Origin of the sequence: Micromonospora polyrhachis, from assembly GCF_014203835.1 — a bacterium.
GTDB classification, from domain to species: domain Bacteria; phylum Actinomycetota; class Actinomycetes; order Mycobacteriales; family Micromonosporaceae; genus Micromonospora_H; species Micromonospora_H polyrhachis.
Genome location: NZ_JACHJW010000001.1, coordinates 3601635 through 3659305 on the forward strand (window position 1 = coordinate 3601635; position 57671 = coordinate 3659305).

Sequence of the window (57671 nt, forward strand, 5' to 3'; positions counted from 1 at the left end):
TGGCATCGACTGCGGAACCACCGCCGCTTTGGGTGCATCTGTTGTTGCTCCCCGGGCTGTTGCGAAATGAAGTTGGGGGGTGTTAGCGGGTGCTGGTGGTATTCGGGGTTTGATGTTGTTGGGGCCTGTGGGGTGTGGCCGGCGGGTTGGGGTGGTTCGTGGACTGGCTGCGCTATGCCTTGCCGGGTAGGAGATGGCCGGTGGTGCGGAGGGTGTGTACCAGCCGGTTGATGTTGTAGGTGGCGCAGATGAACTTCCATTCGGCGGTAGCACGGTCCAGACCGCGGCGGGTGAGGGTGCGGATGCCTGTGTTGTGTTTGATGTGGCCGTGGGGGGTCTCGGCGATGTGTCCGCGTTGGCGGTAGGTGGCGATGCCTTCGGGGGTGCGTAACCGCTGGGCCATCTGCTGGACCGGATCGGTGTGGTGGGGCTGGTCGGGATCCGGTGGCGGGTCGGCGGGTTGGGTACGGGCCGATTTCTCCACGTCGTGGCTTTTGCCGGTGGCGATGAGCCGGTCGGGTCCGGCGGCGGTGAGATTCTCCTCGGACAGGTAGCCGGCGTCCATGACCATTGTGCCGATCCCGTTCGGGTGGCGCGGACAGGATCGGCGGGTCGCACCGGTGGCCGGCGAGGCGGTTGGTGTTGGCGGTGAGTCCTGGCTGTCTTTTGGTGGGCAGGTGCAGGTCAGTTGCGCTGCTTCGGCCTGGTCGCGATGGGCACCGGTGATGAGGTTGGCGGCGTCTTCGGCGGCGGCCATCATCGGCTTTGCCTGTTCAACATCACCGGTGTCCTGGGTCAGTTCGGTGGCGATGATCAGATGGTCGGCCGAGACCACGTTTTGCGGGTTGTAGCCCTGGATGAACCCGGACTTGGTCGGCATGAGCCGACTGTCCGGGTCGGTGACGTTACGCACCCGCGGCCGTTGATCGGCCACCTGGCGTTCCCGCTCGGCCGCCCGCGCCAGCGCCTTGTCCAACCACGTACGCGCCCGCACGACCGCGAAGTGTTCATCGACCGGGCGGGGCCGCGCACCGACCAGCCCGCTACCCGTCGCGGCGATCTTGTCGGCGTTGCGCTGCTCCCACTCGGCGATCGTGGCTTGCCGAGCGGCGATGGCCTGTTCCAGCCGTAGCCTGGCCGAGGCAACCTCCGCGTTGACCGGCACGTTACCGCGGATACGCTCACCGCGACGTTGACGCTGCAGATACTGATCCGCCTTAGCCCCAGCCTCGGCCTGTCCGGCGGTCCGCTCGGCCTCCAGCTCGGCCAATGCCCGCCGCAGCCGCGGCCCACGACAGCGCTCATCGGCCAACTCCTCGGGCAGCTGGTCACCGCCGCAGGCGCCGCCGAACAGCGCATCCTCGGCCCGCGACAACAGATGTACTCAAACTCCCGCTCGGACATGCCAGTAGCCCGGTCATGATCGCTCAACGAGCGACATGACTGGTGGAAACCGAGCCCTCCCGATGAGCGTCGGCTCGATCCGTTACGTCATCCCGTGTCGATCACCGTGCCCGACCTGCCGCGCGGGTGGGTCGGCCCGGACCAGCCTCGTACCGTGATCCACCTGTCGGTCGGCGACGACCGCTGAGAAACGATGATTGGCTTGGAAACGAATCAGGGCCCCTCCGTGGAGGGGCCCTGATTCTTACCTCTGGTCGGGGTGGCCGGATTCGAACCGACGACCTCTTCGTCCCGAACAAGGTCAACATCCGTTCCTGGCGTGGACGTTTGGCTATCGACCCTGGTCCGACCCTTGATGTCCGTTGGTCTGGCGACGTGAGCGAGGCGGTCGGGGGAAGATCATCTCCCCGATTTCTCCCAGGACTCGGCATGCGCTGTTGCCACCTGGTGCGCACCGATCTACTGCTCGTCGGTCCGCTGGGCTGGCCGGTTCTCAGCGATCCACGCCACCACCGCAGCCCGTTCCCAGATTCGCCCGGTCGCCAAGGTGTCCAACGGTGCCGGGAACCCGGGGCGCGCCACGATCTCCGACGCACGCTGCCGGCTGACGCCGCCCAACATCTGCTGGATTTCCGACATGCCCGCAAGCCGCATAAACCCGACCGTACGGGCTTGTCGTCTAGCTACCCCGTCAAGTTCACGGGGTTGGTGTTGGTTTAGCGTTGGGGTCGACCTCAGGTGCTGTATTTGCAGGTCGCACATAATCATCAGCGGGATAATCGACCCGAATGATTAATTCATCCGATCTCAGGTAGTCGCCATCATCGACGGTGGCGCCGGTGACCACGAACTGATCGTTGCCCCACGGGTCAGGATGACCAGAGCTCGGACCGAAAGCCACCTCCGCCCTCAGCACCATGTCATCCGGGAGACCGTCCAGCGCGTTCCGCAACTTCCCGACGGTCCACCTCGCGACATCGTGCCTGTACCGCTCGATTGGTCCATCCCACCATGATTCAGACAGCGGAAGCTGGCGGCTGCTTGGCATGGAGCGAGGCTACCTAACGCACCATCGCCGGACGTACAAGGTCAAGCGAACCTTGACGCCGCATGCGAATGGTTTCCTATGCTCCGTCGGCCGGCTTCACGAACGTGCCCTTCCCGGGCACCACGTAGACCAAGCCCTGCTACCACGGCCAACGCGTGGCCAGGTGGGCTGGCTCTTCACCCGGCGACACCACGAACACGTGCTCTCCGCTGTCATCGAACACCAGCAGCGGCCCGGACCGCGATGCCAGCGCCACCACTGCGGCCAGCACCGCACTGCCGGATGGCTTGCGGAACCCGATGTCGGTCACGACCTGACCCAGCTCCACCGGCTCGTCACCGTCTACACCATCGACGCCCAGACTGACCTCGCCTAGGTCCAGGCCGCCCATCGCCGCGCAGGTGGCCGGGTCCGGGCAACCCGGAAGATCGCGGGTCAGATCATGCCCGGCAACCTGGAACCACGGCACGCCGTGACAGCCGGCCTCCCAAAACGCGGACAGGACCTGCGCCACCGTCGGCAACTCACGGGCCGATAATGGCTCCTCGGGCAGCCCAAAGGACGACCCAGCCCCGGCTACCCACTCAAATCCACCGTCTGCGACTGCGGTATGCAGGGGCGTCACCAGCAAGTGCCAACTCACAGCACGCATCGTGCCATCCAACGGCCAGAAGCCCGAGGTGCGAACAGGCCCCTCCCGGACGGCCTCGCCCTACTATCGATCCAGGCACCAGACCTATTCGATCACGACCTGGCGTAAAGCATCCTGCGATGCCGTTCCGTCAACCGTTGCCATCGTCCTTAAAGGCTTCACGGGAATGAGGTGGGGTGAGTTGGTCGGGCTTGAAACGAAATTCGTTCGAACGGGCAGTATTCGCGTGGAGTGGCAGCTTTACGAGTTGGATACGGGAGAGCTTCACCGGTGCCCGACTGGCTGGCGGAACTCGTCGCGAACCACATAGCGCGAACCCAGCCAAAGCCGTGCGAGTGTCACGGGCTGAGGTACGTCTTTCAGGGCTATCGAGCGGCCAACGGTGCGGCGCGTGCACCTGGTGCGAAGCTGGTTGATGTTGCTCGCCGCGCGGGTGTTTCGACCGGCACGGTCTCGGCGGTGCTGAACCATCCGGAGTCTGTGGCTGAACTGACCAAAGCGAGGGTCGCGACCGCCATTGCCGATCTTGGCTACGTACGCGGTGGGTCGTCTGGGAAGCTGGCCGCTCATTGGCGTAGAACCGGCTTTGCAACCTGGCTCTTCGGGCCGGCGGCTACGGGCTGGTATCCGCGTAAGGCTCCCCATGCTGCGCGTCCGGTGCCGATCCTGGGCGATCCCTGGCCCGGGGTGCCAGCGCGCGGCAGGGGGGCTGCTGGCCGTGCTGACGCTTGCTGGGTGCCCATTGCCCCAGGCCTCACACCGCATGGACTGAGGCACACGCACAAGACTCTCATGGAGGAACTGGCGGTGCCTCCAAAGCGCATGGATGAGCGGATGGGGCATGAGGATGGGTCGGTGCAGGCTCGGTACTCCCACGTCACGGCGACGATGCGTCGATCGCTCCTGGAGGGCTTGACCGAGCTGTGGGAGTCGGCCCTAGATGCCCGACGTGAGATGAGCGACAGGTCGCCCGTCTCGGCGTTGGATTGCTTGCTGAGGAAGTCCGACAGCTAGGGGCAGGAGAGTTCTTCTCCCAGATTTCTCCCCGGGAGGGTCTTGGAAACGAGTCAGGGCCGGTCTCCCTAGCTGGAAGATCGGCCCTGACCTGCACTAACTCTCGGTCGGGGTGGCCGGATTCGAACCGACGACCTCTTCGTCCCGAACGAAGCGCGCTACCAAGCTGCGCCACACCCCGAGGCGTGCGGAGCAATACTAGCCCACCGTCCCGGAGGGGCAAACTCGGTACCCGGCCGCCCGCGTTACCTCAGCGAGGGATCAGGGTCAGCAGCGACGCCTCGGGTGGGCAGGCGAACCGGACCGGCGCGGTGGGGTGGGTGCCCAGGCCAGCGGAGACGTGCAGCCAGGCATCGGAGGAGGGCCACCGATGTAGCCCCCGGGCCATCGATCGAGGCAGATCACAGTTGGTCACCAGGGCCCCGACGAAGGGCACCCGTACCTGGCCGCCGTGGGTGTGTCCGGCGAGCAACAGGTCGAACCCGTCGGCGGCCATCTCGTCCAACAGTTGGGGGTCGGGCGAGTGAGTGAGGGCGATCGACAGGTCGACGTCGGGGGAGACCAGCCCGGTGACCGAGGGGTAGTCGTCCCGCCCGATGTGCGGGTCGTCGACCCCGATCAGTTCCACGGTCCGTCCGCCGGCCTTGATCGACGTACGAGCGTTGTTGAGGTCGGCCCAACCCGCACCGACCAGCACCTCACGAAGATCCTCCGTCGGCAGCTCGACGCCCTGGACGTACTCGCGGTCGGGGAAGAAGTAGCTGAAGGGGTTCTTCCAGACCGGCCCCCGGTAGTCGTTGGAGCCGAAGACGAAGGCCCCCGGATAGTTCAGAAGTGGTTGCAGCGCCCGCAGCACGCCCGGGACCGCCTCGGGATCGGCGAGGTTGTCCCCGGTCACCACGACCAGATCCGGGTCGGTGGCGGCCAGTGAGGCCACCCATTCCTGTTTGCGTCGTTGGCCGGGGGTCATGTGCAGGTCGGAGAGGTGGAGGACCCGTAGCGGCTCCGCGTCGGCCGCCAGCACCGGCACGTCGTACCGCCGCAGGGTGAACATGTTCCGCTCGATGAGCGACGCGTACGCCAGGGTGGCGCCCCCGATCGCGGCAGTCCCGGCGGCCAGTCGTAATACGGTGCGCTTTCGCATGGCGCTCAGGGTAGTTTGACCGTCCATGGGCACGCTGAAGGACCTCCTGACTACGGACATGCGCGCGGCGCTGAAGGCACGCGACGAACTGACCACGTCCACCCTGCGAATGGCGCTGGCTGCCATCGGTAACGCCGAGGTAGCCGGCAAGGCCAAGCGGGAGCTCTCCGACGACGAGGTGCTGGCCGTGCTGACCAAGGAGGCGAAGAAGCGCCGGGAGGCGGCGACCGCGTTCGCCGACGCCGGCCGGGCCGAGCAGGCGGCGAAGGAGACCGCCGAGGGTGAGGTGCTCGACCGCTACCTGCCCAAGCAGCTCGACGACGCGGAACTGGCCGAGCTGGTTTCGGGGGCGCTGGCCGAGGGTGAGTTCACCGGAAAGGGCCAGATGGGCCCAGCCATGAAGGCGGCTCAGGCCGCGGTGGCCGGCCGGGCTGAGGGGGGCCGGGTGGCGGCCGAGGTACGTCGCCAGCTTGGCGTCTGACCGGCCGAGCGCACGGACCCAAGTCGACGGTACGAACAACAGCCGGTGGCCCGGAGCCGCAAGATCGGCAAAAAGCGAGCGGGGCAGGCACCTCTTCAGGTGTCTGCCCCGCTCGGTCAGCTGATCCGGTTACCGGCGTGGTCGACCTCCGCCGCCGTTGTTGTTGTCGTCATTGTCGTTTTGCTTGCCGTTGCTGACCTCGATGGTCACGGTGCCGCCCTTGACGGTACGACCGTCGGGGCTGGTGCCGGCGACCGTACCGGCCGGGCAACTCGAATCGACCTGCCGGTTGTCCACCTCGACGTCGAACCCGGCGTCCTTGATCCGGGCCCGTGCGGCGTCGACCGACTGACACTTGACGTTCGGGATGGAGACCTGGTCCCCGTTGGCGGTCTTGCTGCCGGGCGGGGTGAACTCAATACTGGGCTTGCCCTTCATCGCGTCCCGCAGCGTCTCGTAGACGGCCGGGTTGACGATGTTGTGCGACATCACGTCCGTGGTCTGTGCCCAGTCCGGGTCGGCGAGGATGCCGGCCACCGAGAGCTGCTTGGTGGTGACCACCATCGCCGCGGTCTTCTCCGCGTCGGTGGTACCGGTCTTGCCGGCCACCGGCTTGCCGACGGCACCACGCACGCCGCCGGCGGTCGCGCCCCGACACCTTGAGGTGGCCGACCGGTCACCGACCGGGCAGCGGGCCGCGTCGATGGCGGCCCGGGCCACCTCGGGCTTCACCGCCTGGTCACAGCGGGGGTTCGCGATGTCGAGCTTCTTGCCGTCGTGGTCGCGGATCTCCTGCACCGGGATCGGCTCGCAGTGCTTGCCATCAGCGGCCAGGGAGGCGTACGCGTTGGCCAGGTCCAGCGGGGTCACTGCCGAGACGCCGAGGGTGAAGGCACCCCACATGTCTGCGGCGTCCTTGTTGTCGGCGAACTTCGCGTCTTCCGCGGAGAGGAACTTGATGCCGAGTTTCTTCGCCGCCTCGACCACGTTCGCCGCGCCGACCTTCTGCTGTAGCGGGACGAAGTAGGTGTTGACCGAGGAGCCCATGGCGCTCCACATGTTGTGGTTGCCGGCCATGCTGTCGCTGGCGTTCTTCGGGCAGTAGTAGTTGGTGCCCGGGCAGGCCGCCTTGCTGCCGTACTCGACCGGGTACTTCGACTTGAACTGCACCGGTGAGTTGATCGAGTAGTCGAGTGGGTAGCCCTTTTCGAGGGCCGCCACCAACGTGAATATCTTGAACGTCGAACCGGCCTGGTAGCCGTGGATGTCGCCGCCCCCGGTGATCAGCGGGTTGGTGGTGTTCGGGTAGGTGCCTCGAATCTTCCGCTTGGCCTTGGCCGGGTTGCTGGACATCTTGTTCTGCGGCTTGTTCGGGTCGTCCAGCTTGTAGTTGCGGTTGGTGGCCAGTGCGCGTACCCGACCGGTGCCCGGTTCGACCGCCGCGACCATCAGCGCGTTCTTGCTGCCGGTCTTCAGTTTCCGCTCGACGGCCTTCTTTGCCGCCTCCTGCGTCTTCACGTCGAGGGTGGTGACGATGCTGTAGCCGCCGCTCTTGAGCCGGCGTTCCCGGTCGTACCGGGTCTCACCGAACGGCTCCTGGTCCAGCCACCAGCGATAGAAGTAGTCGCAGAAGAAGCCCCAGTGGTTCTTGTTGGCCGCGACGCAGCCGTTCGGGACCTTCTTGTCCTTGACGACGAGCTTGACCGCCTTGGCGGCCTCGCCCTCGGGCTGGGTGACCATGCCGAGCTTCACCATGTTGTCGATCACGTAGTCCCGGCGTTCCACCGCGGCCGGGTAGCCGGACTTGGTGGCCGGGTTGTTCTGCGACGGTGCCTTGACCAGCCCGGCGAGCATGGCCGCCTCGTCGATCGTCAGGTCCCGGGGATGTTTGCCGAAGTAGACCTGGCTGGCTGCGAAGATGCCGTACGCGCCGTTGCCGAAGGCGGCGAGGTTGAGGTAACCCTCCAGGATCTGTTCCTTCGACATGTCCTGGCTGATCTGGATCGCGTAACGCATCTCCTTCGCCTTGCGGGCGGCGGTGTCCTCGGTCGCGTCCACCACGTCCTGGGGATGCGTCGCCGAGTAGGCGATGGAGAGGCGGACGTACTGCATGGCGAGCGTGGACGCTCCCTGGGTGTCACCGCCGCTGTTGTTGGACAGGAAGGCGCGGCCCACCCCCTTCAGGTCGACGCCATTGTGCTTGTAGAAGTTGTGGTCCTCGGCCGCGATGATTGCTTTCTGCATGTTCGGCGAGATGTCCTTGATCGGGACGTCCCGCCGGTTCTCGTCGAACATGCTGGCGAGCGGGGTCTTACCGTCCGCTGCGTAGAGGTAGCTGGCCTGTGGCGACCGCTTGACGGTCAGCTCACTGGGCAGCTTGTCGAAGGTCTCCGCACCTGCCTTGGCGGCCAGACCGGACATCGCCACTGCTGGGAAGGCGGCTGCGGCGACCACCACACCGGCCAGCAGTCCGCAGATCAGTAGCGATGCGGCGTTGGTAAGCACATTGTGGTCACGTTTGCGCATCCAAGTCACTCCGTCAGGGTACGTCAATCGGCAACGAGGTCCTCTCCCGCGTACTTTCCCCATTTCCTGCGGGCGTTGGCCTCGTTGTGCTAGACGCACGACTCCTGACATGCGGTTGCGTGTCCCCACTGTCGAGTGTTCCCCATATCGCGGGTCCTCGGCGGTGTTTTCGCAGATCGCCGTCGGGTAGACAGGGCTGCACTGTCGGGCGATCAGTCTGGAGTGTCCGGATTATTAGATTTGGCCGACAACGTTGCGTAATCAGATGACTACAGAGCATGATGGTGCTGCGAGGGGATCGCATGCCGTCCGGCGCGCCCGGGGAAGGCGCGGTGGACGGCCGGGGGGTTATCGCCGGCTGGCCGGCAGAGGTCGGTAGCGGGACTGCAAGGGGGGACGTAATCAGATGGGCATGATTCCAGACTGGCCCACGTTGGCGGCGTGTCAGAACGGTGATCCTGATGCGCTGTTCGTGCAAGGCGCGGAGCAGAACGTGGCGAAGAGGATCTGCCGTAGCTGCCCGGTGCGCTACGAGTGCCTGGCTGACGCGCTCGACAACCGTATCGAGTTCGGTGTGTGGGGTGGCATGACCGAACGCGAGCGCCGGGCGTTGCTACGTCGACACCCACAGGTGCCGAGCTGGAAGAAGATGTTCGAGGCCGCGATGCGGGACAAGAACAAGTCGCTGGTCACGACTGGCTGATCGCCGCACCAATCGTGCGTAGCCCGTCGATGTCGTGCACATCGGCGGGCTGCGCCGTGACCGCCACCGTCGGGACCGTGGGGAAGGCCTCGGTGAACCGGGCGGCCACCCGTTGCTCCCGCGTCGCCTGCCGGGCCAGCGTCGCGTGTACCCGCAACGCCGCCACGGTCGCCTCGTGCCCGCCGGCCGCAGCCAGATGCTCGGCGGCGGCCAGGCTCTGCTCGGCATCCGGCTCCGCGACGAGCGGACGGTGCACGCGGTTGAGCACCAGGCCGGCCAGTGGCATCCGCTCCTCACCGAGCCGTCCGGCGAAGTACGCCGCCTCCCGGACCGCGTCCGGCTCCGGGGCTGCGACCAGCAGGAATGCCGTCTCCCGGGCCTGAAGGATGCGGTACGTCTGCTCGGCGCGCTGCCGGAAGCCGCCGAACATCGAGTCCAGTGCGGCCACGAACCCGGACAGATCAGTGAGCAACTGGGCGCCGAGCACCTTCTGCACGACCTTCGAGAACATCCCGAACGAGGCGGTTACCAGGCTGAACATGCTTCGCCCGCCGCTGCGAGCCGGGGCGAGCAGCAGCCGCAGCATCCGGCCGTCGAGGAACCGGGACAGCCGGGCCGGTGCGTCGAGGAAGTCCAGCGCCGATCGCGAGGGCGGCGTGTCGACGACGATCAGGTCCCACTCGCCCCGGGCGTGCAACTGCCCCAGCTTCTCCATCGCCATGTACTCCTGCGTACCGGCGAAGGTCGAACTCATCGCCTGGTAGAAGGGGTTGGCGAAGATCTCTGCCGCCTTCGCCGGATCGGTGTGCGCGAGCACCACGTCGTCGAAGGTCCGCTTCATGTCCAGCATCATGGCGTGCAGCTCGCCGCCGTTCACCTCGACTTCGAGCCCCTTGACCTGGCGCGGGGTGTTGTCCAGCTCGACCAGGCCCAGCGACTGGGCCAGGCGCCGGGCCGGGTCGATGGTGAGCACCACCGTACGACGACCGTGCTGCTCGGCGGCGCGCAGCGCGAGCGCGGCAGCCGTGGTGGTCTTACCCACGCCACCCGCGCCACAGCAGACCACGATCCGGACACCGGGGTCGGCGAGGATCTGGTCGACGTCCAGTCGCGGCGCCGCGTGATCGGAAGGCACCAAACGAGCGTATCGGGATCGGCACGTCGTTCGCCCGGGGCAACGGACAGGTGTGAGTCAGTCGGCCTGACTCAGTCGCTCTGCCAGTACGTTCAGGCCGGTTCGGTCGACCCCTTCGGCCAGCAGCGGCAGTTCGACCAGCGGCCGGCCCAGCTCGACCAGGTCGGTGCGGAGCGAGTCCTCCAGGGCCCGGCGGGTCAGGTGGTTCCTGACCTCGGCGTGCAGTCCGGTGACGGTGGCCCGATCGGCGGGCAGCCCGGCGGCGGTGAGCCCTCGGCGCAGCTCGGCCTGGGTGACCTTGGCCGCCTGCAGCGGGGGCTGGGTGCCGTTGACGATGATCCGGCCGACCGGGATGTTCAACGCGGTCAGCTCGGCCATCGCGTCCACGGTCTCCTGCACCGGCATCTCTTCGAGCAGCGTCACGATGTGCACGGCGGTCATGGGTGAGCGCAGCAGGTTGGCCACGCCCTCGCTCTGGGTCTTGATCGGGCCCACCTTGGCCAGCCGAGCGGCCTCTGCGGTCACGTTGAGGAAACGCCCGATTCGTCCGGTTGGTGGGGCGTCGAGGACGACGGCGTCGTACACCCGGCGCTGGTTGACGGACCGGGTGGTCGCCTCCTTCACCTTGCCGGTGAGCAGGATGTCCCGTAGGCCGGGGGCGATGGTGGTCGCGAAGTCGATCGCACCGAACTTGCGTAGCGCCCGGCCGGCGGCGCCGAGCTTGTAGAACATGTCCAGGTATTCGAGGAGCGCCTCCTCGGGGTCCACCGCCAACGCCCGGACCTCGCCGCCGTGCGCGGCGGTGGCGATCTTGCGTTCCTCGTAGGGCAGAGGGTCGGTCCCGAAGAGTTGGGCGATGCCCTGCCGGCCCTCGACCTCGACCAACAGGGTTCGGCGTCCGTCGGCGGCGAGCGTGAGCGCCAGGGCGGCGGCCACGCTGGTCTTGCCGGTCCCGCCCTTGCCTGTCACCACATGCAGGCGGGCCGGCCAAGCCGTTCGGGCCGGGTTGGCCGGCTGCTCACCTGCTCGCACGTTTCGAGCCTAGCCGCTGGTGCGGTCAGGCCACCTCACACACCCACCAGCCGGTCTTCTTTACCACGGTGAACTTCAATGGCTGTTCGGCCATCTTCTCATCCGAGGTGATCAAGGTGAGCTTGGTCGAGACGATCGCCCGTTCCTCGTTCTTGTCGTCCACCTTCAGCGGCGTCCACCGGAACTTCGGGTCCTTGTTGGCCTCGACCTGGCTCTTGATCCCGTCGACCTTCTTCTTGATCGCCTCGTCGTCGCGGGCTTCGGAGCAGACCAGCTCCGCTGCCTTCTTGGCGTCGCGTTCGACGTATACGGCTTCGAGGAAGTTCTCGACCGCTGCCTCGGGCGCTTCCGCACCGGTGCCGGTCTGGGTGTCCCGCAGAATCAGGAACGCGGCGACGCCGCCGCCGCCGCAGAGCACCAACACCACGGCCAGGACGATCGAGACGATCAGTAGCCCCCGGCGCTTCTTGGGCGGTGTCGGTGGCGGGCCGTAGCCCGGCTGACCGGGTGGCAGGTCCGGGAACTGCGGCTGGCCGGGCATCGGCTGGCCGGGGAAGGCCTGCTGTCCGGGCATCGGCTGGCCCGGCACGGGCTGGCCCGGGTACGGCTGACCCGGAACGGGCTGCGCCGGGTACGGCTGACCGGACACCGGCTGCCCGGACATCGGGTGGCCGGACATCGGGTGGCCGCCGGACACTGGCTGCCCGGACACCGGCTGGGTTGCGAAGGGCTGTGTCGGGTAGGGCTGCCCGGAGACCGGCTGTGTCGGGTAGGGCTGCCCGGACATGGGCTGTGCCGAGTAGGGCTGTGCCGGATACGGCTGCCCGGGCATTGGTTGACCCGGTATCGGCTGCGTAGGTGGCTCCGGAACGGCTCCCGGCTGGGCCGGGAACGGGGTGGTCGGGAGCGCGGCGGTGGGCTCGGCCGGATTCGTCGGCGCGGAGGGTCGGGTCGGATCCTCGTACGGCGGCTGGCTGCCCTGTGGTTGGCCCGCGCCGTCGTTGGGCGGCTGAGTCATCGATCTCCCCCGTTCACCTCGGTGCGCGTGGCCCGTGCGTAGGGTGGTGCTGTACTGGACGTGACGAGAGAGCATACGTGCCCGCTCGACGGTGAGGGTAGCTCCCACGCGCTAGGGCCGCGTCAGGCGTATCCGATCCCCGGGATGGACGCTGGTACTGCCGTCGGGCAGTTGGATCTCCAACACCGGCACCCCGTCGTCCAGGTCGTGTTCGAGACGCTCGGCGTCGGACGGCATGCGAGCGATGGCGAAGCTGCTCGCGGGAAGCTCCAGTGGCGTTCGTTCGACCTGTTCGCGTACCCGGGTCCCGTAGCCGCGCGAGGTGGTCACCAGCCCTTCGGCGCGTAACAGTGCGATCGCCTGCCGGACCGCCGGCCGGGCCAGCCCGTGGGTTTGCGCGAGGGTCGTTTCGGAGGGCAGTGGCGAGCCGGGCGGGAGTTCGCCGCTGTCGATCTGCTCGCGCAGCAGGTCGGCGAGTTGGCGGTAGAGCGCCCGATCCCTCCGTGGATCGATCATGATCGTGACAGTATGTGACCACAGCAGCGCGTCATGTTGTGATCCTAGGAGCATGTGCTTACTGTCGTCGCCAACGGGAACCGGCCGGTCAGGCCCGGTCCTGATGGCCGGTACCACGGTCGGGGTGCCGGCACCTCAGCCCGCTACGACGCCGGAGGCACGCATGCGTGACCACGCGGACAACTACGCGCGCACACACCTCGAAACGAGGGAGCGATGGCAATCGCTGCGGGTACCGGGCGTGGCAGCCGATGTCGGTTCGATTCATCGGGCGGGGACGGTGGGCACCGCCGGGTCGACCGGCGCTGTCGGGCCGACTGGCATCGTCGGGCCGATCAACGAGCGGCCCTACCGTCGACCTCCGGATCCAGGGTCACCGGCACCCGCCACCGGCGAGACGCCGGCACCCGCCGCCACCGAGACACCGGCACCCGCCGAGACGTCGGTACGACCAGCGGCCCTGGCCAGCTGTGATCAGCAGGAGGACGAGTCCGGCTTCGTGATCCACCTGCCGATACACGTCAACGATCTGGAAACGGCCGCCCGACTGGCCTACACCGTGGCCGGCTCGCTGGCTTTCCTGCCGGAACTCGATCCGGGCGAGACCACCGTCTCCATCGCAGACGACCAGAACAACCGGCACCGGGTCTTCTGCGACCGCCTACTGCCAGATCGGACCCGCTGTCCGAGGCGGTTCGAGCACAGTGGGCGCTGCGAGCCAGTGGACCCGGGGCCGGACAGCGGCTCGGTCCCCCGACAGTGGGACGGGCGGTAAGTCGAACCTGCCGGAGCGATAGTTAGGCTGAGCGACATGACGAAGTGGGAGTACGCGACCGTGCCGTTGCTGGTGCACGCGACCAAGCAGATTCTCGACAACTGGGGTGAGGACGGCTGGGAGTTGGTGGCCGTGGTACCGGGCCCCAACCCGGACCAGTTGGTCGCGTATTTCAAGCGGCCGAAGCCATGACGGGCGGCCCGCAGGCCAAGCTTGCCGAGTTGGGGCTGAGCCTGCCAGAGGTGGTGCCGCCGGTGGCCAGCTACGTACCGGCCGTGCAGTCCGGCAATCACGTCTACGTTTCCGGGCAACTACCGATGGCCGACGGCAAGCTGCTGGCCACCGGCAAGGTGGGCGCGGGGGTCTCCGCCGAGCAGGCGAAGGACCTGGCCGCACGCTGTGCGCTCAACGCGTTGGCCGCCGTCGACTCACTGGTGGGCCTGGAGAATGTCGTCAAGATCGTTAAGGTGACCGGATTCGTCGCCTCGGCCGAGGGATTCACCGGCCAGCCCGGCGTGATCAACGGAGCCTCCGACCTCCTCGGCGCGGTATTCGGCGAGGCTGGCCGGCACGCGCGCAGCGCCGTCGGGGTGGCCGAGTTGCCCCTGGACGCACCGGTCGAGGTCGAGATCATCGTCGAGGTCGGCTGACGTACCGCCCCGACATCCATCCGGGGTGGCGTCACCCCGCTGACGAGGCGTCACTCCAGACCGGGGAGGGCATCACCCCGCTGGAAGGCAGCACGTCAGGCCGGGAGGCGTCACTCCGGACAGCGGTGGCCGGCCGCAGCCGCCGTACTGGTCGTACCATCGCAGCCATGACGGGGCAGCAGCCATGACGGGGCACCTGACCACGCCGGCGGCGGCGTTGGCCGACCAGCTACCGGGTTGGGCGACCCTGCTCCGCGCTCCCAACCCCGGCCCGATGACCCTGGACGGCACCAATACCTGGCTCCTGCGGACCGCAGCCGGGCACCCCGCGGTCGTCGTCGACCCGGGGCCGGACGACGAGCGGCACCTGGCCGAGATCGCGTCGTACGGGCCCGTCGGGCTGATCCTGATCACCCATGGCCATCCCGACCACGTCGAGGGGGTCCGTCGCTGCGCCGACCTGCTCGGCGGTGTCCCCGTACGCGCCGCTGACCCGGCGCTCTGCATCGGTGGCGAACCACTGCACTCCGACGCGGATCTGCGCGGATTCGGCCTGGACATCGAACTACTGCCTACGCCCGGCCACACCGCCGACTCGGTCTGCCTGCTCGTCGGCGGTGACGGTGGACAGGCGGTCCTCACCGGCGACACCATCCTCGGGCGCGGCACGACCGTGGTCGCCTGGCCCGACGGCGACCTGGGCGACTACCTGACCAGCCTGGGCGCGCTCACCGCGTACGAGGGGATTCCGGCCCTGCCGGGGCACGGGCCGCCCCTGGCCGACTGCGCGGCGGCGGCGCGCTACTACCTGGCCCACCGGCAGGCCCGGCTCGACCAGGTACGGCAGGCGGTGGCACAGGGGGCGAGCAGCCCGGCCGAGGTGTTGGCGCTGGTCTACGCCGAGGTCGACCGCTCGCTCTGGCCGGCGGCCGAATGGTCGGTCCGGGCCCAGTTGGCTCATCTCGAACAGGAAGACAGCCGAGAGAACGAACGCGAGAACGGGCGCGAGAACGAACGCGAGAACGGGCGGGAGAACAGGCGGGAGAGCCGGGAATCGGATCCCGGGTCCGGTGGGTTGGAAACACCGTGACCTGTCCGGTGTGTGGAACCGTCGCCGTGCCCGGCGCGCGTTTCTGCCACAACTGTGGTGCCGCGCTGCCTGCTGCGGCGACGCTACCGAAGGCCGAGCGCCGGGTGGTAACGGTGCTCTTCGGTGATCTGTCCGACTTCACCTCCTGGTCCGAGGACCTGGACCCGGAACGCGTGGGTGCGGTCACCGACCGGGTGCTCGCCGCCCTCGCCGGCGCGGTGAAGACCTTCGGCGGGCACGTCGACAAGCTCACCGGAGACGGGATCATGGCGGTCTTCGGTGCCCCGGTCGCCCACGAGGACGACGCCGAGCGGGCCGTCCGGGCCGCGCTCTCCATGCAACGCGCCGTACGGCGAGTCCTCGACGACGAACGTGGCGGAGGTGCCCCACTCGGGCTGCGGGTCGGCCTGAACACCGGTGACGTGGTCGCCGGGATCCAGGCCGCGATCGAATACACCGTCATCGGCGACACGGTCAACACCGCCGCCCGGCTCGCCGACGCCGCCGCCATCGGGGCCGTCTACGCCGGGGCCACCACCGCCGCCGCGACCCGACGGGTGGCGTCCTGGCGACAACTGCGGCCGTTGCGGCTCAAGGGCAAGCGCGAGCCGGTCGAGGCGTACGAACTGCTGGGCCTGCTCGACGCGCCGGGAACCCGCTCCGGCCTGGGCGACGAGGCTCCCTTCGTGGGCCGGGAGACCGAGATCGGGCGGATCGCCGGACGACTCGCCGAGGTCATCGACCGGTCCGAGCCGAGGGTGGTGCTGATGACCGCCGAGGCCGGCATCGGCAAGTCCCGGTTCGCCGCCGAGGTCGAACGGCTGGCCGCCGGATACGAGGTGGGCGCCGGCCGATACGCGACCCACGCCGGTGCCCGGGTGCTCTCCGTACGCTGCGCGGCCTTCGGTGAGCGACGTCGGTTGGCACCCCTGGCCGACCTGGTCCGGGCGGCAGTGGGCCTGCCCAGCGACTCGGCCACCGCCGTCACCCGACCGGTGGTCGAGGAACGGCTGCGCCGCCTCGGCCAGCGGCTGGGCCGGTCCCGGCCCGACGCGACACCGATCGCCACCGATCTGCTGCTGGCCCTGCTCGGCTACGGAGACCTGCCGTCGACCCACGGTGCCCCGACCGACAGCACCGAGTGGACGGCGAACAATCCCGCCCCCGCCGCCGACGCGCTGCCCACCGCGGTCGCCGAGCTGCTCAGCGGGCTCGCCGCCGAGTCGCCACTGATGGTCATCGTCGACGACCTGCACGACGCCACCCCGGAGACCGTTGACGCGTTGGGCGTGACGCTGTCCCGACTGGTCGGGCCGGTCCTGGTGCTGTTGCTGGGCCGTCCGGAACTGGTCCGTACAGCCGGGGCCTTGACCCGGGTCTCTGACGCCGAGGTGCATGCCCTGCCACCGCTGCGGGGTGCGGACGCGGCCCGGCTGCTGACCACCTACCTGAGCGGGGGGAAGCTGTCCCAGGCCGACGTCGACCGGCTGCTCGCCACCGCCCAGGGCAACCCCTTCTACCTCGCTGAACTCGTCACGCTCCTGATGGAGCGCGGGGCGTTGACCACGGTGAGCGAACGAGGCCCGGCGACCGCCGAGCGAGCGGCCGGCGGTGGCCCGGACCAGGCGTCGACGAAGTGCAGTTGGCGGTTGGTCCCCGGCTCGTTGGGCAGCCGGCTGCTTTCGCGGGACCTCGCCGCGGTGCTCGCCGCCCGGATCGACGCGCTGCCCTCCGAGGCCCGATCGGTGCTGCGCGACGCCGCCGTGGTCGGTGACACGATCCCCGCCGGAACACTCGCCGCACTGCGGGAGCGCCGGGCCGGGCGGGACGGCCGACCCACGGCAGTGGTCGCCGTCGAACTGGAACGCGCCGTCGAGGAACTGATGCAGCGACGCATGCTGCACCGCAACCGGACCGGGTACGTCTTCGCCACCCCGTTGATGCGCGAGGCCGCGTACGCCGGGGTCGGCAAGGCCGACCTCGCCGAGCGACACGCGGCACTGGCCCGGTGGGCGGCCCCGCCCGCCGAGGGGGCCTCGGCACTGCTCGCCGGCGGGGGGGCACCCGCGCTCGGCATGTCCGACGCGGACCGGGACGCCTTCGTCGCCGAACACGTCGAGAAGGCCACCGCGCTCGCCGACGCGGTCGGCCTGCGCCCCGACGCGATGGCGCGTACGGTCGCCCCGCTGGGGGTCGCCGCGCTGGGCCGCTCCGCCCAACGGGCCATCGCGGCGGGTGAGCCGGCGGCGGCCGTCGAGTACGCCGAGCGGGCCGCCGCGCTGGGCGGGGAGAGCGTTCCCGCCACCGATCGGCTGGTGCATGCCCGAGCCCTGCTTCAGGTCGGTCGGTCCACCGAGTCACTGGACTATGCCGAGAAGATCGGTGCCAACGCCGGGGACGACGCGGGTGTCCAGGCCGCTGCGCTGCTGGTGGTCGGGCAGGCGTACCAGGCGCTGGGTGATCGGCAGCGTTCGGAGAGCAGTTGGCAGGAGGCGTTGCAGGTCGCCACCGAGGGCAGCCTGCCGGCGTTGCGGGCCTCGGCGATGCGCCGGCTCGGCATGGCCGACTTCGTCGGCGGCCGGCTGGCCCAGGCGAGCAGCCGGCTAGCCGCCGCCTACCAGGTCAGCCTGATGGTCGGAGACCAGCGCGGTCAGGCCTGGTCGCTGCAGAACCTGGCCTGGGTGACCACCACCCGGGGCGACTTCGCCGGTACGGACGCGGTGCTCGGCCGGGCGGCGCGGCTCTTCGCCGAACTCGGTGACCCGATCGGGCGGGCCTGGCTACGCGGTACCACCGCCTTCGCCCGGTTGCTGGCTGGCCGGCTCCGGGAGGCCCGCCGGCTGGCCGGGGTCTTCCTGCCGTTCGGTGAGAAGGTCGGCGAGGCCTGGGCGGTGGGCACGCTACGGGCTGTCGAGGCGTTCGCCGCCGCCGAACTGGGCGACCTGGCCGAGGCGGATCGGGAGGCCCGCCGGGCCTACCGGGAGTTCGCTGCCGCCGACGACGACTGGGGACAGGGCTTCGCGCTGGTCGTACGGGGGGTGATCGCCCGTGGGCTGGGCGAACCGGAGCACGCCGCCGACCTGCTCGCCGACGCGTCGACGTACGGCGAACGCGCCGCGCACCCGTTGCTGATCGGTATCGCCGGCACCATGCGGGGCTTCGTGGCGCTGGACCGGGGTGACGTGGCCGAGGCCGAGCGGGACGCCCGCGCGGTGCTCGCTGCGGTCGAGCCGCACAACGCGTTGGCTCCGGTGCAGGTGGGGCCTCGGGTGCTGCTCGCTACGGCCCGGCTCCAGGCCGGTGACGCCGGTACCGCCGTGGGCCTGCTGGCCCCGGTGGCCACCGCGCGGGCGACCCCGTCGTTGCTCTTCTCCCGACGGCAGGCGCTGGCCCGCTACGCGTCGGCGCTGCTCGCCGACGGGCAGCACGTCCAGGCGCTGGACTGGGCCCGCCGGGCGGTCGACGTCCCCACCGAGGACGTCCGTAGCCAGGTGATCGCCGCCGAGGCCCTTGCCGAGGCGTTGGCTGCGGTGGGGCAGCCCGAGGAGGCGTTCGCCGCCGCCGAGGAGGCGGTACGACTGGCGTACTCGACCGAGCAGACCAGTGAGCGGGCCGGGGCGGACGCGCTGCTGGCCCGGATGACCGGAAAGCTGGCGGCCCTGGATGACGCTGCCGATTCTGGTGCTGACGTTGCCGAGGCTGCCGATTCTGGTGCTGGAGTTGCCGGTGCTGCCGATTCTGGTGCCGGTGTTGCCGATTCCGGGGATGTGGCTCTGCCGTTCCGGCCACTAGCGTAGGTCCGACCGGGAGATCGCTCCGCCGTCCTCAAGGGATGCTGCCAGCGGCCTGACGGGACAATGCCGGACCAGCGGAGGAGACAGATGAAGTGGCCACGCTCCGTCCCTGGCTGGACGATCGCGGTCTTCGGCGGCCTGGCTCTCCTGCTCGGCGTTGTCGGGTTGGTCTGGCCGGAGACGCTGCTCGCCCTGCTCGGCTTCGAAGCGGTCGAGCCCGGCGCCCGGGTGGCCGGCGACCACACCCGCACCTTCATGGCCGCCTCGTCGATGGCCGCGATCAACATGGGTGTCTACTACCTGGTTGCCGCCGCCACCGATTGGCGACCGTTCTTCTGGTTCACCGTGCCGCTCCGGCTGCTCACCTGCGTCGTCTTCACACTGCTTGTGCTGACGGAGACCGCGCCTGACGGGTTCGTCGGCGTGGCGTTGTGGGAGGGCCTGGGAGCGGTCGTCACCGGGGCGGCACTCTGGTTCGAGCAGCGTCGGCGGCCGGTGGCTGATGCGGGGCGATGATTCGTCAGAGCGCTTCGGTATTTTCGTAGCTGTGACCGACACCCCGCCAGGCGCGTTGCCGCTGCCAGAAGTGCCCGGTCTGACGGACTTGAAGGTCTTTGCCCGGGGCGGCTACGCCACCGTGTTCAGTGCTGTGCAGAAATCCGTCGGCCGTGAGGTCGCGGTCAAGGTGGAGAACCGGACGCTGGACAGCGAACGCGACCAGCAACGGTTCCTGCGCGAGGCGCGGGCCGCCGGTCGGATGTCCTCGCACCCGCACGTCGTGGACCTCTTCGACGTCGGTGTCACCACCGACCAGCACCCCTACCTGATCATGGAGCTCTGCGACGGGTCGTACGCGGAACGGATGCGGACCTCCCCGTTGGACGCGGTCGAGACCCGCGACCTTGGTGTCAAGATCGCGGATGCGTTGGCCCACTCGCACGCCGCCGGGGTGCTGCACCGAGACGTGAAGCCGGCCAACATCCTGCACTCCCACTTCAATCCGGCGGTGTTGGCCGACTTCGGACTGGCCGTACTGGGCGAGGTGCGGGACGCCTCGGTCAGCCTGGAGGTGCTCACCCCGGCGTACGCCGCACCGGAGGCGTTCCGGCATAACCCGCCGTCGCCTGCTGTCGACGTGTACGCGCTCTGCGCCACTCTCTATGCGCTCATGCAGGGTAAACCGCCACGCTGGCAGAACGACCGTGATCCCAGCCTGCTGATGCTGCTGGAGCTGTTCAGCCAGCCCATTCCCGAGCTGCCGGATGTTCCGTCGGCGTTGACCGGGGTGCTGCGGGCCGGGATGGCCAACGATCCGGGCGCCCGCCCCACCGCCGACCACCTCCGGGACCTGCTGGCCGCAGTCCCGCTCGGGCCGTCTGCCGGTGGGGCGGTTCCGCCGTACTACGGGTGGCCTCCGCCGGCTCCGTCGGGGCCGGTCTCGGGTTGGCCCGGTGCCGAAGCGTCGGGGAGCGCCAGACCGGGCGGTGGTGTCGCCCTGTCCGGCACCCACTCGCCTACCGGGTACGCCGATCCGACGTCGACCGGTACGAGCCAGCCCGGCCCGGTCGGTGGGACCGGTACGCCGGCCCCACGTCGTCGTGCCCTGGGCTGGTTCCTCGGCGGGGTCGGGATGGTCGCCCTGGCGAGCGCCGTCGGTGCCGGGGTCTGGGCGGTCGGTGCCCGTACCCGGCCCGATCCGTCACCAACGCAGGCGGTGCAGAGCCCGCTGAATCCGACTCCGATGGTGTCCTACGTGGCCGGTGGGGCACTGCCCGGCTGTCTGGTGCCCCTGCCCAACGGCACTCGCTGCTCCGACGAGTTGGAGTGTTTCGGCCCGGTCGGGGTACGCGGCGCGGCGGCCCGCGCCGAGCAGGTGCCCTGTTCTGGCCGCCACACGTGGGAGAGCTACGCCGAGGGCGATCTGCCCGCCGAGGTCGCCGTGACGGATTACCGGGCTGTCAAGGCCGATCCGACGGTACGCCAGGTGTGTGCGGTCAGCACGTTCCAGTCGACCACCCTGCGAATGACCGTTGACGGGTGGCACTTCGAGGTGTTGCCGCCACCAGAGGATTCGCTGCGGGCCGGTGAGCGGACCTTCCGTTGCCTCGCGGGCAAGGGACTGAACCAACTCACCGGCCCGACGCTCAGCCGCTGATCAGTGGCGATCTAGCAGCGCCCTCACGGTCTGTCGCAGTTCTCCCGGTCGGCCCCGCCGGGGTTCGGACCGGCCGGCTCGACGAGACCCGGCTTGGTGGAGACGTTCTTCGGGTCGACAGTGATCAGTCGCGGACCGGTGTCCGTATCGGTGCAGTCATCCGTGTCACCCCCGTCTTCCTTGTCCGCCGGGTCGTCCGAACTGTCCGACTTGTCGTCGGCGCAGTCGTCGCCGTCGGTCCCCGACTCCTCGTTCTCCGGGCTTTCCGAGTCCTCGGTCTTTGTCGAGTCCGACTCCTCCGAGTCCTCGGTCTCCGAGTCCGACTCCTCCGTCTCGTCCGACCCCTCGGAATCAGACTCGTCGGTCTCCGTGCTGTCCGAGTCATCCGTCTCGGACTCGTCACCTGTCGTGTCGTCGGTGCCGGTCTCGTCGGTCTCCGTGCTGTCCGAATCCGGCTCTTCGGTGTCGTCGGTCTCCGTGCTGTCTGAATCCGGCTCTTCGGTGTCGTCCGACTCGGTGTCATCGACATCCGATTCGGTCGACTCGCTGTCGTCCCCGTCTCCGGTGGTGTTCTCCTCTCCTGTGGTGTCGCCGGCATTCTCTTCGGTTTTGTCGTTCTTCTCTGCCTCGTCGTCGGCACAAGTGGTCGGTGTCTTCTCGTCTTCGTCCTTGTCGCCGTCGACGCCGTTCAGGGGATAGGCGATGGTGACCTTCACGTTCTTCTTGGGGGGTGACACGGAGCGGGACGAGGCGCTCGCCATCCCCCCGGCGACGGCGAGCGCACCGGCAATCAGTAGTGAGGCGAACAGCAGCGGCAGGACCTTACGTGGGCGACTCATCGGTTCCTTGCCTTTCGAGGAGGAAGGCTGGGGGGACAAGTGGCTGGTGGAACTGGTGATACGTCGGTCTTCGGCCCGGGAACGTTCCCGGTCAGGCGTTTCGTTCCGCCGGTAGATGGATGCACGGGAAGAACACGTGCCCGAAGTTGTCGTTCTTGTTCGACTTGATCACCCGGCCACCGACCTCCAACCGGGCACAGTGCCATTCGCCGGTGGCACGGCTGCCCTTCGTCTGTAGCGCGCTCGACTTTATGTTGATCTTGGTGTTGCTGTTCGATTCTCGATAGTCGTTGTCCTTCTTGGAGAAGTTGCTCTTGCGACCGAGGAAACGGGTCTCGCCGCAGTTGATCGTCGTACCGATGTACGCCGCGAAGGGGTAACCTCCCGCGCTCAGCGACAGCCCGTTCATGCTGCACTCGTTGCTGTTCAGCCAGCGCTGCTCGAACGACGTCCCGTTCAGCTTGACCGCCTTGCGACCCGACCCGGAGCACTTGGACCAGGCCGAGACGGTGACCTGGGGTGCCACGATGGTCGTTTTGTTCAGTACCGGGAAGGTCTTTTGTGGCCGGCCGGGCTGTGGCCGCAGGCCGAGCACCCAGAGGTACTCGTACTTGATCGTGCCCTGGACCCTCGTCTTGATGCAGACGTTGCCGCCAAGGCCCGGCACCTTCTCCCAGGACACCTGGTCGAATCGCACGCTGGCCTTGACCTTGCGGGGCGGCTTCTTCGTGACCGCCGCCTGTGCGATGCCGGCACCCACGCCGAGCAGCGCGAGGATTCCGGCCAGGGCGAGGAACAATCTCAGCGGACGCCGTCGGGTCTGATCCATGATGTTGACTCCTTTCGAACGGGTCGATGGGAGTCAAACGCCGTCCGAGCAGGTAAACAATTGGATCGGTCGTATGGGACAGTACCGATCGGTCCGGTTCCGTCCCGCCAGAGCGGTCCCGCTTCGTCCCGTGGTACGACCGACCGTGGACGGGCGTACGACGATCGGGCCGGACCCGGTCCCGGTGATCGCCGTACCCGGTCCGGGACTGTCCGGGGCGATGCCGACCGACGCCGACCGGACTGGCCGAACCACTTTCGGAAAACGACAAGGTCCGCGCGATCAGGGACCGACTCGCCGCCGTGCGTGAGTCGGTCCCTGATTACACGGACCTGTGGTGAACTTGGTCCTGAGCCGGGTCAGACCCGGGCGCGCCGGGCCAGTCGCTCCGGGTCGAGGATGATGATGCTCTTGCCGTCGAGCCGCAGCCAGCCCCGGGAGGCGAAGTCGGCCAGTGCCTTGTTGACCGTCTCCCGGGAGGCGCCGACGAGCTGGGCGATCTCCTCCTGGGTGAGGTCGTGGGTCACCCGCAGCACGCCGCCGTCCCGGGTGCCGAACCGACCGGCCATCTGGAGCAGGTTCTTCGCCACCCGGCCGGGGACGTCGGTGAAGATCAGGTCGGCCAGGGAGTCGTTGGTCCGGCGCAGCCGGCGGGCGAGTACCCGCAGTAGCTGCTCGGCGATCTCGGGCCGGTTGTTGAGCCACGGCCGCAGCGCCTGCTTACGGAGCCGGACGAGCCGGGTGTCGGTCACCGCGGTCGCGGTCGCCGTGCGCGGCCCGGGATCGAAGAGCGAGAGCTCACCGACCATGTCGGAGGGGCCCATGACGGCGATCAGGTTCTGCCGGCCGTCGGCGGCCCGTCGGCCCACCTTGATCTTGCCGCTCAGCAGGATGTAGAGACTGTCGCCAGGCTCGCCCTCGTTGAAGACGATCTCGCCCTTGCGGACTTCGAGCGTCTCCATCTCCTTGGCGAGCGCCTCGGCTGCTTCCGGGTCCACGCCCTGGAAGATTCCGCTGCGAGCCAGTACCTCGTCCATCGCGTACCTCCGACCTACGCGTGCCGCCTGTCGGCCGGGTCCGCCAGCCGGTGATCCGTCGCGCGCCGACAAGTCTAGGCGCAGGTCAGCCAGAATCGGAGGCCCACCCCTGGAATCTTGGGTCGGCGGCGTAACCCGAGCGACCTCGGAGACGTTTAACATCGCTCGTTCCCGCTCCGGCTGGCCTTGATGGTCGACGGTTTTCGCCTCAACCGTACGCTCGCCGGGTGCTGTCCGACCCCACATTGACCTTCCGCCACGAGGACGGGCGGGAGACTCCACTGCTCGTGTGGCGGGCCGACCGGCCGCTGTACGCGATCAGTTCCGCTCCGCTGGGTGGCGGCATCGGCGTGCGTAACTGGGTGGTCAACGCGACCGTGCCGATGTCGTACTGGCGGGATGACCCGGAGAACCACCTGGCGGAGCTGGCCGACCAGCTCGACCTGCGCGGACGCGGACCCGGCATCGGGCTGCTCACCGGCGTGGACGTCGCCGAGGTGGTGGCCCGGACCGACGACGGCGTACGCGTATGGGCTACCGTCGGCCTGGGTACCCCACTCTGGGCAGCTTCGTCACTGATGCCCGATCCCGAGGCGGAACGAGTGGGTACGGTGAACATCGTGGCCTTTGTCCCGGTACGTCTAAGTGACGCCGCTCTGGTCAACGCGGTCGCCACGATCACCGAAGCCAAGGCGCAGGCCATCTGGGAACTGGGCCTGGCCGCCACCGGTACGGCTACCGACGCGGTCACCGTCCTCTGCCCGGTCGATGGCCCGGCGGCGCAATACGGTGGCCCCCGCTCCCGCTGGGGCGCACCACTGGCCCGCGCCAGCCACGCGGCGGTACGCGCCGGTGGCGGGGAGTCCGTCGTCCCGTGGTCGGTACGGCAGGACCGCCGTGACCAGGTCGACGTATCGGCCGAACGGCGGGCGCTACCCACCGGTAAAGCCAGGTAGGGTTCGCGGCGATGCGCGACCAGAATCCCCCTCACGTTGACGAGCGTCCGCGCCGCCCTGCCCGACGGGGCTGGCTGGCCGCCTTCGCCGTGCTTGTCGTGCTACTCGGGGTCGGGCTGGGCGGCGTCGCGGTAATCCGGTACGTCGGCGACGACGAGGCCCGCCCGCAGTGGCACAGCGGCGGGTCCGCTGGTCCCACGGGGTCGGCTACGCCCAGCGCGGGGCCGACGTCGAAGGTCATTTCCCTGTCGGCGACCGGCGACATCATCATGGGCAACGCGCCGGACCGGCTGCCCGCCAACGGCGGCAAGGGCTTCTTCGACTCGGTCAAGGCCGCGCTCGCCGCCGACCTGGTGATGGGCAACCTGGAAGAGCCGTTGACCGATGACACCGGGGCGGGCAAGTGCGGCCCGAACTCCACCCAGTGCTACCAGTTCCGGGCCCCGCCGTCGTACGCGGCACACCTGCGGGACGCCGGCTTCCAGGTGCTCAACCAGGCCAACAACCACGGGCACGACTTCGGGGCGGCGGGCTATCGCAACACCCGGCAGGCGCTGGAGGAGCACGGGCTCAAGTCCACGGGTGCGCCCGACCAGATCACCCTCGTGGAGGTCCAAGGGGTCAAGGTTGCGATCGCCGGCTTCTCTCCGTACGCCTGGTCCAACAGCCTGATCGACATCGCCAGTGCGAAGAAGGTGGTCGAGAAGGCGGCGACCATGGCCGACCTGGTCGTCGTCCAGGCACACATGGGTGCCGAGGGGTCCGCGATGACCCGGGTCAAGCCGGGTACGGAGCTGTTCCTCGGCGAGAACCGGGGCGATCCGGTGAAGTTCTCCCGGGCCATGATCGACGCCGGGGCCGATTTGATCATCGGGCATGGGCCGCACGTGATGCGCGGGATGGAGTTCTACAAGGGCAGGCTCATCGCCTACAGCCTCGGCAACTTCGCGGGCGGCGGCGGCTCCCTCAGCAACAGAGGGCGGCTCGGCCTCGGGGCGATCCTGAAGGTCCAGTTGGCTGCGGACGGTAGCTGGGCTGGCGGCGAGTTCATCTCGACGTACATGAACGGCACCGGTAAGCCGACCATGGACGACGACCACCGCGGTTTGGAACTGGTCCAGGGGCTGACCAAGTCGGACTTCCCGACCACCGGCGCAGAATTCGACGCGACCGGCAAGATCACTCCGCCGGCGGCGAACTGAGCTGGCGGCCGACCGGTCGTGCACCGAGGCGCAGGCCATCGACCAGGCCGGCTACAGGGTTGATCCGGCGGTCGACGACCGAGCCGGCGGCGGGACCGTTCCACGCCGGGCCGACGTAGGCTGGCCGGCGTGAGTGCGAGGAAGAAGCCCGGCGACGGGGAGACCGAGCTGGGCCGTACGCGTCGAGCCCGCCGGATGGGTCGGACACTGGCGGAGACGCACCCGGACGCGCACTGCGAACTCGACCACGACGGGCCGTTGCAGCTCGCGGTGGCCACGATCCTCTCCGCGCAGTGCACTGACAAGAAGGTCAACGAGGTCACGCCCAAGCTTTTCGCGCGCTATCCCGCCGCCGCCGACTATGCCGCCGCCGACCGGGCCGAGTTGGAGGACCTGATCCACCCGACCGGTTTCTACCGGAACAAGGCCACCTCGTTGATCAACCTGGGTCGGCAGCTCGTCGAGCGGTACGACGGACAGGTGCCGGGCCGGCTGGCCGACCTGGTGACCCTGCCCGGCATCGGGCGCAAGACGGCCAACGTCATCCTCGGTAACGCGTTCGGCGTGCCCGGCATCACCGTCGACACCCACTTCCAGCGGCTGGTGCAGCGCTGGGGCTGGACGGCAGAGACCGATCCGGTCAAGATCGAACATGCCGTCGGGGCGATGTTCGAGCGGCGGGACTGGACCATGCTCTCCCACCGGGTGATCTTCCATGGTCGGCGGGTGTGCCACGCCCGTACGCCGGCCTGTGGGGCGTGCACGCTGGCCCGACTCTGCCCCTCCTACGGACTCGGCCCGACGACGGCACCGGCCGCCGCCCGACTGCTGAAGGGCCCCCGAGCCCGGGACCTGGCGGCACAGGCCGGGATCGAACCCGACCTGGTGCCGGCCCCGGCAGCGCCGGCTCCCGATCCGACACGGGTGGAGTCTGACCCGGTTGGGACTGTCCCGGTGGAGTCTGACCCGGTCGGGACTTTCCTGGTCGAGACGGTCCCGCTTCCCACGCCCGTCGGCGACGTGGAGGTGCAGTGAACCGTCGCCTCAGTGGGCTGGTCCTGCTGCCGTCGCTGCTGCTCGGTGCCGCGTGCACCAACGCCGCCGACCAGGAGACACCCGAACCGACCGTCGTCGTCGCCCCGTTCGCCGAATGTTCCGCGCTGACCACGCCACCGGCCGGGTCGACCGTGCCTCCATCGGCCGGGTCGGCCGCGTCGCCTGTGGCTGGGTCGGCCCCGCCATCCGCTGGGTCGGCCGCGTTGCCGGCGTCCGGGTCGGCGACGGCGCTACCTGACGTACGACTGCCCTGCTCCACCGGTGGGACGGAGGTGCCGGTCGCGGCGATCCGCGGGCCAGCCGTGATCAACTTTTGGGCGTCCTGGTGCCCGCCGTGCCGTAAGGAACTGCCGGTCTTCCAGCGACTCGCCGACCGGTCCGATGGTCGGATACACGTGATCGGCATGAACACCACCGACGATCGCGGCACGGCGGCCGCGCTCGCCAAGGAACTCAAGCTGAGCTTTCCCAACATCTTCGACCAGGAGGGGAAGGTACGGCTGAAGCTGATACAGCTGGAACTGGCGCGGGCCGTGCTGCCGATCACCGTCTTCGTGGACGGGCAGGGGCGGGTTCGGCACGTGGACACCTCCGGTGCCCTGGACGACGCGTCGCTGGCCGAGCTTGTCGAGCGGCATCTCGCCGTGGCGGTGCCGCTGTGAGTCAGGAACTGCCGGCCTGGTGCGAGCCGCTGCTGACCCAGGTGAGGTCGGCGCGTACCGAGCACTTCACCCGGCTGCGTACGCCCCGCACCGGTGGCCGACCCAGCGCCGTCCTGGTGCTCCTCGGTGAGCAGCCGGAACACGGGCCGGACGTGTTGCTCCTGCAACGTGCGGCGACCCTGCGTAAACATGCCGGTGAGCCGGCCTTCCCCGGCGGTGCCACCGACCCGGAGGATGCCGGCCCGGTCGCCACCGCACTGCGGGAAGCCCGGGAGGAGGTCGGGCTCGACCCGGAGAGCGTCACCGTGCTCGCCGAACTGCCCCAGCTCTGGATACCGGTCAGCGACTTCGTTGTCACCCCGGTCCTCGGCTGGTGGCACGATCCGCATCCGGTTTATCCGCACGAGCTGGCCGAGGTTGCGCACGTCGCCCGGCTCTCCATCGCCGAGCTGGTGGACCCCGCCAACCGGGTCCGGGTCCGGCATCCCAGCGGCTGGATCGGCCCCGCCTTCCAGGTGCGCGGCATGCTGGTCTGGGGGTTCACCGCCGGGGTACTTACGGCGCTGCTCGACATGGGTGGCTGGGCCCAGCCGTGGTCCCGGGACCGGGTGGTGGAGCTGCCACCAGCCCCGACCGCCCCGCTCGCTGGCGCGAACGGCACGGCCATCGGCGCGAACGGTACGGCCGGCGAGATCGACCACGTCGCCGGTCCGCTGCCCTGACCGAGCAGCCGGCAGACCGGAGCGCCGCCGGAGGCGTTCTTCCGCTCGACAGCACCTGCGGATCGACTGCTTCCGGCAGACATGAGCTAGCCGGTTGGACACGAGCCGAGCCCGGCCGATGGTTCCCCCGTACCCTGGACCCGTGTCCGCGGTGGATGTCGTCCTGCTCCTGCTCATGCTGCTCTTCGCGATCAGCGGCTATCGCCAGGGTTTTGTCATTGGCGTACTGTCCTTCAGCGGGTTCTTCCTTGGTGCGCTGATTGGTCTGCAACTCGGCCCGCTGATCGCCCAACAGTTCACCGGGCCCTCCGCCCGGGTGGTCGTGGCGCTCATTACGATCTTCGGCTTGGCGGTGCTCGGTCAGGCGTTGGCCGGCTGGATCGGCTCGCATCTGCGACACGCGATCACCAGTCGTACCGGTCGTAAGATCGACGACGTTGGTGGCGCGTTCGTGTCACTGGTCGCGGTACTGCTTGTCGCCTGGCTGGTGGCTGTCCCGCTGGGCTCCTCGTCGCTGCCCTGGTTGGCCAGTTCGGTACGCAACAGCGCCCTGTTGACCACGGTGGACCGGGTGCTGCCCGCCCAGGCGCAGGCGTTGTCCGATGCGTTGCGGGACACCGTCGACACCAATGGCTTCCCGAACGTCTTCGAGGGGCTGACACCGACCCGGGCCCGGGAGGTCGCCCCGCCCGACCCGGCGCTGGCAGGTTCGCCGGTGGTGGCCAACGGGCGACGGTCGGTGGTCAAGGTGCTCGGCGCCGCGCCGAGCTGTTCGCGTCGGATCGAGGGTTCGGGCTTCGTCTACTCGCAGGACCGGGTCATGACCAACGCGCACGTGGTTGCCGGCACCCGGACCGTCTCCGTCGAACTGGACGGCCAGCGGCACAGCGGCCGGGTGGTCGTCTACGACCCGGACCGCGATCTGGCCGTGATCTATGTTCCGGGCCTGTCGGCGCCGGTGATGCGGTTCGCGTCCCGCCCGGCACCGATCGAGGCGGATGCCATCGTGCTCGGCTTCCCGCTCGACGGCCCGTACAACGCGCAGTCCGCGCGGGTTCGGGACGTAGACGAGATCACCGGGCCGGACATCTACGAGTCCGGCAACGTGACCCGGGAGATCTACACGATTCGCGCCCTGGTCCGTAGCGGCAACTCGGGCGGTCCGCTGGTCGCACCCAACGGCCAGGTGCTTGGCGTGATCTTCGCGGCGGCGGCGGACGACCCGAACACCGGCTTCGCGGTCACGGCAGACGAGGCGAAATCGGTCGCCGAGGCGGGCACCGCACGCACCGCCGGCACGGGGACCGGCAACTGCACCTGACCCGGGTCAGCGTCTCGCCGGACGACCTCGGTTCGTCGAGCGGCGGGATCGGCGGAGTACCAGGACGCTGCCGAGGAGCAGGGCGACGAAGAGCGCGCCGCCGCCCCAGAACCGTTCCGGGGTCTGCCCGGCGGTGGAACCTGCCGGTCGAGCCGCCCAACTGTGCTGGTTGGCCGGCCCCGGCATGCCGAGTTGGTCCGGCTGACGCTGGGTGGGTTCGAGCGACGTCTCCATGTGTGGGGCTCGGCCGAAGCCCGACACGCCGGGGGACAAATTGTCGTCGAGCGGGTTGCGGGCCTGCTTGGCAACCTCACCACTCAGCGCGGCAACCGGGTCGACCAGGCCGAAGCCGAAGCGGTCATCGCGGCCGGCGGGCCCCAGGTCGCGGGCGGTCTCGACGAGCCGGCTCACCACACTGCCCGCCGACATGTCGGGCCACTTGGCCCGCAACAGCGCCGCCGATGCGGCCACCAGGGGGGCGGCGAAGCTGGTGCCCTGCACCCGCCAGTAGCCGCCGGGTCGGGCACCGGTCAGCCCGGTCGCCGGTGCGGTCAGTACGGTCTCGGAGCCGGTGATCGAGCCGGACCAGAGCCGGTCGGTGTCGCTCTCCAGGCCGGCCACCGCGATCACACCTGGTTCGCGGGCTGGGTACCACACCGTGCTGTTCGAGGATGTCGTCAGGTTACCGGTGCAGGCGATGACGACCACGTTCCGAGCGAACGCATAGTCGAGGGCGGCGGCCAACGCCGCGCTGTCCCCGGAGCCGCCCAGCGACAGGTTGATCACTTGGGCCCCGTGGTTGACCGCCCAGAGCACCCCCTTGGCGACGATCAGCGCGTCGTCGTAACGGTTCTTCTCGTCCAACACCCGCACCGGAAGGATCTTGGCCTTCGGCGCCAGCCCCACCACTCCGCGCTTGTCGTCGGCCCGGCCGGCGATGAGTGCGGCCACGGTCGTACCGTGCCCCACCGGGTCGGACCGGCCGTCGCCTCCGGACGGATCCACCAGGTCGATGCCGGGTAGCACCTGACCGGCCAGATCGGGATGCGAGGCGTCCACACCGGAGTCGATCACGGCCACGGTGACCCCCTGCCCGGTCGACATCCGCCACGCGGCCTTGGCATCCAGCTTGTCGAGCTGCCACTGCTGTTCGCGGACCGATTCGGTACGCACCGGCATGCCCACCGGCTCAGCCGGTGTGAGCCCGAGGGCCGAGGTGTGTTGTGTTGGCGTGAGTCCGAGGGCCGAGGTGTGTTGTGTTGGTGTGAGTCCGAGGGCCGAGGTGTGTTGTGTTGGTGTGAGCCCGAGGGCCGAAGCGAGTGCTGGAGCCGGCCCGGCGAGGGCGGTGGAGACGCCGACGACGGCGGCCAGCGTCGCCCCGGCAATCCGTCCGACGACACTCCGACCCTGGTACGACAGCCCTGTCACAGTTCGGCCATTCACCCCGGTAGACACGTGATGCACGGAGATTACCGCGTCCACCTGTGCCAGACGGAGCGATTGGGAATGACTGAATCAGGATGCCGGCAGATGCGCCAGTTGGATCAGTCGTACTCCTTCCTTGCGGGTCACCAGCCGCCCACGACCCGGTGGCAGCGGACTCGGGCGGACGTTGCCGACCAGCGCGCCCTCGTCGGCGTTACCGGACATCACCAGGCCCGGTGAGGACAGTTCGCGCAGCCCTTGGATGATCGGCTCGTAGATGGCCCGGGCGGCGCCGCCAGCACGGCGGGTCAGCACCAGGTGAAGACCGACGTCGCGGGCCTGCGGAAGGTACTCCGTCAGGGCCTGTAACGGGTTGGCCGGTCCCGTGGCCACCAGGTCGTAGTCGTCGACCAGTACGAACAGCTCCGGGCCGGTCCACCAGGACCGGTCCTTCAACTGCGCCGGCGTGACATCCGGGCCGGGCAGCCGGCGCTGCATGTAACCGGCAGCCGACTCGATGAGGTCGGTGGTTCCGGCGGCTGCCGTGCCGTAACCGATCAGGTGCTCGCTCTGGATCGCACCGAGCAGGCTACGCCGGTAGTCGACCACGATCACCCGGGCCTGCTCCGGCGTGAACCGGTCCGTGATCGACGTGGCCAGGGCCCGCAGGAACGACGACTTGCCACACTCGGCGTCGCCGAAGAGGACGAAGTGCGGTTCGGAGGCGAAGTCGATCGACACCTGCCGCAGGTCGGCCTCGGCGATGCCGATCGGAATGCGCAGCCCGTCGGTCTCGGCCAGCTCCAACGCGGTGTACGGCAGCACCGGCGGCAGTAGCCGTACCCGGGGGGCGGGTGCCCCGGTCCAGCCATCCGCGACCGCCTTGACCACTGCCGACGTTTCCCCGCCGAGCCCGGCCAACTCGGGCAGGGCGGTCAGGAAGTGCAGGCTTTCGGCGGTGATGCCCCGACCGGGCGTCTTCTCCGGCACGTTCGCCGCCGCCCGGCGGGACACGACCGAATCCGTCGGGTCACCCAGGCGTAGCTCCAGTCGGGAGCCGAACAGGTCGCGGATCGCCGGGCGGAAGTCCATCCACCGGGCGGCGGTGGCGACCACGTGTACCCCGTATGACAGGCCCCGGGTGGCGATGTCGGTGACCAGGGGCTCCAGGTCGTCGTACTCGCCTCGCAGGGTCGACCAGCCGTCGACGATCAGGAACACGTCGCCGAACGGGTCGGCCGGACCAGTCGGGTTACCCGCCGCGCGCCGTTTCCGGTACACCGAGATCGACTCCACGCCCGACTCGGCGAAGCGTCGTTCCCGGTCGGCGAGCAGGGTGGCGACCTCGCCGACCGTACGCCGGACCACCGTGCTGTCCAGTCGCCCGGCCACCCCGCCGACGTGCGGCAGGTCGCGGAGGCCGGTCAGCGACCCGCCACCGAAGTCCAGGCAGTAGACCTGTACCTCGGCCGGGGTGTGGGTGAGGGCGAGACCGCAGATCAGCGTACGGAGCAGCGTGGACTTGCCGCTGAGTGGAGCGCCGACCACGGCGACGTGTCCGGCGGCCCCTTCAAGTTGCAGCCACAACAGGTCGCGGCGCTGCTCGAAGGGCTTGTCGACCAGGGCGACCGGCACCTGGAGGGCGCCGTGCAGTTCCGGGTTGCCGAAGGTCAGCCCGCGTGCCGGGTCGAGGGCGACCGGGCCGAGCAGTTCGTCGAGCGTCGCCGCCTGGCCCAGCGGGGGCAGCCAGACCTGGTGGGCCGGTGGCCCCTGCCCGACCAACCGGGCGACCAGTACGTCGAGCAGGCTTTCGCCGGTTGCCGACTCCGCCGCGTCGTCGTCCGGGCTGACCGGTGCTGCCACCGGTTCGGGGATCGGTACGAAGTGGGTCGAATAGGAGAGCAGTCGAGGGGCGCCCGGTTGCCCGGGACCGCCGGACGCGCCCGCGCCGGTGCGCTGGAATACGCCGGAAACGTACGCGGCCTTGAACCGGACCAGCGGCTCGGTGCCGAACTTCAGGTAACCGTGGCCGGGAGAGCGGGGCAGCTCGTAGGCGTCGGGCACGCCGAGCACCGTCCGGGACTCCAGCGACGAGAAGGTCCGCAGACCGATCCGGTACGACAGATGGGTGTCCAGCCCGCGCAGCCGGCCCTCCTCCAGGCGTTGGGAGGCGAGCAGCAGATGTACACCGAGCGACCGACCCAGCCGGCCGATCTGGACGAAGAGGTCGATGAAGTCGGGTTTCGCGGTAAGCAGTTCGGAGAACTCGTCGCAGATGATCAGCAGGGACGGTAGCGGGGCGAGAGTCCCCCCGCTGGCACGCGCCTTCTCGTAGTCCCGGAGGCTGGCGAAGTTGCCGGCCCGGCGCAGCAGCTCCTGCCGACGGATCAGCTCGCCGTTGATCGCGTCGACCATCCGGTCCACCAGCGGCAACTCGTCGGCGAGGTTGGTGATCACCGCTGCGGTGTGCGGCAGCCGGTCCAGCGAGGCGAACGTCGCGCCGCCCTTGAAGTCGATGAGTACGAAGTTGAGCGTCTCGGAGGAGTGCGTCGCCGCCAGGGCGAGCACCAGGGTACGAAGCAACTCGGACTTGCCGGAGCCGGTGGCCCCGATGAGCAGCCCGTGCGGACCCATGCCGTCCTGGGCGGATTCCTTGAGGTCGAGTTCGATCGCCCCACCGTCGGAGCCGACCCCGATCGGCACCCGCAGCCGGTCCCGGTTGGCCCGGGGCACCCAGCCCTGTGCCGGGCTGAAGCTCTCCGGGTCACCGACGCCGAGCAGCTCGGCCAGCCCCATCTCGGTGGTCAACGGCGCGTCGGACGCCTTCGAGGCGGCGGCCAACCGCAGCGGGGCGAGTCGACGCGCCACCGCCTCGGCCTCGACGACGCCCAGTTGGTCCGGTACGCCCACCTCCACCGGACCGTCCATGGAGAGAGTGCCGAGTCGGCCGCCCCGTACGTCCAGCGCCAGGGTCGACCGGTCCAGCAGGCGGGGTGGCGGGTTGTCCAGGTCGATGATGGTGACCGCGTCGATGCCGCCGTCGCTGACCAGATGGGAGGCGCCGGTCAGGTCCCCGCCGTCGAGGACGACCACGACGTGCGGCCCGTCGGTCGCCGGTCCGGCCGCACTGAACCGGGACCTGCTCCCCAGTACGTCGTCGAGTAGCTTCTCCAGGTCGGCCGCCGCGCTGGTGACCAGGCGTACCGGACCGAGCGCGTCGGTGAGCGTCGGGTGCTGGGCGTGTGGCAACCACTTGACCCACTCCCACCGGTCCCGGCGCTCGGGACCGGTGCAGACCGCGATCAGCAACTCGTCCGGAGCGTGGAAGACCGAGAGTTGGGTCAGCATCGCCCGGGCCAGCGCCTGTGCGTCGGCGGAGCCGGCGTGTCCGCCGGTGCCGTCGGTCCCCTGCGCCACGCCGATGGCTCCCAGCAGCGCGCCCGATGCCGGGTTGCGCGTGGCCGAACCGGTGACGAAGACCCGGGCGAAGCCCCGGAGGGAGAGCGCCACCGGCAACGCGGGCACCACCGAGTACGCGTCGAGGAACCGGCGCAGCGCCCCGGCCGTCATCGGTTCGAGGTCCTCCAGCGGTCGGGTGACCGGCGGCACCAGGGGGGTGGCGAGGGTCTGCGGGCCGACCCCGATCCGGACCACGCCGAAGTCCGGGTCCCCCGGGCGACGTTCCCAGACCCGATGACTAGCCACAGTGGACCATAGTTGGGCTGGATCTGGGTGCCGGTAGAAGAGACCGGCCTTCTGCTTGGCCGCCGTCTCCCGGACCCGACGGCGCAGGGTGGCGAGGTGACGCAGGTATTCGCGTCGGGCCGCCATCATCTCCGACTTCTTCGGCGAGCCCGAGGCGCTGCCCCAGGAGGTGGCCAGCATGGCGAGAGAGGAAATGCCGAACATCGCCCCCACCACATAGGAGTAGGTGCCCCCGCCCCGGCCGAACATCATCGCCATAGCGACGGAGCCACCCAGCATCGGCAGGAGCATCAGCGCCTGTTGCCAGCGGCTGCCGGTGGTGGCGGGAATCTCCGGCGGTGCCTCGACGGCGAGTTCCCCGATCGGAATCTCCGGCGCTGGTCGGCGTGGTGGCCGCTTGATGACAACACTGCTCACGCCAGCCCGCTCCTGACCGTGTCCATTGTGTCCTCCTCTACGGCCGTACCGGTAGATCATCCACCGGTCGGCCCCGGCCCGTCCGGCGGCTCGCGTCGCCATACCCTCACGCTCCGGTGAACGGGCCCGGCCCATGGTAGGTAGAGTTCGGTCGTCCGCGCAGCCTCGGTTGCCGACGTAATGGAGGATCGTCAATGAGTACCGGGCTCGCCCGTGTCACGATCAGTGCCCCGGAGCGGCGGTTGGACGTTGCCTTGCCGGAACAGGTATCCCTCGCGGAACTGCTGCCCGAGGTGCTCCGACACGCTGGTGAAGGGCTGGCCGACGAGGGCGAACGACACGGCGGCTGGCTACTGCGCCGCGCGGACGGAGCGGTGCTGTCGACCGGCCAAGCCCTACTACCCCAGGGCGTACGCGACGGCGACGTGCTGCACCTCGTACCCGCTCGGGCGCAGTGGCCCGAACTCGAATACGACGACGTCGTGGAAGCGATCGCTGACGGGGCCCGACGACGGGGCAGCGCCTGGTCCGGTCCGGCGACCCGCTACGCCGCTCTGGGCGGTGCCGGCGTCGCGCTCGCCGCCGGACTGTTCGCCGTACTGGCCGGCGGGGTGGACTGGCCGGCAGGAGCGTACGCCTCGCTCGGCATCGCCGTACTACTCGCGCTCGCCGGGGTGGTGGCCTCCCGGGCGTACGGGGACGCGCCGGCCGGCACCGCCCTCGGCGGCTTCGCGATGCCGTACGCCTTCGCCGGTGGCGCACTGCTGGTGGCCTCCGGCGATCCGGTCGGGGTGTTCGGGCCGATCCGCTGGCTCGGTGCACCCGAACTGCTGGCCGGCTCGGTGGCGCTCCTGCTGATGGCAGTGCTCGGCCTGATCGGGGTGGCCGCCGGGCTGCGGCTGTACGCGGCCGGTGTGGCAGTCGGCCTGCTCGGCGCGGTGACCGCACTGGCCGGGCTCTTCCTGTCGGCTGCCGGAGCTGCGGCGATCCTGCTCTCCGTGCTGGTCTGCGCGATCGGCACGCTGCCGCTGCTGGCGATCCGGTTCGGCAAACTGCCGATGCCACCGATCACCCTGCCGACCGGTGACCAGTCGGCAGTCGGTGCGGACGGGGAGCCAGTCGATCCGCTGGCCGCCGCCCGGGAACGACCCGAGCGGCGTCGGGTGTTCGCCGCGGTGGCGCGTACCGAGGAGTTGCTGACCGGAATGCTGATCGGGCACGCGGTGCTCGCCGCTGGGGCAGCCGCCGTGCTCGTCACGGTGGGCGGCTTCTCCGGCCGCATTCTCGTGGCGGTCTCCGCCGCGGCGTTACTGCTGCGGTCCCGCCTCTTCGTGACGGTGCGCCAGCGGGTGCCGCTGGTAGCCGCCGGCCTGGCCAGTCTCGCCGTACTCGGCGTGGCCCTGGCCGCGCGGGCCGAAGAGAACGCTCTGTTACTGCTGGCGGTGGGCGGGCTGGTGGTGGCCCTGGTGACGGTAGTGGCTGCGGCGACCTACTCGCGCCGACCCCCGACGCCGTACCTGGGGCGGGCCGCCGACATCATCGACACCCTGATGGTCGTCTCGGTGGTGCCGGTGGCATGCGCGGTACTGGGCCTCTACGCACGCGCCCGGGGTCTGCTTGGCTGAGCGACACCCCGGGCGGGTCGAGACACGCGAACCGGCCGTCGGATCGGCAAAGCGACCGACGACCGGTTCGGGTAGATCAGGTCAGTGGCCGCCTTCGCTCTGCTCGGCCTCCTGCTGACGGCGGTACGACGCCCGGATCTCCGCTTCGGCCTCGGTACGGCCCACCCAGGTGGCACCTTCGACCGACTTGCCGGGTTCGAGGTCCTTGTACACCTCGAAGAAGTGCTGGATCTCCAGCCGGTCGAACTCGCCGAGGTGGTGGATGTCCCGCAGGTGCTCCTGCCGGGGGTCCTCGAACGGGACGCACAGGACCTTGTCGTCGCCGCCCTTCTCGTCGGTCATCCGGAACATTCCGATGGTGCGGCACCGGATCAGGCAACCTGGGAAGGTAGGTTCGGGTACCAGCACCAGGGCGTCCAGCGGGTCGCCGTCCTCGCCCAGGGTGCCCTCGATGAAGCCGTAGTCCGCCGGGTACTGGGTAGAAGTGAAGAGTGTGCGGTCCAGCCTGATCCGGCCGGTCGCGTGGTCCACCTCGTATTTGTTGCGGTGACCCTTAGGGATCTCAACCGTCACGTCGAAATCCATCTTCACGCTCCCTCGTTTGCCCACGCTGGCTAACGGAACTACCACCAACCGGACAAGTGTTGATCCACTCGCTTGAACCGGTCGCCGCATAGTGTTCGGACCAAAGTAGTGTCGCCTAAGCCGATTTTTGCGCGGTGGGGAGGGTGTAGTGGCGAGGGAAGATTCACACTCTGGCCCCGAGGGTGATCCTCGGCCGCCGGCAGCTACATCGCCCCAAAAGGGGGATGACCAGCCGCAGCCGCCGACATCGGAGCTACCAGAGAACGATACGTCCAGTGATCCGAGCGCTGGCCCAGACCCGGATGTCCCGGGTCCGGATGCGGAAGAGCCGACTCCGCCCGCTGGTCAGGTCGAGGCGGATGCGGATGCGGACGGTGACGTTACTCGGCCGATCCCGTCGGTTGAGCCGCCCGTGCCGGCTGGCCCGGTCGCCGGGCCGACCCCGCCGGTTGAGCCGACCCCGCCGGTTGAGCCGGCCGCCCCGGTTGAGCCGCCGGCCCCGGTTGAGCCGCCCGTGCCGGTTGGCCCGGTTGCCGGGTCGACGCCGCCGGTTGAGTCGTCGGTGGTTGCGGATGATGACGCCACCGAGTCGCTGTCGCCGGTAGCCCCGTCGTCGTCGGTTGAGGCGTCGGTGGCTGCGGAAGAGTCGAGCCCGGCTGCCGGTCAGGTGGAGGCGGACGCGGACACGGATGATGACGTTACTCGGCCGATCCGGTCGGTTGAGCCGGCGGACGCGGACACGGACGCCACGCGGCCGATTCCGTCGGTTGAGCCGCCGGCCCCGGTTGGCCCGGTTGCTGGGTCGATGCCGCCGGTTGAGTCGTCGGTGGTTGCGGATGATGACGCCACCGAGTCGCTGTCGCCGGTAGCCCCGTCGTCGTCGGTTGAGGCGTCGGTGGCTGCGGAAGAGTCGAGCCCGGCTGTCGGTCAGGTGGAGGCGGACGCGGACACGGACGTCACACGGCCGATTCCGTCGGTTGAGCCGGCGGCCCCGGTTGGCCCGGTTGCTGGGTCGACCCCGCCGGTTGAGGCGTCGGTGGTTGCGGAAGAGCCGAGCCCGGCTGCTGGTCAGGTCGAGGCGGACGATGAGGTTACCCGCCCGATTCCGTCGGTTGAGCCGTCCGCGCCGGCTGTCCCGGTTGCTGGGCCAATCCCGCCAGCGCCTCCGCCTCCGCCTGTATCGGTGCCCTCGCCTCTGGCAGGTTCGCCGTCGCTGCCGTCGCTGCCGTCGCTGCCGTCGCTGCCGTCGCTGCCGCCTCCGCCTCCGCCACCGGCTGGGCCACCGGTTCCCGCTGTCGACAGCGTGCCCTCTCTGCCGTCGCGTGCGAGCGGTCGCACCAAGCTCCTAGCCGTACTCGTGCCGGTACTCGTTCTGGCCCTGGCGGCGGTCAGCCTGGTAATTGTTCGGCCCGGTCCGATTGCGGGTTGGTGGGGCTCCGGCGATCGCTCCCCGGCCATCATCGAACTGGGGGAGCCCACCCCACCGCCCGTGCTGGCGAACGTGCCGGACAACGCGCCGATGCCGACCCCGGCCGGGATTCGCGCTGCGATCGACGCCCTGGTCACCGGCTCCGCCCTCGGCAGTGAGGTGAACGTGTCGGTGCTCGATGCGCTTACCGGGGAGTCGCTCTATGTCCGGGGCGGTGACGTGCCGACCGTACCCGCCTCCACGACGAAGCTGGCCACCGCCGTTACGGTGCTCGCCACCCGGGGACCGGCGTACCGGATCACCACGCGCGTGGTGGCCGGAGCCGAACCGGGTGAAGTAGTGATCATCGGGGCCGGTGACCCCACCCTGGCGGTCAACGGCACGGGCAGCTATCCCGGTGCCGGCCGACTCGACCGCCTGGCAGAGCAGGTGAAACAGGCGCTGGGTGGGACCGTGCCGACTAAGGTCACCGTCGACTCCTCCCTCTATTCCGGGCCGACCTACGAACCCGGCTGGGACGCCGACATCCCGACCGGTGGCTACGGGGCGGCGATGACCGCCCTGATGACCGATGGCGCCCGACTCGATCCCAAAAAGTCGACCAAGGGGGCCGCGCGAACGCCCGTACCGGACCTAGCGGCGGGAAAGTCCTTCGCCAAGCTTCTTGGTCTCCCGGCTGCCCAGGTCAAGGCGGTGAGCCGGGGAACCGCGCCGCCGGCGAACGGCTCGACCGCCCCGCCGACCGCGGGCACCGGCCCGATCGAGCCCGGTACGGAGTTGGGGCGGGTGCAGTCCCCGCCGATCATCCGGATGGTCGACTTCATGCTTACCGACAGCGACAATGTGGTCGCCGAGGCGCTGGCCCGACAGGTGGCGCTGAGCCGAGGACAGCCCGCCTCCTTCGTGGGTGGGGCGGCGGCGATGGACGTAGTGCTCGCCGAGTTGGGGCTGCCGGCCGACCAGAGTGACCTGGCCGACGGTAGTGGCCTGTCCCGCAGTAACCGGGTGACCCCGGAACTGCTGTCCCGGCTGCTGGTCATGGTTGCCAACGGGCAGCACCCCGAGCTGACCGGCCTGGTCAATGGCCTACCGGTGGCGGGCTGGTCCGGCACACTCGATGACCGCTTCGGCGTGGCGGCCAGCCGGATGGGAGCCGGGGTGGTCCGAGCCAAGACGGGGACCCTCTCCGGTGTGCATGCCTTTTCCGGCCTGCTCACCACTGCCGACGGGCGGTTGCTCGCGTTCACCGTGCTGGCCAACAAGGTGCCGGTCGGCAGCGATCAGGCCCAGCCGATCCTGGACCGGCTGGCCGCGACGCTGGCCGCCTGCGGCTGTCGCTGACCCGGCGCGGCGACCGCGAGCCCGGGTGGGGTTGTGCGGGCGCGGGTACGGTGGGTCCATGGCGCAGTTCGTGGACTGGGATCTGGCCACCGCCACCGCTGGGGCGCTGGCTAAGTCGGGCCCTCGGGTCTCCTATGACGAAGCGACGGAGGTCGTGGCCGACCTGCGTCGACTGACCGACGAGGCAGCCGAGCACGTGGCGGCGTACACCGGACTGCGGTCCCAGGTCGAGCATCCGCCGGTGCGGGTGGTCGACCGACGGGACTGGGCGGCTACCAACGTTGCCGGCCTCCGTCAGGTGATCACTCCGCTGGTCGGCCGACTCACCGGCGACAAGCAGCCGGGTGCGCTCACTGACGCGATCGGTTCCCGGCTGACCGGGGTGCAGGCCGGGACGGTGTTGGCCTACCTTTCCGGCCGGGTGCTCGGTCAGTACGAGGTCTTCTCCGCCGACCCGGGCCAGCTGCTACTGGTGGCACCGAACATCGTCGAGACCGAGCGGAAGTTGGCTGCCGACCCGCACGACTTCCGGCTCTGGGTCTGCCTGCACGAGGTGACCCACCGCACCCAGTTCACCGCCGTACCGTGGCTGCGCGGCCACTTCCTCGGCGAGGTGCAGGCGTTCGTCGACGCGTCGCAGGCCGGCGGGGAGAATTTCCTGAACCGACTGCGCCGTGGGGTGGCCACCCTGGCCGAGGCGATCCGCGACCCGGAGAGCCGGACCAGCGTCCTGGACATCGTGCAGACCCCGGGGCAGCGGGCCGTGCTCGACCGGCTGACCGCGTTGATGACGCTGCTGGAGGGGCACGCGGAGTTCGTCATGGACGGCGTGGGGCCGGAGGTGGTTCCCAGCGTCGAGGAGATCCGGGCCAAGTTCAACCGTCGGCGGGAGGCAGGCAACCCGCTGGAGAAGGCGATCCGCAAGCTGCTCGGCGTGGACGTCAAGATGCGCCAGTACGCCGAGGGGCGCAAGTTCGTCCATGGGGTCGTGGACCGGGTCGGCATGACCGGGTTCAACAAGATCTTCAGCTCGCCGCTGACCCTGCCCCGGCTGACCGAACTGGCTGACCCGGACGCCTGGGTGACCCGGGTGCACGGCCCGGTCGCCCCGATGTCGGACGCCGACTGAGCCGGTCAGCATGGCCCGGCTTGCGGCATCCGTCGCCGCCATCCGCGTCGCGGTCCGCCGGACCCTGACCCGGGTACGCCCCAACGGGCCGGTCCTGGTCGCCTGTTCCGGCGGTGCCGACTCACTCGCCCTGGCCGCGGCAACGGTGTTCGTGGCTCCTCGGCTGGGTCTGCCCGTGGGGTTGGTGACCGTCGACCACGGCCTGCAGGCCGGCTCGGCGCAGCGTGCCGCTGCCGTGGCGAAGTGGGCCACCGAGGTGGGCTTCGCCCCGGTCGAGGTGGCCGCCGTGACGGTCGACGGCCGGTCTGGAGGTCCGGAGGCGGCGGCCCGCGAGGCCCGCTACCAGGCCCTGACCGAGGTCGCCCGCCGGTATGGGGCAACCGCCGTACTGCTCGGGCACACCCGCGACGATCAGGCGGAGACGGTGCTGCTGGCGCTGGCCCGGGGTGCCGGTCCGCGAGGGCTGGCCGGCATGCCGGTCGAGCGCGAACTGGACGGCACCCTCCTGCTCCGCCCGCTGCTGGAGGTCGGTCGGGAGCAGACCCGCGCGGCGTGCGCGGTTCTCGACCTCACTGCCTGGGAAGACCCGCACAACAGCGATCCGGCCTACACCCGTGCCCGGGTACGTGGCGACCTGATGCCGGTGGTGACCCAGGTCCTGGGGGCCGGGGCGGTGGACAACCTGGCCCGTACCGCCCGGCTCGTCGCCGAGGACAATGCCGCCCTGGACGTGATCGCCGCCGCCGCGCTCGACACCGTCCGTACCGATGACGGGCTGTCCGTATCGGGGTTGGTGGGACTGCTGCCGGCGATCCGTACCCGGGTCCTGCACGCCTGGTGCCGGGAGTTGGGGGCGTTTCCGGCCGCGCTGTCGTCCCGCCACGTCGCGGCGCTCGATGCCCTGGTGACCGACTGGCACGGCCAGGGTCCGGTTGCCCTGCCGGGTGGTGGTCGGGTGGCCCGGCGGGGCGGCGAACTCGTCGCCGGCGCCCGGCCCGATCCGACTACGCCTCGGTAATTGCTGCTTAGCGCATAGTTGTCGCAGATAGCCTTGTTTCATGGCGAATTCGCCCGTAGTTCGGAATCCTCGTCCGCCAGTCCGGCCCGCAGTCGGTGGGGAGCCGGGCGCGCGAGGTTACGACTGCGACAACATGCCGCCCCGCCGACAACCCGCTACCGGCATACGGCAGGCTAGGCATCATGGCTGACGGCTCCTGGTACGACGCCGACATCGATCATGTGATCATCTCTGAGGAGCAGATCCGCGAGAAGACCGCAGAACTCGCTAAGCAGGTGTCGGCCGACTACGCATCGGTTGAGGACGGACTGCTGCTGGTGTGTGTGCTCAAGGGCGCGGTCATGTTCATGGCCGACTTCGCCCGGGCGTTGGGCCGGCACGGTCCCCCGGCCGAGTTGGAGTTCATGGCCATCTCCTCGTACGGCCAGGGCACCACTTCCTCCGGGGTGGTACGGATCCTCAAGGACCTCGATCGGGACATCGCCGGCCGCCACGTCGTGGTGGTCGAGGACATCGTCGACTCCGGGCTGACCCTGTCCTGGCTGCTGCGCTATCTGAAGTCCCGGTCGGCGGCCAGTGTCGAGGTGGTGGCGCTGTTCCGTAAGCCGGACGCGGTCAAGGTTTCGGTGCCGGTCAAGTATGTCGGCTTCGACATCCCGACCGAGTTCGTCGTCGGCTACGGACTGGACTTCGGTGAGCGTTACCGTGAACTGCCCTTCGTCGGTGTCCTCAAGCCGGAGGTCTACGCCCGGCCCTGAGCGGGTCGGCTCTGGTCGACCTTGAGCGGGTCGGCCCTGAGCGGGTCGGCTCTGGTCGGGTCGGCCCTGAGCGGGTCGGCTCTGGTCGGGTCGACCTTGAGCGGGTCGGCTCTGGTCGGTTTGAGAAGCGGTCCTGAGTAGTGGTCCCGGGGCGGGATGTCCGATCCTTCCCCGGCGCACTCCCGGGAAATGTGGAGCGGACGTACAGCGCGCTTTCAGGAAGGCCGGCTAACGTGTGTGTGGGTGGCGAGGGTGCCGCCCTCGGTACCGGACCTTCCGCCCCTGTTTGACCGGATGGGGTCGTGGGCCGGTGCGAACCGCGTGGCTCGAAGGTCTTGCTCACGTTCTGTGGCGGTGGTGGCCCAGGCTAGTCGCCCCGGAGCGCTCGCTCCTCGCATTCACGGTGTACCGTCGAATGACCGCGGCGCGGTTGTGTGAGCGTCGGGGTTGCGGCCGGCCGACAGGGCGGCCACGACTACCGCTACGCGGTGAATCAGCCAGACGGTCAGGACGTCGATCAGGAGGGTCCGGGCGCTGCGGCGCTCGACAACAGTATGGAACGTACGCGTTTCTTCCGCCGCCCGGTGGTCTGGATCATCCTGGTGATCATCGGTGCGATAGCGCTCAGCTCGTTCTTCACCGGCGGCCCGAGCTACCACAAGGTCGACACCTCTGTCGCCCTCGATCAGCTCAACAAGGGTGACATCAAGAAGGCGATCTTCCAGGACAAGGAGCAGACGCTCCAGCTCGACCTGGCCAACAAGGCCAAGTTCGGTGACACCGAGACCGACCGGATCCAGGCCCAGTTCCCCTACGAGGTGGGCGACGAGGTCTGGAACCAGGTGCTGGCGGCCAAGGCAGCCAACCGGATCACCGGCCCGGCCGACACCGAGGTCTCTGGCGACAACGTCTTCCTGACCCTGCTGGTCAACCTACTTCCGATCGCCGTCCTGGTGATCCTGCTCCTGCTGTTCATGTCGCAGATGCAGGGCGGCGGCTCCCGGGTGCTCAACTTCGGCAAGTCCAAGGCGAAGGTGATCACCAAGGACACCCCGAAGACCACCTTCGCGGATGTGGCCGGCTCGGAGGAAGCCGTCGAGGAGCTGCACGAGATCAAGGACTTTCTCCAGAACCCGGCTAAGTACCAGGCCCTCGGCGCCAAGATCCCCAAGGGTGTGCTGCTCTTCGGCCCGCCCGGTACCGGTAAGACCCTGCTGGCCCGTGCGGTCGCGGGCGAGGCCGGCGTGCCGTTCTACTCCATCTCCGGTTCCGACTTCGTCGAGATGTTCGTCGGTGTCGGCGCGAGCCGAGTCCGGGACCTGTTCGAGCAGGCCAAGGCGAACGCCCCCGCCATCGTCTTCGTCGACGAGATCGACGCGGTCGGCCGGCACCGGGGCGCGGGCATGGGTGGCGGCCACGACGAGCGTGAGCAGACGCTCAACCAGCTGCTCGTCGAGATGGACGGCTTCGACACCAAGGGCGGCGTCATCCTGATCGCCGCGACCAACCGGCCGGACATCCTCGACCCGGCGCTGCTGCGTCCGGGCCGGTTCGACCGGCAGATCGCGGTGGACACCCCGGACATGGAGGGCCGCAAGGCCATCCTCCGGGTGCACGCCAAGGGCAAGCCGTTCTCGCCCGACGTCGACCTCGACGCGGTGGCGCGGCGTACCCCCGGCTTCACCGGTGCCGACCTGGCCAACGTGATCAACGAGGCGGCACTGCTGACCGCCCGTTCCGACAAGCGGGCGATCTCCAACGACTCGCTCGAAGAGTCGATCGACCGGGTCGTCGCCGGACCACAGCGCCGTACCCGGGTGCTGAGCGACCGGGAGAAGAAGATCACCGCGTACCACGAGGGTGGTCACGCGTTGGTCGCCTGGGCGCTGCCGCACTCGGCACCGGTGCACAAGGTGACCATCCTGTCCCGCAGCCGTTCGCTCGGGCACACGCTGGTGCTGCCCACCGAGGACAAGTACACCCAGACCCGGGCCGAGATGGTCGACACCCTGGCCTATGCGCTGGGCGGCCGGGCGGCGGAGGAGCTGATCTTCCACGAGCCCACCACCGGTGCCGGCAACGACATCGAGAAGGCCACCGCACTGGCCCGCGCGATGATCACCCAGTACGGCATGAGTTCCAAGCTCGGTGCCATCAAGTACGGCACCAGCGGCGACGAGCCGTTCCTGGGCCGCAGCATGGGGCACGAGCGGGACTACTCCGACGTGGTGGCCGCCGAGATCGACGGCGAGGTGCGTGCGCTGATCGAGCTGGCGCACGACGAGGCCTGGGAGATCCTGGTCGAATACCGGGATGTCCTGGACAACATCGTGCTGGAGCTGATGGAGAAGGAGACCATCTCCCAGTCCGACATGGCCCGCATCTGCGCTCGGGTGGTCAAGCGTCCGCCGATGGCACCGTACAACGGCTTCGGCAAGCGTCAGCCCTCCACCGAGCCGCCCGTGCTGACGCCGGCCGAGAAGGAGGCGCTGAAGGCGCAGGCCGCAGCGGATGGTGCGCAGGCCATCATCGGCGGCCCGAACAGCAATTCGGACGGTACGCACTGACCGGCGACCAGGCGACCGGGGGCCCGGAGACGGTGCCCCTGGTCGCCTCGTCCACGGAGCCGGACGGCGATGATGTCCTGGACTATCTCGCCGCCCGGTTGGTGAACGGGAAGCTCAGCGGCCGGCCCGTCGAACAGACCGTGGACCTTGACCGGATCGCGAGGGCGGTACGGGAGATCCTGATCGCGGTCGGCGAGGACCCCGACCGCGACGGGCTCGTCCAGACCCCGGCCCGGGTGGCCCGTGCGTACGCCGAACTCTTCGCCGGGCTACGCGTCGACCCGACCCAGGTACTCACCACCACCTTCGAGGCCAACCACGAGGAACTGGTGGTCGTCCGGGACATCGACGTGATGAGCCTCTGCGAGCACCATCTGCTGCCGTTCCGGGGCGTCGCGCACATCGGCTACATCCCGGGGCCGAACGGGCGGATCACCGGCCTGTCGAAACTGGCCCGGTTGGTCGAGGTCTATGCCCGCCGCCCGCAGGTGCAGGAACGGCTGACCGCGCAGATCGCCGACCTGCTGATGGCCCAGCTCGACCCGCGCGGCGTGATCGTAGTGCTGGAATGCGAGCACATGTGCATGGCCATGCGGGGCATCCAGAAGACCGGGGCGAAGACCATCACCTCGGCAGTCCGGGGTCTGTTGCAACGGGACGCGAAGTCGCGGGCCGAAGCCATGTCCCTGATCATCCACTCGTAGCCAGGAAGCGGTAGACCCCGCTGCCGCTGGCCGCGGATCTCACGCCAGCAGGCTCAGTACCCCGGCCCCCAGGCAGACGAGCAGGGCCGGTGCCAGGCACACCAGAGCACCGGCCAGGGGTGTCCGGTCCACCCGCGAGACGCTGCCACTGGTTTCGAAGAGCACCCCGACCGCGAGCCAGCCCGCCCCGAATGCGGCGACCGGCAGGAGTAGCCCGGCCAGGCCAGCGACGAGCAGCAGCCAACCCCCGTCGGCCAGTACGAAGAGCGCCACCTGCCCCACGAGGGCCAGGAGGGCGAACGGGACGTATCCGGTGAGGTTACGTACCCACGCGGGCCAGTGGGCGGCGATCTGACCGAGGAAGCCCAGCCCACCCGCTCCGGTGATTCGTACCTCCGCCGCGCCGGCAGCGGCCCGGGCGCGGCGGAGCGCCGTCAGCACCGCCGCTGGACCCGCCGACACCTCCTGGGCGGTCGCGGCCAACTCCGGCACCGTTGGCTGGAGTTCCGCCTCGGGTATCCCCAGACTGCGTAGCCGGGACTGTTGCGGCACCAGCCGCGCCCGTACCTGGGTCAGCTCCTCGCGGGCAGCCTGCACCGACCGGGCCTGCTCGCCCGCTGCGGTGGCCGCCGCCTGCCGGACCGCGTCCAACCGCTGTGCCGCAGCCAGATAGTCCGCCCAGGCCAACGCGGTCGGATCGCCGTTGACGCCAACCGGCTCGACCGGCTCGACCGGCTCCGGCTTGCCGGCCCGGGCCGTGGGCACCTTCTCGGACCCGATGGGACGCCCTGTCACGACCGGCCTCCCACTGTCGCGTGACCGGGTGAGATCAGACCGACGGGGGTCCGATCGTCGGCGGGGTCGCTGAACGGGATGATGATCGTCGTCTGGTCGGTCTGGCCATCCCACAGCAGCGCCCGGTCGGGGCGCGGTCGCCAATCGACCGGGCGACCCAGCAACAGCCCCACCTCCGCTCCCGGTACGTCGAAGAAGAGCATGCCGGCGATCTCCTCCCGGGCCCGGCCGTCGAGATCGTGGTGGAGCCGCTGCGGCTGCCGCCACCACGAGAGCAGATGTACGTTTCGAGCCGGGCCCTCGTGTAACAGGGTGGACGGCAACCCGGCCGGCAGGGTATCCGGGGGAAGCCCGTCCATGCCGAAGACCACCAGATAGCCGGGCTGGTCGCCGGTGAGTGCCTCGGCCAGCCCGGAAGCGTCCACCATTATCGCCTCCTGCCACTGACGCAGGTCGCCGACGAGAATGCTCGCCACCTCCGCCGTCTCGGGAGTTGGCGACATGACGACGAACCGGGCGCTTCCCGGTGCATGGTGGGCAGCGACGCTGCGGGCCGCCGCGCCGAGGGTCGCCGCTGCGGCGCGACTCGTTCCGAGAATGGCCAAATGTCGCCCGGCCACCGGTCCGAGTGGAACGGTGGCGGTGGTGACCGCCAGGTCGACCGTACGACCCAGCAGGGCGGCTGGCTCGGCCGGCACGGTCGGCCGCGCAGCGGAGGCTGGTTGCCCAGACGAGGTGTCCACTGATCCGTCCACATCGGCCAGCAGTGTCCGGTACGTCGGATCGTCGGCGAGGCGGTGGTGCGCGTACCCGGCGAAGACTGTCGGTGCCGGACTGTCGGCCGGACGAGCCGTCCACAGGCGGTGCCGCAGTTCGGTGAGCGTGGCTGGGGCGGCGCGCGGGTCGGGGAAACGGACCACCCGCTCGTGGCCTCGCGTGGCCCCGCGTGGCCCACCCAGTCCGCCAGCCGTGTTGACCACCGCAGCACCCAGCGGCAGGCCCACCGCCGCGTCGTTGGTCGGCTCGAGCACCTCACCTCCGCCCGGGAGGGCGACCCGAACCGGGAACTGGCCGAAGAGGTTGTCCCGAGGGGAGTACGACAGCGAACCACCGAGCGGTGTTCGGCCGGCCAGGATCAGGTGGATGCCGTACCCGCGTCCGGTGCGGGCCAGCCGCTCCAGTAGGTCGTTCGCCTCGCTGGTGAGCTGATCGTCCAAGCTGGTCAGGACCGGGAACCCGGCGAGCACGCACAGGATCCGGGGAACTGGCGGCACCGGGTCGGTGGTGTGGTCTGGCGGGTCTGTGGTGTGGTGCGGTGCCAGGCCCGTGGGGTGGTGCGCAGGCTTCGTCGACCGGCGGGTCAGTTCGGTGTCGAGTTCCCGGAGTACGGCGAGGCCGTACGTCCGGTCGGCCTCCACCCCGGCGGCCCGTACGTGCGGCAGCCACGAGGAGTCCCGCTCGTCCGGCAGGAACTCGCTGAAGGACACGCCCTCGGCGAAGTCGACCAGGTAGATGGCCAGTGCCTCAGGGGAGTATCGGGTACAGAGCCCGTAGACCATGTTGACCAGGAAGGCGCTCACGCCCGAACCGGGACGGCCACCGACCAACCAGTGCGGGGTCAGCTCGTCGAATCGCAGCGTCACCGCCCGGTCGCCGGCCAACCCGACCGTGGTGACCAGGCCATCGCTCGGGTCACCGGTCCAGAGGTCGTCGCCCTCGTCGGGTAGTAGGTCGGCCAACCGGAGGTGCGAACCGGCGTCGAGGCGTACGGCCAGCTCCCGGCAAACCCGGTCGATCAGGTGTGCCGGTGGGTCCTCGTCCAGGAAGACCGGCGAGTTGAGTCCGATGGCGGTCGGTTGGGGGGACGTTCCGCCGAACGAGGCCCCGGGTGGGTTGCCCACCAGTGCGTACGGGTTGCGTAGCGCCACCATTGTGGCGTGCGACAGCGGCGGTTGGGTGGTCTCCTCGGTCAGCGGTGGTGGCGGCCAACCCGCGACGATCAGGTGTAGGCCGGCGGCCGGACCGTCCTGCGCGAGGGCGGCGATCCTGGCCAGGTCGGCCCCTTCGGTCAGCTCGGGCAGCGAGGCGATCACCAGCAGTAGGGTGTGGTCGCGCCGATGGTGCCGAGTGGCAGCGGGTCGGGCCGGGCGGATCCACCCTTCCGCCTCGGCCAGAACGGCCCGTAGGCCGGTCCGGTCGGCCGCCGGGGGTGGCATCAGGCCGGCGGCGGTCAGGGGAGTGAACGGAGCGAAGAGCAACCCTGAGGTGGCGGCGTCCACCCCGCGTACCAGTAACGAGCCGGCGGGCGCGGCGGCGAGTAGCCGGAGCAGTATCGAGCGGACGAGCCCGGCGACGCGGGGATCCCGGGTGTCGGCGTCGGTGGTGAGGTGACCGGTGCCGAGCAGCGGCACCACCGCGGGGAACCGGGCATCGTCGAGGGGTTGGGCGGTGCCGATCCGGACGAACGCCGGCAGGCCAGGTCCGCCCAGCGGGGTGTCCTCCGACTGTGCGTCCAGCGGAGCACCCAACCACCCGGGCACCAGTACGGCGGCAGCGGCCCGTAGCCGTTCGGCGAGATCGTGCTGCTCCCGCTGGTCGGCGGGGGCTGGCCGGGTGGCGTCGAGCGCGCTGGCCGCTGCGGTGGCGGCGGCCGCCGCCTGTCGGTGCAGGGTGACGGCGTGACTCATCCGTGCCTTCAAGCCGGCCATCGCACCCTCCACCTTGACTCGGCCTGTCACGCCCACCGCAGGTCAACCGACATGTTCTGGCCCGACCAGATGCTGCTGAGACTGTGACGGTAACCCAGTGCAGACGCATCTTCGCGGACGCGCGGCACCGGCCGGAATTCGGCCCTGTTGGTTCAACCGTAAATCATATGACTTGCCGGATTTCAGGCTAGTTTCCGACCTTCCCGAGGCATTGGGTACGGGAGCGTCAACGGATAGCCTCAGGGAGTGGAATCAGTGCACCCTCCCGCCGGTTCCCAGGTGTCTCGCGTACCTACCCAGCGGACACCGCCAGATCAGGTCGTGCCTGTCCCGGTCGCCCCACCACCCGCCCCGCGCAAGAGTCGGCTGCGGCTGATCCTGGCGGTGGTCGGTGGGGTGGCGGCCCTGCTCTGCCTGAGCGGAGTCGCGGTCGGATACGTCCTCTACGACAACGCCACCGCACCCGACCGTAGCGCCCCCGACGTCGTGGTGGACAACTATCTTCGTGCCTTCCTCGTCGACCGGAACGACGTGCAAGCCAGCCAGTACACCTGCCCAGACACCTCGGCCCTGACCGAGTTGCGGAATCTGCGAACCGATCTGCAGGAACGTGAGCAACGATTCCAGACGACCTTCAGAGTGTCCTGGGGCAGCCTTCAGGTCAGAAGAGACGGTAACGCCGCCGAGGTGCGGGTAAACCTGAGCATTTCGACCGTGCTTAACAATATCCCGCAGAGCGATCGGCAACCGTGGCGCTTCGTGACCCATCTCGATGACGACTGGCGGGTGTGCGAGGCGGGCCGGGCGGCCTGACGATAGGGCTACGTAAGCTCGCTACTCCAGCCAGAGCAGATGTACTGGTACTTCCAGAGTGGTGGGCGGCTGGCCACTCCATGCCCAGCGATACCACTCCATCTCCCCGGTTACGCGTACGCAGATGTCCCCCTCCGCGCCGGTATAGACCTCGGTCACCGCGCGAAGGTCCCGGCGTTCGGTGGCCTCGACGATCTGCACCACCCGTCGGCCGGAGACCGAACCCGCCTCCATCACCGGTAGCGGCGGACGGTGCACCGGGGCGTCGAGCGATACCAGCCGGGACAACAGATCGGAACGGGAAGGCGTGGCGGCAGCCATGTCATCGTTCCGGCCGAGGGTCTCCACCCATACCCGGTCTGCGGGGACCAGCGGGGCGAAGACCTCGACCTGCTCGGCTTCGGCTCGGTACCACTCGTGCTCGGCGATGACCGGCACATACGTCCGACTGCCCTGTACGACCTTCTCGTCGGCGCGTAGGTCAGCCCGCCAGCCCAGGCCGGGCAGACCGACGAGGACGCGCTGTCCCCGCAACTCCACTCGTCCGCTCGCCGGGACCGGGACGATCGGACGCGGCGGACGAGGCGCCCAGTCGGGTTGGTCGGCGAACGGATCCGGGATCTGCTCGAAGTTCATCGCCCAGCGTTCCGTCGTGCCCCACTGCCCCTGATGAGCGGCGCGCCTCGCTCCCGCATGAACGGCGCCGGGTTGGTGGCGCCGTGCTTGCTGCGGTCACCCCGCAGGTGCACCTCGAAGTGCAGGTGCGGGCCGGACGAGTTACCACTCGATCCGACCTCGCCGATTACCTGTCCCGCCTGCACCATGTCGTTCTTGTCAACTCTCGGCTTTCGCACCATGTGGCAGTACCGCGTGATGATGCTGTTGGCGTGCAGGATGTCGACGAACCAGCCACAGCCACCCTTGCCGGGGTGGCCGTCGACATTGCAGGTCTCTCGCCCGTACTGGTCCGGGTCACACCGAGAGACGATCACCCGGCCGCTGGCGGCCGCGCGAATCAGGGTGCCCTTGGGGGCGGCGATGTCGACACCCTGGTGTGACGGCCGGCTGGCGGTGCGGAATCCGGAGCCGACTCCTCCCGGGATCGGAGCCGTCCACCCGGATGATGCGATCTTTCCGTTGTCGGCGGCGCAGGCGCCGTCGTTTCGATCGATGGTCACCCGCGCTGCCCCGTTGGCCAGGGCGTTGACGATCTGGGTGGCGATCGGCTCGTGCTTGGCGTAGGCGTCCGGGAAGGCGCTGATCTGCACCCGCTGGGCGGCATCGGTCAGCGTCCGCTTTTCCCAGCCGGGAACCTTCTTCAGCTTCTCGTAGAACTTCCTTGAGGTGTAGGCCGGGTCCTGCAACTGGGCTGGGGTGCCCCACCCCTGGCTGGGACGTTGCTGGAACAAGCCCACCGAATCGTGGTCGTTGCGGCTCCCGAGGTGCGGCAGGTTGGACAGCGACGATTCCTGGATGGCGGTGGCAACGGCGATCACCCAGCCCCGAGGCGGGATGGACATCTCCTTGCCGACCTTGATGATGATCGCCGCGTTGCGGATCTTCGTCGGGCCGTAGGGGCCGATCCGGGGAAGGTTGCCGTTGACGTTGACGATGTTGCCCCCACCGCAGCCGAGGCTGTTCGTCACCGGGGTGTCCGACTCGCTGCCCAACTCGGTCAACAGGAGGGTGCCGGTGCCGCCCGTACAGCAGAGCAGCGCCAGCGCCGCGGTCAGGGTGACCGCGAGGACCGCCGGGCGTTTCACCCGGCGGGTACGGGGGGTAGCCCCGGGCAGACCAGTCATGAGCGCTCCCAGTCCACGGCATCGACCAGCCACTGTCCATCCTGGCTCACCAACTCCAGTCGGAGTTGGCCAGTATCCACCGCCATCGTCACCTCGACGAACCTCTCGGTCTGCGGGATGACGACCGGCTCGCCGGTTAGCCGCTGGGCCGGCACCGTGACCGGATCGACACCGGTCAGCTTCTCGGTCAGGGTGCTGGTCGAGAGCGGCCGAAGTGCGGCCTGCCACTGCTCAGCCGAAACCCCTCCGTGGGCCAGCCAGGCGGTGGCAAATCGGCGGGCCACCACCTCGGGTGCGGTTGCGCCCGGTTTGGTCGCCGGCGAGGGCGGGGCTGTGGCGTTGGCGCCATCGTCACCCTCGTTCGGGTCCACCGTGGAGATGGGCCGGGTGGGGTGACCAGTCAGGTCCGACCCGAGACCGATCGGGCCGGCGAGCAGCCGAGCGGCTCCGACGATGCCGAGTACCACTACGACGATTACCAGAGCAATGCCGAGGCGCGACCGTAGGACCCGGGTAGTGAGGAATGCGATGGCGCGTTTCATTTCTCACCTCGCCTCGGTGCGTACCCGTGGTGGCGGCTTCACTTCCGACTTGCCGACCGAATCGGGCCGGTAGATGACGAAGGAAGGGGTCTCCGCTGGCACGTCCGGCTCGGTCCACTCGGCCGGTCGCCGCCGACGCGACCGTACGGCCGGGGCCGGAGGTCCAGTCGGCTTCTCCTTGCCAGGCCGGGATTCCTCTCGCGTTCGCTCCCGGCCATCCGGGCGGGACTCCGCCGCGTGGATCGGATCCTCCAACCGAGCCTCCGGCCGCAGACTGGTCTGCTCGACCGTCACGGTACGGCGCTTGCCGCCTCGGGGCTCAGCGGTGCCGCCCGGCTCGGCGACGTTGAGCTTGGCCGCCTCCCGCATGTCTCGGAAGAATCTGCGGTGCCAGGACCCGGCGGAGCTGACCGCCTCACTGCTGTCCTTACCGCCGAGTTGGGTGATCCGCCGGTAGGGACGTAGAAGCAACCAACCCACGACCCCGGAAAGCCAGACAAGTACCACCTGCAACCACCCGGGCAGGGTCGGTGTGCTCATCACCAGATCCACGGCGAGCAGGTAGACAGCAGCCCCGGTGCCGAAGATGGCGATGTTGAAGACAGCGGCGATGACCGCGTTGGCCAGCCGACGCAGACCGGTGCTGGCCGGACGGAGTAGCCCGACCGTGCCGAGGATCGGAGCGGCGATGACCGCCCAACGGAAGATCAGGAAGCCCAGCAGGACCAGCAGCGAGGCGGTCAGGTCGAACATGGCGAAGAGGATGGCGGCGAGTACGGCGATGAAGCCCGCGCCCACCCGGTCCATGTCCCGAGTGCCCTGGAGGTATTCGTAGGCTTCCGGGTCCTCGGTCTGAATCTGCTGGGCGACCTTCGCCCACTGTAGCTGCTTGGCCTTGATCGTGGCTTCTCTGGTGTCTGGGTTGTCGCGGAGTTTCTGCGCCTCCTCCCAGGACAGGGACTTGGCGTCGTACAGCGCTCGACCGTACTTCTTGGCGGTCTCGGTGTCGGCCGAGCCGAGCGTCCCGCGCAGCCAGTTGCGGTAGAGCATGCTCTCCGCCGAGGTGTCGCTTGCCCGCACCGCTGGTGGGCGCTTGTCCTTGCAGGCGTCGGGGTTGGGTAACGCGCAGGCCTCGGGCGGCACGTCTCGGGCACCCGGCCCAACGGCGTCGTGCACCACACCGAGGGTGGAGATAAGGGCCCCGTCCGCGATGTTGGCCGACTTCACCGGCCAGGCGGCCAACGCGGTGACCGCGACCATGACGAAGACCGCCCAGCCGGCGGTGGTCATCGCGTTGCTCATGTCGGACTGGCGGGACCGCCAGAGCAGGTATAGCCCGACCACACAGAGCGTGACGATGCCGAAGACGCTAAACACTTTCTCGTAGATGGCCTTGGTGGCCTGCTCGACGAGCGGGTCCGCCCAGCCCCACATGCTCCGGGCGTCCCAGGCCCGCTCACGTAGCGCGTTGGAGGCACCGATGATGGCTGTGGCGAGCATGAACTCGCCGTTCGCCATCATGTGAGTGACCTTGTAGTCCGGGTGAACTACTGCGGTGGCGCAGCCCGAGTCGACGGCGTACGTCGTGTAGCTGTATCCGGCGTAGCCATACTCGCTGTACAGCCCTTTGGGGCCGGGCTCCTTAGATGACTCGGGGCGGGAGGCGAACCAGCCGGCGAGTCCGGCGTCCGGGGTGCTCGGGGTGGGCGACTTTCGGCAGGTGACAGTCTCCTCGCTGACCGTCTGGAGTCGGTCGACGCAGGAACGGAAGTCGGCCTGCCACTCGGCGGTACTGCACAGGTCGGCCAGCTGACGGGTTGGGATCGGGGCGGCGGAGGCGGGTGCCGCGCCAAACACCGGCCAGGCCACCGTCGCCGCCGCGAGCAGCCCGATGGCGAGGATCAGGGCGGTGAACCGACCCCCGGCTCTGGCCATCTCACGCCTCCAGGTCCGCGATGCTGGTCGGCAGGGTGGGCTGGTTGGCCGGCGTGGTGTTCGGTGTGGTGTCGAGATGGTCGAGGAGGCCCTCGACATACGACACGTCCACCCGTACCTTCTGCACCCGCCCGTCCACGTCACGCATCACGAACTCCCGGAAGCCGAGCCTCGAAGCCGATGACGAATCCACATTGGAAAGCGAGGCGAGCGTGGCCTCGTACCCGTCGTCGACGGGCACCCGGAGCAGCCGTAGCGCCTCGGAGGCGATCTCACTGTCCTCGGCGATCCGGCCGACGAAGACGGTGGAGACCAGGTTCTGCACATCCAGTCCGAGGATGTCGCGGGGGTTCTGCGAGGCGACCAGGGCGGCGAGGTTCCACTTCCGGGAGTCGCGGGCGAGCCGGACCAGGAAGGACCGGCCGGAGCGCCAGCCTTCCATGAAGTGGGCCTCGTCGAGGCCGACCATCTTGCGCGAACTCATCGACCCGCCATAACACCGACGTACGGCGAGCCGATGTGCGGTGTGCAACATGGGCAGCGCCAGCGCCTCCTCAGCCGACCAGTACTCCCGTTCGATCTTCAGATCGGGTAGGCGCAGACCGGCCATGGTGATCACGGTCAGCGCGGCGTCGGCACCGAGCAGCCCTTCCGGCGGCCGACCGAAGAAGAGCAGGGCCAGTGGCATCTCGGCGGTGTCCAGCAGCAGGTTGCCCAGTTCCCGGCCCGCGTCGTCGTCCAGTCCGCTGAGACAGGCCACCACGTCGTCGAGGGTGGAGGTCTCCTCGGCTGGCACCTGTCGTACGGCGTGCCGGAGCAGGGTGGCCGTGGACGCCTCGCGGGCGACCTGCGGTGGCACCAGCATCATGCAGATGTCCTGCACCAGCATCCGCCGCTCGGCGCGGGCGTTGGAGATCGCGATCTGGAACTCCCGGTCGCCGGCCGCCCCGGTCGGGAACTCGGTGCGTAGTGGGGTCGGGATCAGTGAGTATGGCGCCAGGGTGCCCTGCTCGGAGCCGGTCAGGTTGAGCACCCGGGAGTATGGCCGCAGCTCGGGCATCGCGCAGAGCCGGGCCAACGGGCCGGACGGGTCGAGCAGGGTCACCTGCACTCCCCGTCGGGCAGCCAGGTAGCCCAGTGCGCCGAGCAGGGTCGACTTGCCACCACCCGGTTCGGCGACGAAGACGGCGAGGCCGGAGCGTTCGCGTACCTCCATCGGGAAGTGCAGGTCGAGGAAGACCGGCCGACGGCAGGTGCCGGCGGTTCGGCCGATCAGGTCGCCTCGCCGGTCGCCGACGGTGGAGGCGGCCTGGGGGAGGGCGGCGGCGAGCAGGTTGACCGGCATTCGCCGGATGTAGCCGGTGTTGGCGATCGGTTCGCCGGGGATGAACTCTCGGGCGAGCCAGTCCTGGTTCTTCGGGTGTTGCAGTGAGATACGTAGTTCGCGTGAGTAGAGCTGGATGAGCCGTCGGGCCCGTTCGAGGCATTCCTCCCGGCTCCGGCCGCCGACTGCGAGCCGGTGCCAGCCGTGGGCTCGGGCGGAGTCCACCGGTAGCCCGGTGGTCATCTCGTCGCCGATCACCAGGGCCCGTTTGGCGAGCCGTTCGAGCTCGGGCGGGGCGTCGATGCCGTGTTCGGCGTAGTCGAGCTGCTGGGAGCGGATCATCCGCAGCCGGTGCTCCAGGTTACGGAACGAGTCGGCGGAGCCGAGGATGTCCACCCTGGTGGAGAGCTCCATCGGCCACGGTAGGCGCTCGTGGAAGTGCAGCCAGGGCTCGTGCCGTTCGGGGATCTCCAGCGGTTCCATCCGGCCGACCGCGAGTACGGCGACATGCCGTTCCTCGCCGGTCATCCGGTTGACGAACTTCAACGTCGACCCGTACGGGGTGCGGTACCGCTCGATCTGTTCGGTCAGGCCGAGTAGGTCGCCCCGTTCCCACTTGCCGCCGGTGACCGGGGAGAGGGTGGTGGGCGGCGCCATGCACAGCGCCACGGAGCGGTAGAGCAGCCACTCCATCTCCTGCGTGGTGACTCGTCGGCCCCGCATGCCGAACGCGCCGAGCACCTCGTCGAACTGTTCGACGGTACGACCCAGCTTGCGCCGCTCGCCTTCGGCTACTCCTCGGCCGAAGGTACGAAGTAGGCGTTCGCTGAACGAGTTGCCCAGTGATCGGCGGGCGAAGGTGACGCCCAGGTAGGTCTGTCCCTCCGCGTGGTTGACCGAGAGCAGGTGCCGTTGTGCGGCCACCAGGTGATCGGACCAACTGGTCGCACCGGGCACGGTGGCCAGCGGGTGCGGGGTGTGAGCGTCGATGGTCCGGGCCCATTCGTCGGCCGGGAACGGCCGGGTGGTCCGGCGTAGGTGTAGCCGGAATCCGGCCAGGCCGGCGTACTGCTCGGAGATTGCCGAGAGCAGCGCCTCGCGTTCGGCGTCGGGGCGGAACGCCCAGCGCACTTCCGGCAGCCAGTACCAGGCGGTGACGGTGTTCGGGGTGAAGGTGAGATGCCCGGCGATCTCGGTGATGGCCAGTTCGACAGCGGGATCACGGTCGCGGAACTTCACCTTGGGCGGCCGGACCTTGACCGGCTTCACCACCGTGGGCTTCTTCGGC

The 57671-nt window shown here is 69.3% G+C and carries 43 protein-coding genes, 1 tRNA gene and 4 pseudogenes (1 of these 48 only partly in view); 24 read left to right on the forward strand and 24 right to left on the reverse strand.

Annotated elements, in window-relative coordinates; translation table 11 throughout:
• Positions 1 to 172: 172 nt before the first annotated feature.
• The 4 genes from FHR38_RS33565 to FHR38_RS15685 form a co-directional block, all read right to left on the reverse strand.
• Positions 173 to 1375, reverse strand: a complete 1203-nt coding sequence (locus tag FHR38_RS33565) for a transposase (protein ID WP_184535368.1) — start codon at positions 1373 to 1375, stop codon at positions 173 to 175.
• Between the two features lie 488 nt (positions 1376 to 1863).
• Positions 1864 to 2058: a hypothetical protein gene (locus FHR38_RS15675; RefSeq protein WP_184535369.1), complete on the reverse strand. Its 195-nt coding sequence runs from the start codon at positions 2056 to 2058 to the stop codon at positions 1864 to 1866.
• Between the two features lie 43 nt (positions 2059 to 2101).
• Positions 2102 to 2452 (reverse strand): DUF6225 family protein, encoded by a 351-nt coding sequence (locus tag FHR38_RS15680; protein ID WP_184535370.1) that lies wholly within the window; start codon positions 2450 to 2452, stop codon positions 2102 to 2104.
• 139 nt (positions 2453 to 2591) lie between these two features.
• Positions 2592 to 2966, reverse strand: a complete 375-nt coding sequence (locus FHR38_RS15685) for a hypothetical protein (protein WP_184535371.1) — start codon at positions 2964 to 2966, stop codon at positions 2592 to 2594.
• 274 nt (positions 2967 to 3240) lie between these two features.
• On the opposite strand from FHR38_RS15685, the pseudogene FHR38_RS15690 reads away from it, so the two are divergent.
• A pseudogene (locus FHR38_RS15690) lies at positions 3241 to 4118 on the forward strand (LacI family DNA-binding transcriptional regulator); the annotation flags it as partial.
• A gap of 107 nt (positions 4119 to 4225) precedes the next feature.
• Here the strand turns inward: FHR38_RS15690 and FHR38_RS15695 are convergent.
• Both FHR38_RS15695 and FHR38_RS15700 read right to left on the reverse strand, forming a co-directional pair.
• Positions 4226 to 4299 (reverse strand) — tRNA-Pro (locus FHR38_RS15695).
• 69 nt (positions 4300 to 4368) lie between these two features.
• A complete protein-coding gene (locus FHR38_RS15700; protein WP_184535372.1) occupies positions 4369 to 5262 on the reverse strand; it encodes a metallophosphoesterase in 894 nt (297 codons plus the stop codon).
• Between the two features lie 25 nt (positions 5263 to 5287).
• Here FHR38_RS15700 and FHR38_RS15705 point away from each other — a divergent pair, with 25 nt between their 5' ends.
• On the forward strand, positions 5288 to 5743 hold the full coding sequence (locus FHR38_RS15705; protein ID WP_184535373.1) for a GatB/YqeY domain-containing protein: 456 nt from the start codon (positions 5288 to 5290) through the stop codon (positions 5741 to 5743).
• 129 nt (positions 5744 to 5872) lie between these two features.
• On the opposite strand, the gene FHR38_RS15710 is transcribed toward FHR38_RS15705, so the two are convergent.
• Complete coding sequence (locus FHR38_RS15710; RefSeq protein WP_184535374.1) at positions 5873 to 8269, reverse strand: transglycosylase domain-containing protein; 2397 nt, start codon at positions 8267 to 8269, stop codon at positions 5873 to 5875.
• 406 nt (positions 8270 to 8675) lie between these two features.
• On the opposite strand from FHR38_RS15710, the gene FHR38_RS15715 reads away from it, so the two are divergent.
• A complete protein-coding gene (locus FHR38_RS15715; RefSeq protein ID WP_184535375.1) occupies positions 8676 to 8972 on the forward strand; it encodes a WhiB family transcriptional regulator in 297 nt (98 codons plus the stop codon).
• On the opposite strand, the gene bagB is transcribed toward FHR38_RS15715, so the two are convergent.
• From bagB to FHR38_RS15735, 4 genes are all read right to left on the reverse strand, one after another.
• Positions 8959 to 10110, reverse strand: a complete 1152-nt coding sequence (gene bagB / locus FHR38_RS15720) for an ArsA family ATPase (protein ID WP_184535376.1) — start codon at positions 10108 to 10110, stop codon at positions 8959 to 8961. The two genes, FHR38_RS15715 and bagB, sit on opposite strands and share 14 nt — an antisense overlap.
• 54 nt (positions 10111 to 10164) lie before the next feature.
• Positions 10165 to 11139 (reverse strand): ATPase BagA, encoded by a 975-nt coding sequence (gene bagA / locus FHR38_RS15725; protein WP_184535377.1) that lies wholly within the window; start codon positions 11137 to 11139, stop codon positions 10165 to 10167.
• A gap of 25 nt (positions 11140 to 11164) precedes the next feature.
• Positions 11165 to 12157, reverse strand: coding sequence for an Rv0361 family membrane protein (locus FHR38_RS15730; RefSeq protein ID WP_184535378.1), 993 nt, complete (start codon positions 12155 to 12157; stop codon positions 11165 to 11167).
• A gap of 111 nt (positions 12158 to 12268) precedes the next feature.
• The gene (locus FHR38_RS15735; RefSeq protein WP_184535379.1) at positions 12269 to 12673 is read right to left on the reverse strand and encodes a GntR family transcriptional regulator; all 405 of its coding nucleotides are present in this window, start codon (positions 12671 to 12673) and stop codon (positions 12269 to 12271) included.
• 334 nt (positions 12674 to 13007) lie between these two features.
• Between FHR38_RS15735 and FHR38_RS15740 the strand changes: the two genes are divergently transcribed.
• The 7 genes and pseudogenes from FHR38_RS15740 to FHR38_RS15770 all read left to right on the forward strand — a co-directional run bounded on the left by FHR38_RS15740 (position 13008) and on the right by FHR38_RS15770 (position 21137).
• Positions 13008 to 13448 carry a hypothetical protein gene (locus FHR38_RS15740; RefSeq protein WP_376771482.1) on the forward strand — a complete coding sequence of 147 codons (441 nt, stop codon included), beginning with the start codon at positions 13008 to 13010 and terminating at the stop codon, positions 13446 to 13448.
• A 36-nt stretch (positions 13449 to 13484) separates the two neighbouring features.
• Positions 13485 to 13640, forward strand: coding sequence for a Sp36 family protein (sp36, locus tag FHR38_RS15745; protein WP_184535380.1), 156 nt, complete (start codon positions 13485 to 13487; stop codon positions 13638 to 13640).
• A complete protein-coding gene (locus tag FHR38_RS15750; protein ID WP_184535381.1) occupies positions 13637 to 14098 on the forward strand; it encodes a RidA family protein in 462 nt (153 codons plus the stop codon). Before sp36 ends, FHR38_RS15750 begins: the two co-directional genes overlap by 4 nt.
• A gap of 184 nt (positions 14099 to 14282) precedes the next feature.
• Positions 14283 to 15188 carry an MBL fold metallo-hydrolase gene (locus FHR38_RS15755; RefSeq protein ID WP_184535382.1) on the forward strand — a complete coding sequence of 302 codons (906 nt, stop codon included), beginning with the start codon at positions 14283 to 14285 and terminating at the stop codon, positions 15186 to 15188.
• Positions 15185 to 18835 (forward strand): annotated as a pseudogene (locus FHR38_RS15760) (adenylate/guanylate cyclase domain-containing protein); the annotation flags it as partial. The gene FHR38_RS15755 and the pseudogene FHR38_RS15760, both read left to right, overlap by 4 nt.
• A 234-nt stretch (positions 18836 to 19069) precedes the next feature.
• Positions 19070 to 19498: a hypothetical protein gene (locus FHR38_RS15765; protein WP_184535384.1), complete on the forward strand. Its 429-nt coding sequence runs from the start codon at positions 19070 to 19072 to the stop codon at positions 19496 to 19498.
• 31 nt (positions 19499 to 19529) lie between these two features.
• A complete protein-coding gene (locus FHR38_RS15770; RefSeq protein WP_312882175.1) occupies positions 19530 to 21137 on the forward strand; it encodes a serine/threonine-protein kinase in 1608 nt (535 codons plus the stop codon).
• Between the two features lie 23 nt (positions 21138 to 21160).
• Here FHR38_RS15770 and FHR38_RS15775 read toward each other — a convergent pair whose 3' ends face one another.
• From FHR38_RS15775 to FHR38_RS15785, 3 genes are all read right to left on the reverse strand, one after another.
• Complete coding sequence (locus tag FHR38_RS15775; protein WP_184535386.1) at positions 21161 to 21853, reverse strand: hypothetical protein; 693 nt, start codon at positions 21851 to 21853, stop codon at positions 21161 to 21163.
• A gap of 214 nt (positions 21854 to 22067) precedes the next feature.
• Positions 22068 to 22805 carry a hypothetical protein gene (locus FHR38_RS15780; RefSeq protein ID WP_184535387.1) on the reverse strand — a complete coding sequence of 246 codons (738 nt, stop codon included), beginning with the start codon at positions 22803 to 22805 and terminating at the stop codon, positions 22068 to 22070.
• A 359-nt stretch (positions 22806 to 23164) separates the two neighbouring features.
• Positions 23165 to 23842 (reverse strand): Crp/Fnr family transcriptional regulator, encoded by a 678-nt coding sequence (locus FHR38_RS15785; protein ID WP_089003062.1) that lies wholly within the window; start codon positions 23840 to 23842, stop codon positions 23165 to 23167.
• A gap of 227 nt (positions 23843 to 24069) precedes the next feature.
• On the opposite strand from FHR38_RS15785, the gene FHR38_RS15790 reads away from it, so the two are divergent.
• The 6 genes and pseudogenes from FHR38_RS15790 to FHR38_RS15815 all read left to right on the forward strand — a co-directional run bounded on the left by FHR38_RS15790 (position 24070) and on the right by FHR38_RS15815 (position 29761).
• Positions 24070 to 24798, forward strand: a complete 729-nt coding sequence (locus FHR38_RS15790; protein ID WP_184535388.1) for an adenosylcobinamide amidohydrolase — start codon at positions 24070 to 24072, stop codon at positions 24796 to 24798.
• 11 nt (positions 24799 to 24809) lie between these two features.
• Entirely contained in the window at positions 24810 to 26000 is a 1191-nt protein-coding gene (locus FHR38_RS15795) for a CapA family protein (protein WP_184535389.1), read from the forward strand.
• A 195-nt stretch (positions 26001 to 26195) separates the two neighbouring features.
• A pseudogene (nth, locus tag FHR38_RS15800) lies at positions 26196 to 26912 on the forward strand (endonuclease III); the annotation flags it as partial.
• A 119-nt stretch (positions 26913 to 27031) separates the two neighbouring features.
• The gene (locus FHR38_RS15805; protein ID WP_184535390.1) at positions 27032 to 27718 is read left to right on the forward strand and encodes a redoxin domain-containing protein; all 687 of its coding nucleotides are present in this window, start codon (positions 27032 to 27034) and stop codon (positions 27716 to 27718) included.
• Positions 27715 to 28440 carry an NUDIX hydrolase gene (locus tag FHR38_RS15810; RefSeq protein WP_184535391.1) on the forward strand — a complete coding sequence of 242 codons (726 nt, stop codon included), beginning with the start codon at positions 27715 to 27717 and terminating at the stop codon, positions 28438 to 28440. The genes FHR38_RS15805 and FHR38_RS15810 overlap by 4 nt, the downstream gene beginning before the upstream one ends.
• A 142-nt stretch (positions 28441 to 28582) precedes the next feature.
• Complete coding sequence (locus tag FHR38_RS15815; protein WP_184535392.1) at positions 28583 to 29761, forward strand: MarP family serine protease; 1179 nt, start codon at positions 28583 to 28585, stop codon at positions 29759 to 29761.
• A gap of 6 nt (positions 29762 to 29767) precedes the next feature.
• Here the strand turns inward: FHR38_RS15815 and mycP are convergent, their stop codons facing one another.
• Positions 29768 to 31189 (reverse strand): type VII secretion-associated serine protease mycosin, encoded by a 1422-nt coding sequence (gene mycP / locus FHR38_RS15820; protein ID WP_312882176.1) that lies wholly within the window; start codon positions 31187 to 31189, stop codon positions 29768 to 29770.
• A gap of 87 nt (positions 31190 to 31276) precedes the next feature.
• A complete protein-coding gene (eccCa, locus tag FHR38_RS15825; protein ID WP_184535393.1) occupies positions 31277 to 35308 on the reverse strand; it encodes a type VII secretion protein EccCa in 4032 nt (1343 codons plus the stop codon).
• A 194-nt stretch (positions 35309 to 35502) separates the two neighbouring features.
• Here eccCa and eccD point away from each other — a divergent pair, with 194 nt between their 5' ends.
• Entirely contained in the window at positions 35503 to 36933 is a 1431-nt protein-coding gene (eccD, locus tag FHR38_RS15830) for a type VII secretion integral membrane protein EccD (RefSeq protein WP_184535394.1), read from the forward strand.
• A gap of 81 nt (positions 36934 to 37014) precedes the next feature.
• On the opposite strand, the gene FHR38_RS15835 is transcribed toward eccD, so the two are convergent.
• Entirely contained in the window at positions 37015 to 37518 is a 504-nt protein-coding gene (locus FHR38_RS15835) for an inorganic diphosphatase (protein WP_184535395.1), read from the reverse strand.
• Between the two features lie 1357 nt (positions 37519 to 38875).
• On the opposite strand from FHR38_RS15835, the gene dacB reads away from it, so the two are divergent.
• The 6 genes from dacB to folE all read left to right on the forward strand — a co-directional run bounded on the left by dacB (position 38876) and on the right by folE (position 46464).
• Entirely contained in the window at positions 38876 to 40288 is a 1413-nt protein-coding gene (gene dacB / locus FHR38_RS15840) for a D-alanyl-D-alanine carboxypeptidase/D-alanyl-D-alanine endopeptidase (RefSeq protein ID WP_376771408.1), read from the forward strand.
• Positions 40289 to 40346: 58 nt separating this feature from the next.
• Positions 40347 to 41417 (forward strand): Rv3626c family coenzyme F420 biosynthesis-associated protein, encoded by a 1071-nt coding sequence (locus FHR38_RS15845; protein ID WP_184535397.1) that lies wholly within the window; start codon positions 40347 to 40349, stop codon positions 41415 to 41417.
• Between the two features lie 10 nt (positions 41418 to 41427).
• The gene (gene tilS / locus FHR38_RS15850) at positions 41428 to 42435 is read left to right on the forward strand and encodes a tRNA lysidine(34) synthetase TilS (RefSeq protein WP_184535398.1); all 1008 of its coding nucleotides are present in this window, start codon (positions 41428 to 41430) and stop codon (positions 42433 to 42435) included.
• A gap of 182 nt (positions 42436 to 42617) precedes the next feature.
• Positions 42618 to 43193, forward strand: a complete 576-nt coding sequence (gene hpt, locus FHR38_RS15855; RefSeq protein WP_184535399.1) for a hypoxanthine phosphoribosyltransferase — start codon at positions 42618 to 42620, stop codon at positions 43191 to 43193.
• 554 nt (positions 43194 to 43747) lie between these two features.
• Positions 43748 to 45760 (forward strand): ATP-dependent zinc metalloprotease FtsH, encoded by a 2013-nt coding sequence (ftsH, locus tag FHR38_RS15860; protein WP_184539729.1) that lies wholly within the window; start codon positions 43748 to 43750, stop codon positions 45758 to 45760.
• A gap of 38 nt (positions 45761 to 45798) precedes the next feature.
• Positions 45799 to 46464, forward strand: coding sequence for a GTP cyclohydrolase I FolE (gene folE / locus FHR38_RS15865; protein WP_184539731.1), 666 nt, complete (start codon positions 45799 to 45801; stop codon positions 46462 to 46464).
• A gap of 39 nt (positions 46465 to 46503) precedes the next feature.
• On the opposite strand, the gene FHR38_RS15870 is transcribed toward folE, so the two are convergent.
• Together FHR38_RS15870 and FHR38_RS15875 are read right to left on the reverse strand one after the other, a co-directional pair.
• The gene (locus tag FHR38_RS15870) at positions 46504 to 47259 is read right to left on the reverse strand and encodes a hypothetical protein (protein WP_312882179.1); all 756 of its coding nucleotides are present in this window, start codon (positions 47257 to 47259) and stop codon (positions 46504 to 46506) included.
• Positions 47256 to 49967 (reverse strand): FtsK/SpoIIIE domain-containing protein, encoded by a 2712-nt coding sequence (locus FHR38_RS15875; RefSeq protein WP_184535400.1) that lies wholly within the window; start codon positions 49965 to 49967, stop codon positions 47256 to 47258. Before FHR38_RS15875 ends, FHR38_RS15870 begins: the two co-directional genes overlap by 4 nt.
• A 255-nt stretch (positions 49968 to 50222) precedes the next feature.
• On the opposite strand from FHR38_RS15875, the gene FHR38_RS15880 reads away from it, so the two are divergent.
• Positions 50223 to 50780, forward strand: a complete 558-nt coding sequence (locus tag FHR38_RS15880; RefSeq protein WP_184539735.1) for a hypothetical protein — start codon at positions 50223 to 50225, stop codon at positions 50778 to 50780.
• Positions 50781 to 50801: 21 nt separating this feature from the next.
• Here the strand turns inward: FHR38_RS15880 and FHR38_RS15885 are convergent, their stop codons facing one another.
• From FHR38_RS15885 to FHR38_RS15905, 5 genes and pseudogenes are all read right to left on the reverse strand, one after another.
• On the reverse strand, positions 50802 to 51416 hold the full coding sequence (locus tag FHR38_RS15885; protein WP_184535401.1) for a hypothetical protein: 615 nt from the start codon (positions 51414 to 51416) through the stop codon (positions 50802 to 50804).
• Positions 51413 to 52582, reverse strand: coding sequence for a M23 family metallopeptidase (locus FHR38_RS15890; RefSeq protein WP_184535402.1), 1170 nt, complete (start codon positions 52580 to 52582; stop codon positions 51413 to 51415). Before FHR38_RS15890 ends, FHR38_RS15885 begins: the two co-directional genes overlap by 4 nt.
• A complete protein-coding gene (locus tag FHR38_RS15895; RefSeq protein WP_184535403.1) occupies positions 52579 to 53124 on the reverse strand; it encodes a hypothetical protein in 546 nt (181 codons plus the stop codon). The genes FHR38_RS15890 and FHR38_RS15895 overlap by 4 nt, the downstream gene beginning before the upstream one ends.
• Positions 53125 to 53127: 3 nt before the next feature.
• Positions 53128 to 55059, reverse strand: coding sequence for a phosphatidylglycerol lysyltransferase domain-containing protein (locus FHR38_RS15900; RefSeq protein ID WP_184535404.1), 1932 nt, complete (start codon positions 55057 to 55059; stop codon positions 53128 to 53130).
• 1 nt (position 55060) lies between these two features.
• Positions 55061 to 57671: pseudogene (locus FHR38_RS15905) on the reverse strand (ATP-binding protein); its annotated part runs 327 nt beyond the window's last position; the annotation flags it as partial.

Bases quoted from the DNA above. Each gene is read 5' to 3' on its own strand.
- FHR38_RS15675 (WP_184535369.1), bottom strand. From the start codon at position 2,058: ATGCGGCTTGCGGGCATGTCGGAAATCCAGCAGATGTTGGGCGGCGTC.
- FHR38_RS15680 (WP_184535370.1), bottom strand. From the start codon at position 2,452: ATGCCAAGCAGCCGCCAGCTTCCGCTGTCTGAATCATGGTGGGATGGA.
- FHR38_RS15700 (WP_184535372.1), bottom strand. From the start codon at position 5,262: ATGCGAAAGCGCACCGTATTACGACTGGCCGCCGGGACTGCCGCGATC.
- FHR38_RS15705 (WP_184535373.1), top strand. From the start codon at position 5,288: ATGGGCACGCTGAAGGACCTCCTGACTACGGACATGCGCGCGGCGCTG.
- FHR38_RS15710 (WP_184535374.1), bottom strand. From the start codon at position 8,269: ATGCGCAAACGTGACCACAATGTGCTTACCAACGCCGCATCGCTACTG.
- FHR38_RS15715 (WP_184535375.1), top strand. From the start codon at position 8,676: ATGGGCATGATTCCAGACTGGCCCACGTTGGCGGCGTGTCAGAACGGT.
- FHR38_RS15730 (WP_184535378.1), bottom strand. From the start codon at position 12,157: ATGACTCAGCCGCCCAACGACGGCGCGGGCCAACCACAGGGCAGCCAG.
- FHR38_RS15735 (WP_184535379.1), bottom strand. From the start codon at position 12,673: ATGATCGATCCACGGAGGGATCGGGCGCTCTACCGCCAACTCGCCGAC.
- sp36 (WP_184535380.1), top strand. From the start codon at position 13,485: ATGACGAAGTGGGAGTACGCGACCGTGCCGTTGCTGGTGCACGCGACC.
- FHR38_RS15750 (WP_184535381.1), top strand. From the start codon at position 13,637: ATGACGGGCGGCCCGCAGGCCAAGCTTGCCGAGTTGGGGCTGAGCCTG.
- FHR38_RS15755 (WP_184535382.1), top strand. From the start codon at position 14,283: ATGACGGGGCACCTGACCACGCCGGCGGCGGCGTTGGCCGACCAGCTA.
- FHR38_RS15765 (WP_184535384.1), top strand. From the start codon at position 19,070: ATGAAGTGGCCACGCTCCGTCCCTGGCTGGACGATCGCGGTCTTCGGC.
- FHR38_RS15780 (WP_184535387.1), bottom strand. From the start codon at position 22,805: ATGGATCAGACCCGACGGCGTCCGCTGAGATTGTTCCTCGCCCTGGCC.
- FHR38_RS15785 (WP_089003062.1), bottom strand. From the start codon at position 23,842: ATGGACGAGGTACTGGCTCGCAGCGGAATCTTCCAGGGCGTGGACCCG.
- FHR38_RS15795 (WP_184535389.1), top strand. From the start codon at position 24,810: ATGCGCGACCAGAATCCCCCTCACGTTGACGAGCGTCCGCGCCGCCCT.
- eccD (WP_184535394.1), top strand. From the start codon at position 35,503: ATGAGTACCGGGCTCGCCCGTGTCACGATCAGTGCCCCGGAGCGGCGG.
- FHR38_RS15835 (WP_184535395.1), bottom strand. From the start codon at position 37,518: ATGGATTTCGACGTGACGGTTGAGATCCCTAAGGGTCACCGCAACAAA.
- FHR38_RS15845 (WP_184535397.1), top strand. From the start codon at position 40,347: ATGGCGCAGTTCGTGGACTGGGATCTGGCCACCGCCACCGCTGGGGCG.
- tilS (WP_184535398.1), top strand. From the start codon at position 41,428: ATGGCCCGGCTTGCGGCATCCGTCGCCGCCATCCGCGTCGCGGTCCGC.
- hpt (WP_184535399.1), top strand. From the start codon at position 42,618: ATGGCTGACGGCTCCTGGTACGACGCCGACATCGATCATGTGATCATC.
- ftsH (WP_184539729.1), top strand. From the start codon at position 43,748: ATGGAACGTACGCGTTTCTTCCGCCGCCCGGTGGTCTGGATCATCCTG.
- FHR38_RS15875 (WP_184535400.1), bottom strand. From the start codon at position 49,967: ATGGCCGGCTTGAAGGCACGGATGAGTCACGCCGTCACCCTGCACCGA.
- FHR38_RS15885 (WP_184535401.1), bottom strand. From the start codon at position 51,416: ATGAACTTCGAGCAGATCCCGGATCCGTTCGCCGACCAACCCGACTGG.
- FHR38_RS15890 (WP_184535402.1), bottom strand. From the start codon at position 52,582: ATGACTGGTCTGCCCGGGGCTACCCCCCGTACCCGCCGGGTGAAACGC.
- FHR38_RS15895 (WP_184535403.1), bottom strand. From the start codon at position 53,124: ATGAAACGCGCCATCGCATTCCTCACTACCCGGGTCCTACGGTCGCGC.
- FHR38_RS15900 (WP_184535404.1), bottom strand. From the start codon at position 55,059: ATGGCCAGAGCCGGGGGTCGGTTCACCGCCCTGATCCTCGCCATCGGG.